This window comes from Oscillibacter sp. ER4 (assembly GCF_000765235.1).
Lineage (GTDB): Bacteria > Bacillota > Clostridia > Oscillospirales > Oscillospiraceae > Hominicoprocola > Hominicoprocola fusiformis.
In genome coordinates this window covers 1-52,671 of sequence record NZ_JPJG01000018.1, presented here as the reverse complement: position 1 = coordinate 52,671, position 52,671 = coordinate 1, and the positions used below count along the sequence as shown (strand labels likewise).

The 52,671-nt window shown below is 55.7% G+C and carries 74 protein-coding genes and 4 pseudogenes (1 of these 78 only partly in view); 19 read left to right on the top strand and 59 right to left on the bottom strand.

The annotated features are described in order from the left end of the window. The 33 genes from rplQ to NI20_RS14970 form a co-directional block, all read right to left on the bottom strand. A protein-coding gene (rplQ, locus tag NI20_RS0103490) for a 50S ribosomal protein L17 (RefSeq protein ID WP_033120061.1) crosses the window boundary here: on the bottom strand, positions 1-289 show its 5' portion. The gene continues 53 nt to the left of window position 1, outside the view; only the first 289 of its 342 coding nucleotides appear in the window; it begins with the start codon at positions 287-289; its stop codon lies off the left edge, out of view. Positions 290-357: 68 nt separating this feature from the next. Beyond that, positions 358-1,311, bottom strand: coding sequence for a DNA-directed RNA polymerase subunit alpha (locus NI20_RS0103485; RefSeq protein ID WP_033120060.1), 954 nt, complete (start codon positions 1,309-1,311; stop codon positions 358-360). Between the two features lie 81 nt (positions 1,312-1,392). Then, the gene (rpsD, locus tag NI20_RS0103480) at positions 1,393-1,995 is read right to left on the bottom strand and encodes a 30S ribosomal protein S4 (protein WP_033120059.1); all 603 of its coding nucleotides are present in this window, start codon (positions 1,993-1,995) and stop codon (positions 1,393-1,395) included. 24 nt (positions 1,996-2,019) lie between these two features. After that, positions 2,020-2,427 (bottom strand): 30S ribosomal protein S11, encoded by a 408-nt coding sequence (rpsK, locus tag NI20_RS0103475; RefSeq protein WP_033120058.1) that lies wholly within the window; start codon positions 2,425-2,427, stop codon positions 2,020-2,022. Positions 2,428-2,443: 16 nt separating this feature from the next. Then, positions 2,444-2,812 (bottom strand): 30S ribosomal protein S13, encoded by a 369-nt coding sequence (rpsM, locus tag NI20_RS0103470; RefSeq protein ID WP_033120057.1) that lies wholly within the window; start codon positions 2,810-2,812, stop codon positions 2,444-2,446. Between the two features lie 23 nt (positions 2,813-2,835). Next, the gene (gene rpmJ, locus NI20_RS0103465; RefSeq protein WP_021858708.1) at positions 2,836-2,949 is read right to left on the bottom strand and encodes a 50S ribosomal protein L36; all 114 of its coding nucleotides are present in this window, start codon (positions 2,947-2,949) and stop codon (positions 2,836-2,838) included. Between the two features lie 15 nt (positions 2,950-2,964). After that, positions 2,965-3,183 (bottom strand): translation initiation factor IF-1, encoded by a 219-nt coding sequence (infA, locus tag NI20_RS0103460; RefSeq protein ID WP_033120056.1) that lies wholly within the window; start codon positions 3,181-3,183, stop codon positions 2,965-2,967. Between the two features lie 3 nt (positions 3,184-3,186). Continuing rightward, on the bottom strand, positions 3,187-3,465 hold the full coding sequence (locus tag NI20_RS0103455; protein ID WP_033120055.1) for a KOW domain-containing RNA-binding protein: 279 nt from the start codon (positions 3,463-3,465) through the stop codon (positions 3,187-3,189). A 9-nt stretch (positions 3,466-3,474) separates the two neighbouring features. Next, a complete protein-coding gene (gene map / locus NI20_RS0103450) occupies positions 3,475-4,227 on the bottom strand; it encodes a type I methionyl aminopeptidase (protein ID WP_033120054.1) in 753 nt (250 codons plus the stop codon). A 3-nt stretch (positions 4,228-4,230) separates the two neighbouring features. Continuing rightward, entirely contained in the window at positions 4,231-4,869 is a 639-nt protein-coding gene (locus NI20_RS0103445) for an adenylate kinase (protein WP_033120053.1), read from the bottom strand. Positions 4,870-4,882: 13 nt separating this feature from the next. Then, complete coding sequence (secY, locus tag NI20_RS0103440; protein ID WP_033120052.1) at positions 4,883-6,169, bottom strand: preprotein translocase subunit SecY; 1,287 nt, start codon at positions 6,167-6,169, stop codon at positions 4,883-4,885. Next, positions 6,170-6,610, bottom strand: a complete 441-nt coding sequence (rplO, locus tag NI20_RS0103435) for a 50S ribosomal protein L15 (protein WP_033120051.1) — start codon at positions 6,608-6,610, stop codon at positions 6,170-6,172. Positions 6,611-6,622: 12 nt separating this feature from the next. After that, positions 6,623-6,805, bottom strand: coding sequence for a 50S ribosomal protein L30 (gene rpmD / locus NI20_RS0103430; protein WP_033120050.1), 183 nt, complete (start codon positions 6,803-6,805; stop codon positions 6,623-6,625). A 14-nt stretch (positions 6,806-6,819) separates the two neighbouring features. Further along, positions 6,820-7,320: a 30S ribosomal protein S5 gene (rpsE, locus tag NI20_RS0103425; protein ID WP_033120049.1), complete on the bottom strand. Its 501-nt coding sequence runs from the start codon at positions 7,318-7,320 to the stop codon at positions 6,820-6,822. Between the two features lie 17 nt (positions 7,321-7,337). Beyond that, positions 7,338-7,697 (bottom strand): 50S ribosomal protein L18, encoded by a 360-nt coding sequence (gene rplR, locus NI20_RS0103420; protein ID WP_033120048.1) that lies wholly within the window; start codon positions 7,695-7,697, stop codon positions 7,338-7,340. A 14-nt stretch (positions 7,698-7,711) separates the two neighbouring features. After that, positions 7,712-8,257, bottom strand: a complete 546-nt coding sequence (rplF, locus tag NI20_RS0103415; protein ID WP_033120047.1) for a 50S ribosomal protein L6 — start codon at positions 8,255-8,257, stop codon at positions 7,712-7,714. Between the two features lie 15 nt (positions 8,258-8,272). Continuing rightward, complete coding sequence (rpsH, locus tag NI20_RS0103410; protein WP_033120046.1) at positions 8,273-8,668, bottom strand: 30S ribosomal protein S8; 396 nt, start codon at positions 8,666-8,668, stop codon at positions 8,273-8,275. Between the two features lie 319 nt (positions 8,669-8,987). After that, positions 8,988-9,173 carry a type Z 30S ribosomal protein S14 gene (locus NI20_RS0103405; protein WP_033120045.1) on the bottom strand — a complete coding sequence of 62 codons (186 nt, stop codon included), beginning with the start codon at positions 9,171-9,173 and terminating at the stop codon, positions 8,988-8,990. A 17-nt stretch (positions 9,174-9,190) separates the two neighbouring features. Beyond that, on the bottom strand, positions 9,191-9,730 hold the full coding sequence (gene rplE / locus NI20_RS0103400; protein WP_033120044.1) for a 50S ribosomal protein L5: 540 nt from the start codon (positions 9,728-9,730) through the stop codon (positions 9,191-9,193). 19 nt (positions 9,731-9,749) lie between these two features. Further along, positions 9,750-10,061 carry a 50S ribosomal protein L24 gene (gene rplX, locus NI20_RS0103395; RefSeq protein WP_033120043.1) on the bottom strand — a complete coding sequence of 104 codons (312 nt, stop codon included), beginning with the start codon at positions 10,059-10,061 and terminating at the stop codon, positions 9,750-9,752. 14 nt (positions 10,062-10,075) lie between these two features. Beyond that, a complete protein-coding gene (gene rplN, locus NI20_RS0103390; RefSeq protein ID WP_033120042.1) occupies positions 10,076-10,444 on the bottom strand; it encodes a 50S ribosomal protein L14 in 369 nt (122 codons plus the stop codon). Positions 10,445-10,459: 15 nt separating this feature from the next. Beyond that, on the bottom strand, positions 10,460-10,723 hold the full coding sequence (gene rpsQ, locus NI20_RS0103385; RefSeq protein WP_033120041.1) for a 30S ribosomal protein S17: 264 nt from the start codon (positions 10,721-10,723) through the stop codon (positions 10,460-10,462). Position 10,724: 1 nt separating this feature from the next. Continuing rightward, positions 10,725-10,916 (bottom strand): 50S ribosomal protein L29, encoded by a 192-nt coding sequence (rpmC, locus tag NI20_RS0103380; RefSeq protein WP_033120040.1) that lies wholly within the window; start codon positions 10,914-10,916, stop codon positions 10,725-10,727. Position 10,917: 1 nt separating this feature from the next. Further along, entirely contained in the window at positions 10,918-11,349 is a 432-nt protein-coding gene (rplP, locus tag NI20_RS0103375; protein WP_033120039.1) for a 50S ribosomal protein L16, read from the bottom strand. Beyond that, positions 11,349-12,203 (bottom strand): 30S ribosomal protein S3, encoded by an 855-nt coding sequence (rpsC, locus tag NI20_RS0103370; RefSeq protein WP_033120038.1) that lies wholly within the window; start codon positions 12,201-12,203, stop codon positions 11,349-11,351. Before rpsC ends, rplP begins: the two co-directional genes overlap by 1 nt. Before the next feature lie 17 nt (positions 12,204-12,220). Continuing rightward, the gene (gene rplV, locus NI20_RS0103365) at positions 12,221-12,556 is read right to left on the bottom strand and encodes a 50S ribosomal protein L22 (protein ID WP_033120037.1); all 336 of its coding nucleotides are present in this window, start codon (positions 12,554-12,556) and stop codon (positions 12,221-12,223) included. A gap of 18 nt (positions 12,557-12,574) precedes the next feature. Beyond that, a complete protein-coding gene (rpsS, locus tag NI20_RS0103360) occupies positions 12,575-12,838 on the bottom strand; it encodes a 30S ribosomal protein S19 (RefSeq protein WP_033120036.1) in 264 nt (87 codons plus the stop codon). 17 nt (positions 12,839-12,855) lie between these two features. Then, on the bottom strand, positions 12,856-13,692 hold the full coding sequence (rplB, locus tag NI20_RS0103355) for a 50S ribosomal protein L2 (RefSeq protein WP_033120035.1): 837 nt from the start codon (positions 13,690-13,692) through the stop codon (positions 12,856-12,858). 14 nt (positions 13,693-13,706) lie between these two features. Beyond that, positions 13,707-14,003, bottom strand: a complete 297-nt coding sequence (gene rplW, locus NI20_RS0103350; RefSeq protein ID WP_033120034.1) for a 50S ribosomal protein L23 — start codon at positions 14,001-14,003, stop codon at positions 13,707-13,709. Then, complete coding sequence (rplD, locus tag NI20_RS0103345) at positions 14,003-14,626, bottom strand: 50S ribosomal protein L4 (protein ID WP_033120033.1); 624 nt, start codon at positions 14,624-14,626, stop codon at positions 14,003-14,005. The genes rplW and rplD overlap by 1 nt, the downstream gene beginning before the upstream one ends. 19 nt (positions 14,627-14,645) lie before the next feature. Then, positions 14,646-15,365 (bottom strand): 50S ribosomal protein L3, encoded by a 720-nt coding sequence (gene rplC / locus NI20_RS0103340; protein WP_033120032.1) that lies wholly within the window; start codon positions 15,363-15,365, stop codon positions 14,646-14,648. A gap of 296 nt (positions 15,366-15,661) precedes the next feature. After that, positions 15,662-15,970: a 30S ribosomal protein S10 gene (rpsJ, locus tag NI20_RS0103335; protein WP_033120031.1), complete on the bottom strand. Its 309-nt coding sequence runs from the start codon at positions 15,968-15,970 to the stop codon at positions 15,662-15,664. 172 nt (positions 15,971-16,142) lie between these two features. Further along, positions 16,143-16,424: a hypothetical protein gene (locus tag NI20_RS14970; RefSeq protein WP_156108547.1), complete on the bottom strand. Its 282-nt coding sequence runs from the start codon at positions 16,422-16,424 to the stop codon at positions 16,143-16,145. Between NI20_RS14970 and NI20_RS0103330 the strand changes: the two genes are divergently transcribed. Both NI20_RS0103330 and NI20_RS0103325 read left to right on the top strand, forming a co-directional pair. Next, the gene (locus NI20_RS0103330) at positions 16,423-17,001 is read left to right on the top strand and encodes a spore maturation protein A (RefSeq protein WP_033120030.1); all 579 of its coding nucleotides are present in this window, start codon (positions 16,423-16,425) and stop codon (positions 16,999-17,001) included. The two genes, NI20_RS14970 and NI20_RS0103330, sit on opposite strands and share 2 nt — an antisense overlap. A gap of 4 nt (positions 17,002-17,005) precedes the next feature. Then, positions 17,006-17,527 (top strand): spore maturation protein, encoded by a 522-nt coding sequence (locus NI20_RS0103325; protein WP_033120029.1) that lies wholly within the window; start codon positions 17,006-17,008, stop codon positions 17,525-17,527. A 31-nt stretch (positions 17,528-17,558) separates the two neighbouring features. Here the strand turns inward: NI20_RS0103325 and NI20_RS14020 are convergent, their stop codons facing one another. Continuing rightward, positions 17,559-17,981 carry a DUF1934 domain-containing protein gene (locus tag NI20_RS14020; RefSeq protein WP_052084401.1) on the bottom strand — a complete coding sequence of 141 codons (423 nt, stop codon included), beginning with the start codon at positions 17,979-17,981 and terminating at the stop codon, positions 17,559-17,561. Positions 17,982-18,150: 169 nt separating this feature from the next. On the opposite strand from NI20_RS14020, the gene NI20_RS0103315 reads away from it, so the two are divergent. Then, complete coding sequence (locus NI20_RS0103315; RefSeq protein ID WP_033120028.1) at positions 18,151-18,558, top strand: hypothetical protein; 408 nt, start codon at positions 18,151-18,153, stop codon at positions 18,556-18,558. A 223-nt stretch (positions 18,559-18,781) separates the two neighbouring features. Here NI20_RS0103315 and NI20_RS0103310 read toward each other — a convergent pair whose 3' ends face one another. Further along, positions 18,782-20,155: an MATE family efflux transporter gene (locus tag NI20_RS0103310; protein WP_033120027.1), complete on the bottom strand. Its 1,374-nt coding sequence runs from the start codon at positions 20,153-20,155 to the stop codon at positions 18,782-18,784. Positions 20,156-20,532: 377 nt separating this feature from the next. Between NI20_RS0103310 and NI20_RS0103305 the strand changes: the two genes are divergently transcribed. From NI20_RS0103305 to NI20_RS0103290, 4 genes and pseudogenes are all read left to right on the top strand, one after another. Beyond that, positions 20,533-20,895 carry a hypothetical protein gene (locus tag NI20_RS0103305; RefSeq protein WP_002584990.1) on the top strand — a complete coding sequence of 121 codons (363 nt, stop codon included), beginning with the start codon at positions 20,533-20,535 and terminating at the stop codon, positions 20,893-20,895. A 157-nt stretch (positions 20,896-21,052) separates the two neighbouring features. Then, positions 21,053-21,925, top strand: a pseudogene (locus NI20_RS0103300) (hypothetical protein); the annotation flags it as partial. A gap of 2 nt (positions 21,926-21,927) precedes the next feature. After that, positions 21,928-22,134 carry a transposon-transfer assisting family protein gene (locus NI20_RS0103295; RefSeq protein ID WP_033120026.1) on the top strand — a complete coding sequence of 69 codons (207 nt, stop codon included), beginning with the start codon at positions 21,928-21,930 and terminating at the stop codon, positions 22,132-22,134. Beyond that, on the top strand, positions 22,131-22,496 hold the full coding sequence (locus NI20_RS0103290; RefSeq protein ID WP_033120025.1) for a cysteine-rich VLP domain-containing protein: 366 nt from the start codon (positions 22,131-22,133) through the stop codon (positions 22,494-22,496). Before NI20_RS0103295 ends, NI20_RS0103290 begins: the two co-directional genes overlap by 4 nt. Before the next feature lie 185 nt (positions 22,497-22,681). Here NI20_RS0103290 and NI20_RS0103285 read toward each other — a convergent pair whose 3' ends face one another. The 5 genes from NI20_RS0103285 to NI20_RS0103270 form a co-directional block, all read right to left on the bottom strand. Further along, positions 22,682-22,864 (bottom strand): hypothetical protein, encoded by a 183-nt coding sequence (locus tag NI20_RS0103285; protein WP_033120024.1) that lies wholly within the window; start codon positions 22,862-22,864, stop codon positions 22,682-22,684. 16 nt (positions 22,865-22,880) lie between these two features. Next, positions 22,881-23,594 (bottom strand): geobacillin-26 family protein, encoded by a 714-nt coding sequence (locus NI20_RS14965; protein WP_070470201.1) that lies wholly within the window; start codon positions 23,592-23,594, stop codon positions 22,881-22,883. Between the two features lie 300 nt (positions 23,595-23,894). Further along, the gene (locus tag NI20_RS0103280; protein WP_033120023.1) at positions 23,895-25,244 is read right to left on the bottom strand and encodes a relaxase/mobilization nuclease domain-containing protein; all 1,350 of its coding nucleotides are present in this window, start codon (positions 25,242-25,244) and stop codon (positions 23,895-23,897) included. Beyond that, positions 25,205-25,534 carry a plasmid mobilization relaxosome protein MobC gene (gene mobC / locus NI20_RS0103275; protein WP_033120022.1) on the bottom strand — a complete coding sequence of 110 codons (330 nt, stop codon included), beginning with the start codon at positions 25,532-25,534 and terminating at the stop codon, positions 25,205-25,207. Before mobC ends, NI20_RS0103280 begins: the two co-directional genes overlap by 40 nt. Before the next feature lie 230 nt (positions 25,535-25,764). Next, a complete protein-coding gene (locus tag NI20_RS0103270; protein WP_033120021.1) occupies positions 25,765-26,118 on the bottom strand; it encodes a helix-turn-helix transcriptional regulator in 354 nt (117 codons plus the stop codon). Between the two features lie 172 nt (positions 26,119-26,290). On the opposite strand from NI20_RS0103270, the gene NI20_RS0103265 reads away from it, so the two are divergent. From NI20_RS0103265 to NI20_RS0103235, 7 genes are all read left to right on the top strand, one after another. Continuing rightward, positions 26,291-26,602 (top strand): helix-turn-helix transcriptional regulator, encoded by a 312-nt coding sequence (locus NI20_RS0103265; protein ID WP_033120020.1) that lies wholly within the window; start codon positions 26,291-26,293, stop codon positions 26,600-26,602. A gap of 84 nt (positions 26,603-26,686) precedes the next feature. After that, on the top strand, positions 26,687-27,700 hold the full coding sequence (locus NI20_RS0103260) for a permease (RefSeq protein WP_033120019.1): 1,014 nt from the start codon (positions 26,687-26,689) through the stop codon (positions 27,698-27,700). A 31-nt stretch (positions 27,701-27,731) separates the two neighbouring features. Further along, on the top strand, positions 27,732-28,115 hold the full coding sequence (locus NI20_RS14470) for a thioredoxin family protein (RefSeq protein WP_070470188.1): 384 nt from the start codon (positions 27,732-27,734) through the stop codon (positions 28,113-28,115). Positions 28,116-28,603: 488 nt separating this feature from the next. Continuing rightward, a complete protein-coding gene (locus NI20_RS0103250) occupies positions 28,604-29,044 on the top strand; it encodes an RNA polymerase sigma factor (protein WP_033120017.1) in 441 nt (146 codons plus the stop codon). Then, positions 29,025-29,282, top strand: a complete 258-nt coding sequence (locus tag NI20_RS0103245; RefSeq protein ID WP_033120016.1) for a helix-turn-helix domain-containing protein — start codon at positions 29,025-29,027, stop codon at positions 29,280-29,282. Before NI20_RS0103250 ends, NI20_RS0103245 begins: the two co-directional genes overlap by 20 nt. 427 nt (positions 29,283-29,709) lie before the next feature. Beyond that, entirely contained in the window at positions 29,710-29,946 is a 237-nt protein-coding gene (locus NI20_RS0103240; protein WP_033120015.1) for a helix-turn-helix domain-containing protein, read from the top strand. Between the two features lie 3 nt (positions 29,947-29,949). Next, positions 29,950-31,254 carry a tyrosine-type recombinase/integrase gene (locus NI20_RS0103235; RefSeq protein WP_033120014.1) on the top strand — a complete coding sequence of 435 codons (1,305 nt, stop codon included), beginning with the start codon at positions 29,950-29,952 and terminating at the stop codon, positions 31,252-31,254. 213 nt (positions 31,255-31,467) lie between these two features. On the opposite strand, the gene NI20_RS0103230 is transcribed toward NI20_RS0103235, so the two are convergent. Continuing rightward, a complete protein-coding gene (locus NI20_RS0103230; protein ID WP_033120089.1) occupies positions 31,468-31,845 on the bottom strand; it encodes a DNA-deoxyinosine glycosylase in 378 nt (125 codons plus the stop codon). Positions 31,846-32,045: 200 nt separating this feature from the next. Here NI20_RS0103230 and cls point away from each other — a divergent pair, with 200 nt between their 5' ends. Continuing rightward, positions 32,046-33,617: a cardiolipin synthase gene (cls, locus tag NI20_RS0103225; RefSeq protein WP_052084400.1), complete on the top strand. Its 1,572-nt coding sequence runs from the start codon at positions 32,046-32,048 to the stop codon at positions 33,615-33,617. A gap of 48 nt (positions 33,618-33,665) precedes the next feature. Here the strand turns inward: cls and NI20_RS0103220 are convergent, their stop codons facing one another. Next, positions 33,666-34,022, bottom strand: coding sequence for an Hpt domain-containing protein (locus NI20_RS0103220; protein ID WP_033120013.1), 357 nt, complete (start codon positions 34,020-34,022; stop codon positions 33,666-33,668). A 144-nt stretch (positions 34,023-34,166) separates the two neighbouring features. Between NI20_RS0103220 and NI20_RS0103215 the strand changes: the two genes are divergently transcribed. Beyond that, positions 34,167-34,913: an EAL domain-containing protein gene (locus tag NI20_RS0103215; RefSeq protein ID WP_081958357.1), complete on the top strand. Its 747-nt coding sequence runs from the start codon at positions 34,167-34,169 to the stop codon at positions 34,911-34,913. Positions 34,914-34,962: 49 nt separating this feature from the next. Here NI20_RS0103215 and NI20_RS13765 read toward each other — a convergent pair whose 3' ends face one another. From NI20_RS13765 to NI20_RS0103165, 13 genes and pseudogenes are all read right to left on the bottom strand, one after another. Then, positions 34,963-35,745, bottom strand: a complete 783-nt coding sequence (locus NI20_RS13765; protein ID WP_197055347.1) for an ATP-binding protein — start codon at positions 35,743-35,745, stop codon at positions 34,963-34,965. A 169-nt stretch (positions 35,746-35,914) separates the two neighbouring features. Next, positions 35,915-36,139: pseudogene (locus tag NI20_RS15825) on the bottom strand (sensor histidine kinase); the annotation flags it as partial. A 313-nt stretch (positions 36,140-36,452) separates the two neighbouring features. After that, a complete protein-coding gene (locus tag NI20_RS0103205; RefSeq protein ID WP_033120011.1) occupies positions 36,453-37,211 on the bottom strand; it encodes a GAF domain-containing protein in 759 nt (252 codons plus the stop codon). Between the two features lie 197 nt (positions 37,212-37,408). Continuing rightward, on the bottom strand, positions 37,409-38,665 hold the full coding sequence (gene sstT, locus NI20_RS0103200) for a serine/threonine transporter SstT (RefSeq protein ID WP_081958360.1): 1,257 nt from the start codon (positions 38,663-38,665) through the stop codon (positions 37,409-37,411). Between the two features lie 394 nt (positions 38,666-39,059). Next, positions 39,060-39,305 (bottom strand): hypothetical protein, encoded by a 246-nt coding sequence (locus NI20_RS14010; RefSeq protein ID WP_242842909.1) that lies wholly within the window; start codon positions 39,303-39,305, stop codon positions 39,060-39,062. Then, positions 39,290-39,733 (bottom strand): hypothetical protein, encoded by a 444-nt coding sequence (locus NI20_RS14005; RefSeq protein WP_156108545.1) that lies wholly within the window; start codon positions 39,731-39,733, stop codon positions 39,290-39,292. Before NI20_RS14005 ends, NI20_RS14010 begins: the two co-directional genes overlap by 16 nt. A gap of 256 nt (positions 39,734-39,989) precedes the next feature. Then, positions 39,990-40,501 (bottom strand): annotated as a pseudogene (locus NI20_RS14460) (ATP-binding cassette domain-containing protein); the annotation flags it as partial. Positions 40,502-40,736: 235 nt separating this feature from the next. Further along, a pseudogene (locus tag NI20_RS15890) lies at positions 40,737-40,877 on the bottom strand (hypothetical protein); the annotation flags it as partial. 12 nt (positions 40,878-40,889) lie between these two features. After that, positions 40,890-41,132 carry a zinc-ribbon domain-containing protein gene (locus NI20_RS15585; protein ID WP_052084395.1) on the bottom strand — a complete coding sequence of 81 codons (243 nt, stop codon included), beginning with the start codon at positions 41,130-41,132 and terminating at the stop codon, positions 40,890-40,892. Further along, positions 41,129-41,428, bottom strand: coding sequence for a hypothetical protein (locus NI20_RS0103180; RefSeq protein WP_033120008.1), 300 nt, complete (start codon positions 41,426-41,428; stop codon positions 41,129-41,131). Before NI20_RS0103180 ends, NI20_RS15585 begins: the two co-directional genes overlap by 4 nt. Before the next feature lie 134 nt (positions 41,429-41,562). After that, positions 41,563-42,561, bottom strand: a complete 999-nt coding sequence (locus tag NI20_RS0103175) for a GGGtGRT protein (RefSeq protein WP_033120007.1) — start codon at positions 42,559-42,561, stop codon at positions 41,563-41,565. A gap of 18 nt (positions 42,562-42,579) precedes the next feature. Beyond that, a complete protein-coding gene (locus NI20_RS0103170; RefSeq protein ID WP_033120006.1) occupies positions 42,580-43,272 on the bottom strand; it encodes an iron-sulfur cluster assembly scaffold protein in 693 nt (230 codons plus the stop codon). A 162-nt stretch (positions 43,273-43,434) separates the two neighbouring features. Beyond that, positions 43,435-44,820, bottom strand: a complete 1,386-nt coding sequence (locus tag NI20_RS0103165; protein ID WP_033120005.1) for a phosphatidylserine/phosphatidylglycerophosphate/cardiolipin synthase family protein — start codon at positions 44,818-44,820, stop codon at positions 43,435-43,437. A 228-nt stretch (positions 44,821-45,048) separates the two neighbouring features. On the opposite strand from NI20_RS0103165, the gene NI20_RS0103160 reads away from it, so the two are divergent. Continuing rightward, complete coding sequence (locus NI20_RS0103160; RefSeq protein ID WP_033120004.1) at positions 45,049-47,643, top strand: heavy metal translocating P-type ATPase; 2,595 nt, start codon at positions 45,049-45,051, stop codon at positions 47,641-47,643. A 4-nt stretch (positions 47,644-47,647) separates the two neighbouring features. Then, positions 47,648-47,914: a metal-sensing transcriptional repressor gene (locus NI20_RS0103155; RefSeq protein WP_033120003.1), complete on the top strand. Its 267-nt coding sequence runs from the start codon at positions 47,648-47,650 to the stop codon at positions 47,912-47,914. 47 nt (positions 47,915-47,961) lie between these two features. Here NI20_RS0103155 and NI20_RS0103150 read toward each other — a convergent pair whose 3' ends face one another. After that, on the bottom strand, positions 47,962-49,086 hold the full coding sequence (locus NI20_RS0103150) for an AI-2E family transporter (RefSeq protein WP_033120002.1): 1,125 nt from the start codon (positions 49,084-49,086) through the stop codon (positions 47,962-47,964). Positions 49,087-49,367: 281 nt separating this feature from the next. On the opposite strand from NI20_RS0103150, the gene NI20_RS0103145 reads away from it, so the two are divergent. Beyond that, positions 49,368-50,024 carry a GTP pyrophosphokinase family protein gene (locus NI20_RS0103145; protein ID WP_052084394.1) on the top strand — a complete coding sequence of 219 codons (657 nt, stop codon included), beginning with the start codon at positions 49,368-49,370 and terminating at the stop codon, positions 50,022-50,024. Between the two features lie 54 nt (positions 50,025-50,078). Here NI20_RS0103145 and NI20_RS0103140 read toward each other — a convergent pair whose 3' ends face one another. The 3 genes from NI20_RS0103140 to NI20_RS0103130 all read right to left on the bottom strand — a co-directional run. Continuing rightward, positions 50,079-50,711, bottom strand: a complete 633-nt coding sequence (locus tag NI20_RS0103140) for an L-2-amino-thiazoline-4-carboxylic acid hydrolase (RefSeq protein ID WP_033120001.1) — start codon at positions 50,709-50,711, stop codon at positions 50,079-50,081. A gap of 154 nt (positions 50,712-50,865) precedes the next feature. Further along, positions 50,866-52,212 (bottom strand): S-layer homology domain-containing protein, encoded by a 1,347-nt coding sequence (locus tag NI20_RS0103135; RefSeq protein ID WP_033120000.1) that lies wholly within the window; start codon positions 52,210-52,212, stop codon positions 50,866-50,868. After that, the coding region (locus NI20_RS0103130; protein WP_206538565.1) for a hypothetical protein at positions 52,199-52,671 on the bottom strand (473 nt) is incomplete at its 5' end. The genes NI20_RS0103135 and NI20_RS0103130, both read right to left, overlap by 14 nt.

Genomic DNA, 52,671 nt, shown 5'->3' with positions numbered 1-52,671 from the left:
TGCGAACGATGCGGGTGTAGCCGCCGTTGCGCTCAGCATAGCCGGGAGCGATCTCCTTGAACAGCTTCTTGCAGACATCCTCGCGGGTGATGAAGCTCATCGCCTGGCGGTAAGCTGCCAGATCGCCCTTCTTGCCGAGGGTGATCATCTTCTCAGCCACGGGCTTGATTTCCTTGGCGCGGGTGACCGTGGTCTCCATCTTGCCGTTATCCAGGAAATCGGTGACCTGCTGACGGAGCATCGCCATACGCTGATCGGTAGTCTTACCGAGCTTACGAGTTCCGGGCATAGTGGTTTTCCTCCTTGTAAGGATAAGTTGTCGGCCGTCGTTCTACGCGTGGGCGTAGGGTGCCGGTCTTAGTTGTTGTCTTCGCTGGCGAGGGACAGGCCCATCATGGCCAGCTTGTTGATGACCTCTTCGAGACTCTTGCGGCCGAGGTTTCTCACCTTCATCATATCGTCCTCGGTCTTGGAAATCAGATCCTCGACCGTGTTGATATTGGCACGCTTGAGGCAGTTGAAGCTGCGCACGCTGAGATCGAGCTCCTCGATCGTCAGCTCGAGCACCTTGTCGCGCTGCGCTTCGGCTTTCTCCACGACGGTGGACTTGCTGCCCATCGCGTCGGAAAGGTCGGTGAAGAGCGAGAAGTGATCGCAGAGGATCTTGGCGCCGAGAGAGACGGCGTCACGCGGACTAATGGTGCCATCCGTCCAGACCTCAAGCGTCAGCTTGTCGAAGTCGGTCATGTTGCCCACGCGGGTGTTTTCCACGGTGTAGTTGACCTTGTACACGGGCGTGTAGATCGAGTCAACAGGAATGACGCCGATGGCAGTCTGCGCGGTCTTGTTGCGGTCGGCGGACACATAGCCGCGGCCGTGAGAAAGCGTCAGCTCCATGTTGAGCGTCGCACCGGCGTCCAGCGTTGCGATGTGCAGGTCGGGGTTGAGGACCTCGACCTCGCTGTCGCCCTTGATGTCGCCGGCCTTGACCTCGCACGGGCCCACAGCCTCAATATAGACGGTCTTGATGCCGTCGGTATTGTGCAGACGGGTAATGAGGCTCTTGACGTTCAGCACGATCTCGGTCACATCCTCCTTGACGCCGGGGATGGTGGAGAACTCGTGCTGCACGCCGGCGATCTTGATAGAGGTCGCCGCGGTGCCGGGCAGGGACGAGAGCATAATGCGGCGCAGCGCATTGCCAAGCGTGATACCGTAGCCGCGCTCAAGGGGCTCCACGGTAAACTTGCCGTAGGTGCCGTTCGCGGGGTCTTCCACGCACTCGATCTTGGGCTTTTCAATTTCAATCATGCAGTTACCCTCCATTTCCATTCTGTGGTCTCAAAGTCCACACCAAAATTCTGCGTGTGTCTGTTGAGGGCTCGCCGCCGATTACTTGGAGTACAACTCAACGATGAGGTGCTCCTCAACGGGAACATCAATTTCTTCGCGGGCGGGAAGGCGAACCACGGTGCCCTTGAGGCTGTTCTTATCGCGCTCCATCCAGGTGGGGACCAGGAACACGGGAGCGTCCTGACCCATCAAGCGCTTGAAGACCTCGGAAGAGCGGCTGCTCTCCGCGACCTCGATCACATCGCCGGCCTTGACGAGGTAGGAAGGAATGTTGACCTTCTTGCCGTTGACGGTGAAGTGAGCATGGCTGACGAGCTGACGGGCCTGACGGCGGGTCATCGCAAAGCCCATGCGGTAAACAACGTTATCCAGGCGGCGCTCGACCGTGATGAGCAGGTTGTCACCGGTCTTGCCGGGGGCGGCAGCGGCGGACTCATAGTAGCCGCGGAACTGCTTTTCGAGGATACCATAGATGAACTTGACCTTCTGCTTTTCAGCAAGCTGAAGGCTGTATTCGCTCTTCTTCTTTCTCATCTGGCTGCCGGGGTTGCGATTAGTGGTCTTCTTCGCATAGCCCATCACAGCAGGAGAAATGCCCAAAGCCTTGCAGCGCTTGGCGATCGGCTGCATATTCTTTGCCATAGTGCTTTTTACCTCCTCTTTCGATTAGACGCGACGGCGCTTCGGGGGACGGCAGCCGTTGTGCGGGATGGGCGTGACGTCCTTGATCATCGTGACCTCCAGGCCGACAGCCTGCAGGGCGCGGATCGCAGCTTCACGACCCTGGCCGGGGCCCTTAACAAAGACCTCGACCGTCTTGAGACCATGCTCCATCGCAGCGGTAGCAGCCGTTTCAGCGGCGCTCTGAGCGGCGAACGGAGTGGACTTCTTGCTGCCGCGGAAGCCGAGGCCGCCGGAGGAAGCCCAGGAAAGGGCGTTGCCCTGCGTATCGGTCACCGTGACCATGGTGTTGTTGAAGGAGGAACGAATATGAACCTGACCACGTTCGACGTTCTTCTTTTCGCGGCGACGGCGGATAACCTTCTTACCGGTTTTAGCATTGTTTGCTGCCATATTCTATTCTCCCTCCTTACTTCTTCTTGTTCGCAATGGTCTTCTTGGGGCCCTTGCGGGTACGAGCGTTGGTCTTGCTGCGCTGACCACGAACGGGCAGGCCGCGGCGATGACGGGTGCCGCGATAGCAGCCGATCTCGCTCAGACGCTTGATGTCGAGTGCGGTCTGACGGCGAAGGTCGCCTTCCACGATGTAGCTGTGGTCGATGGCTTCACGAAGCTTGGCCTCGTCAGCATCGGTCAGATCCTTCACGCGGGTGTCGGGGTTCACGCCTGTCTGTGCCAGGATCTCCTGAGCACTCTTTCTGCCAATACCATAGATATAAGTCAAACCGATTTCGATTCGCTTATCCTTGGGCAGGTCAATACCGGCAATACGTGCCATACTTTTTAACCTCCAATTAAGTCTTAGCCCTGGCGCTGCTTGTGCTTCGGATTCTCGCAAATGACCATGACACGGCCTTTACGACGAATGATCTTGCACTTTTCGCACATGGGCTTCACGGACGGTCTTACTTTCATGTCGATAAACCTCCATTACTTAGTACGCCAGGTAATTCGGCCGCGGGTCAGGTCATAGGGAGACATCTCCACTGTGACCTTGTCACCGGGCAGAATCCTGATGAAATTCATTCTGAGCTTTCCGGAAATATGCGCTAAGATCGTGTGTCCATTTCCAATGTCTACTTGGAATGTGGTGTTGGGCATGGCCTCAACGACAACGCCTTCCACTTCAATCATGTCGGATTTTGCCAAGTGTTATCCCTCCTGGTCCGGATTTTCCTTGCCGCTGTATGCGGCGATGGCTTTACGAAGCTCACTGTTTGTGATTTTTTCCTTGCTTCTGATCTTCTCGGCGACAGGCGCCGCGCTCTCTGCGATGAAGCGGACATGCTTTTGCTTTTTCCGCTTCGGCGCTTCGATCCTGCGGCTCTTGCCGTCGGCCAGCAGCAGGTACTCCCCGTCTGTTTCCAGCACGAAGAAGTATTTGCCCTGTTCTCTGCCGGCAGTTGCCTGAACAAGATTCGCAATGTCCATGGCGTCCTCTTACGGTGCCGGAGCCGTCAGAATTTCGGGCTCGCCGGCGGTGATGAGGATCGTGTTCTCGTAGTGCGCCGCGTATTTGCCGTCACGGGTCTTGACGGTCCAGCCATCGCTCATCTGGCGGATAGCTGCGGTGCCCGCGTTCACCATCGGTTCGACGGCGATCGTCATGCCGCGCAGCAGCTTCGGCCCGTGGCCCGGAGCCCCGTAGTTGGGGATCTCGGGCGCTTCGTGCATGTTTCTGCCGACGCCATGGCCGACATACTCGCGCACGACGGAGAAGCCGTTCGCCTCCACATACGCCTGCACGGCGTGGGAGATGTCGGAGATGCGGTTGCCCTCGCGGGCCTGCGCAAATCCTTCAAAAAAGCCCTGACGAGTCACGTCGATCAACCGCTGTGCCTCTTCGGAAATTTTTCCGCAGGGGTAAGTGGCTGCGCAGTCGCCGTGGAAGCCGCCGATGTATGCGCCCACGTCCACGCTGACGATATCGCCCTCCTTGAGCACCCGGGGACCCGGGATGCCGTGGATGATCTCGTCGTTGACGGACACGCACACGCTGGCGGGATAGCCGTTGTAGTTTAAGAACGACGGCTCAGCGCCCTGCGAACGAATGAAATGGAACACTGCTTTGTCAATTTCTCGGGTTGTTACGCCGGGCTTTACCATTTCCCCTGCTAACGCACGGGCAGCCGCGGTAATTTTTCCCGCTCGGCGCATCAATTCGATCTCGCGCTCTGATTTCACAATGATCATATCTTAACCATCCTGTCTCAGTATTGCGAGGATCGCCTTGGAGGTGGCCTCCACCGGCCCCATGTCCTCCACCGGATACAGAACCCCACGCTCGCGGTAGAAGTCCTTGAGCGGTTCTGTTTCTCTATGATAGACCGCAAGGCGGTTTTTCACCGTCTCGGGCTTATCATCCTTGCGGGTGACCAGCTCGCCGCCGCAGACGTCGCAGACGCCTTCGGCTTTGGGCGGCACTGCCACGATGTGGTAGCTTGCGCCGCACTTGCTGCAAACCCTGCGTCCGCTCATGCGCTCCATGATGGTCGCGTCAGCGATCTCCAGGGAGACGACATGATCGAACTTGATACCGGCTGCCTCAAGAGCTTCTGCCTGCGCGATCGTGCGGGGCACACCGTCTAAGATGAAGCCTTTCGCACAATCGGGCTCGGCGAGCCGCTCTTTAATGATGCCGATGATGACCTCATCGGGTACCAGGTGGCCTTCGTCCATATAGGTCTTGGCCTTCATTCCCGTCGGCGTGCCCTCTTGGATGGCCGCGCGCAGAATGTTACCGGTGGAAATCGCGGGGATTCCTAACTCACGGGAGATGACAGCGGCCTGCGTGCCTTTGCCAGCGCCCGGAGCGCCCAATAAAATCAGTTTCATAGAAACGCCTCTCTTACTCGAGGAAGCCCTTGTACTGGCGCATCATCATCTGAGACTCCAGCGCGCGGACCGTCTCAAGTGCAACACCGACAACGATGATGACCGAGGTACCGCCGATGGCGAGGCCGGAGTTGCCCAGCAGTTTGCCGGCGATCAGCGGGCAGATGGCCACGATGCCGAGGTAGATAGCGCCGAAAAGGGTGACCTTGTTGAGAACCTTGGCAATGAAGTCAGACGTGGGCTTGCCCGGACGGAAGCCGGGGATGAAGCCGCCGTTGCGCTTGAGGTTGTTGGAGATCTCAACGGGGTTAAACTGAATGGTAGCGTAGAAATAGCTGAAGCCGATGATCATCAGGAAGTAGACGATCAGATACAGCACAGACTTGGTGTCGATCGCGTTGTAGATGCTGCGGCCAACGGTGCCCTCCTCGGGAGTACCGATGAAAGCCCAGATGGTGGCGGGCAGGGACGCGATGGTCTGCGCGAAGATGATGGGCAGAACGCCGGACATGTTCACCTTCATGGGAAGGGTGGATGCCTGGCCGCCGTACATCTTGCGGCCGACCTGACGCTTGGCGTACTGGACGGGGATGCGGCGCTCGGCCTCGTTGACATGGACGATCAGAACGACCATCGCAAGCATGCCGACGACCAGCAGCGCGATCCACAGGCAGCCGATGGAGCCCTTGGTGCGGATGTAGCTCGCACCCATCGTGACCATGTTGGGCACGCGGGACAGGATACCTGCAAACAGGATGATGGAGATGCCGTTGCCGACACCGAACTCATTGACCTGCTCGCCCAGCCACATCACGAACGAAGAACCGGCAACAAACGAAACGATGATCACGAGCGCCGGCCAGATGCCCTGCTGCTCGAGGATGTTGTAGTTCTTGCAGATCATGTAGTAGCCAAAGCCCTGAAGCAGGGCGATCGCCACGGTCGCGTAGCGGGTGATGGAGGCGATCTTCTTCTTGCCGGCCTCGCCGCCGTCGCGGGCGAGACGCTCGAGCGCGGGGATCGCAATCGTCAACAGCTGGATGATGATCGAGCTGTTGATGTAGGGCTGGACGCCCAGCGCGAAGACCGTCGCTTCTGCGAACGCGCCGCCGGACATGACGTTGTAGAGGCCAAGCACGGTGCCGCTCATGCTGTCGAGATAGTTGCCGAGCAGCGTCGTGTTGATATAGGGGACGGGGATCGCGTTACCGATGCGAAAGATCAGAAGGATCAGCAGCGTGAACACGATCTTCTTGCGCAGTTCGGGAACGCCCCAGGCCTTACGGATCGTCTGAATCACTTAGACCACCTCTGCCTTTCCGCCAGCTGCTTCAATAGCTTCCTTAGCAGACTGGGAAAACGCAGCGGCCTGAACAGTGACCTTCTTGGTAACAGAGCCGTTACCGAGCACCTTGTAACCATACGCGCACTTGCTCAGGATACCCTTAGCAAGCAGAGCCTCTGCGGTAACGGTCTCGCCGTCCTCGAACTTGTCGAGCGCACTCAGGTTGATGATCTCATAGGGCTTTGCAAAAATGTTGTTGAAGCCGCGCTTCGGGGTACGGCGCGCCAGAGGCATCTGGCCGCCTTCGAAACCGACGCGGACACCGCCGCCGCTGCGGGCCTTCTGGCCCTTGTGACCGCGGCCGCCGGTCTTGCCGTTGCCGCTGCCGTGGCCGCGACCCTTGCGGAACGCTTCCTTGGTGGAACCAGCGGCGGGAGACAGATTATACAGTTCCATATCTGTTCCTCCTTATTTCTCTTCAGTGACCTGCAGCAGATAGCCGATCTTGGCGATCTTGCCACGCGTCTGGTCGTTGTCGGGCTGCACGCTCGTATCGCCGATCTTGCGCAGACCCATGGAATTGGCAGTAGCAATGTGCTTTTCGTGTCTGCCGTTCAAGCTCTTGACGAGCTCAACTTTTAAATTAGCCATGACGCTCTGCCTCCTTAACCGATGATCTCGTCCACGCTCTTGCCGCGGATCTTGGCGACCTGCTCCGCGCTGCGCATGGACTTCAGGCCTTCGATCGCAGCGCCAACAACGTTGTTGGGGTTGTTGGAGCGCAGGCACTTAGTACGAATATCCTTGATGCCGGCAGCCTCAACGACGGCACGGACAGCGCCGCCGGCGATCACGCCGGTACCGGGGGCAGCGGGCTTCATCAGCACGCGGCCGGCTCCGAACTCGCCGATCGTCTCGTGAGGAATGGTGGTACCATCAAGGGTAACGGTGATCATGTTCTTCTTGGCAGCCTCGAGGCCCTTGCGGATCGCCTCGGGGACTTCAGCGGCCTTGCCAAGGCCGTAACCGACCTTGCCCTTGCCGTCGCCAACGACCATCAGAGCAGAGAACTTGGCCACGCGGCCGCCCTTCACGGTCTTGGAAACACGGTTGAGGAAAACGAGCTTTTCCATGTATTCGCTCTGTTCGCGTTCAAATCTAGGCATTGTATTTTCCTCCTCCCTTAGAATTCCAGGCCGCCCTCGCGGGCGCCTTCAGCCAGCTCTGCAACGCGGCCGTGATACAGGTAACCGCCGCGGTCGAAGACGACCGTGTCGATGCCCTTGGCCTTGGCGCGCTCGGCGATGAGCTTACCGACTGCACGGGCGGCAGCCTTGTTGCTGCCGTTGCCCTCGATCGCCTTGTCCAGGGAGGAAGCGGCGACCAGCGTGTTGCCGGCAACATCGTCGATGATCTGGGCGTAGATGTTCTTTTCAGAACGGAAAACGTTCAGGCGGGGTCTCTCGGGAGTGCCGGAGACTTTGGCGCGAACGCGCTTATGACGCTTGATGCGCTGTGCTTTGGTATCGGGTCTTTTAATCATATCGGCACACCTCCTTACTTCTTAGCGCCGGTCTTACCGACCTTGCGGCGAATGACTTCGTCAGCATACTTGATGCCCTTGCCCTTGTACGGCTCGGGAGGACGCTTTTCGCGGATCTCAGCGGCAAACTGACCGACCTTCTGCTTGTCGCAGCCAGAAACGACGATCTGGTTGGGCTGGGGGACCTCGATGGTGATGCCGTCGATCTCGGGGACTTCCACTGTGTGGGAGTAGCCGATGTTCAGGACGAGCTTGTTGCCCTCCTTGGCGGCACGATAGCCAACGCCGTTGACTTCGAGCGTCTTCTTGTAGCCATCGGTGACACCGACGACCATGTTGTGCAGCAGAGCGCGGGTCAGGCCGTGCAGAGCGCGGTTCTCCTTGCCGTCGTCGGGACGGGAAACGAGAAGCTCAGCGCCTTCCTGCTTGATGGTCATGCTCGGCTGGAGCTGCTGGGTCAGGGTACCCTTGGGGCCCTTGACGGTGACAAGGTTGCCGTCCGCGACGGTGACTTCGACACCCGCGGGAATGGCAACGGGCATTTTACCAATTCTACTCATTGTTTTATACCCTCCTTACCACACGAACGCAAGGACTTCGCCGCCGATGTGAGCCGCGCGAGCAGCCTTGTCGGTCATAACGCCCTTGGAGGTGGAGACGATGGCAATACCCAGGCCACGGAGCACGCGGGGCAGTTCATCTGCGCCGACGTAAACGCGGAGACCGGGCTTGCTGACACGGCGAAGGCCGGTGATGACCTTGTCCTTGCCATTGTACTTCAGGGTGATGTGGATCGTGCCCTGGGTACCATCGTCAACGATCTGATAGCTCTTGATGTAGCCCTCGTCCAGCAGAATCTGAGCGATGCTCTTCTTCATGTTGGAAGCGGGGACATCCACAGTGTCATGACGGGCACTGTTTGCGTTGCGGATGCGGGTGAGCATATCCGCAATGGGGTCAGTGATATGCATAGTGTAAATCCTCCTGATTTAGAGTTACGGTCATGGACCGTTTAGGTCACGAGGTATCAGTGCCAATTTGGAACGTGCCCACACGCGTGTGAACACGCGTAATTGACACTGACCTTTCGCGATCCTTTATCGCCAGAACGTCCATATCGCAACGTTCGTGGTTATGAGTTTGTTTCGGAGGCTCAAGCTCCGAGGTGTCGGGCTGTTGAAAAACTTCAACAGCAGGTCCTTCTTGAGATTTTTTCGTTAGACGAGGCGAAGCGACGCCGGCGTACTTTGTGTACGCCAAGGAGCTTCAACGAAGTATAACGGAAAAAGATCAGAAGGAAGCCTTGCGAACGCCGGGGATCTCGCCCTTGTAGGCTAACTCGCGGAAGCAGATACGGCAGACGCCATAGTCACGAAGATACGCGTGGGGGCGGCCGCAGATCTTGCAGCGGTTGTAGCGGCGGGTGGAGAACTTAGCAGGAGCCTGCTGCTTGAGAATCATAGATTTCTTAGCCATTTTTGATATCCTCCTACTTAGCGTTCAAAGGGAGCGCCGACCAGGGTCAGCAGCTCGCGGGCTTCTTCGTCGGTCTGAGCGGTGGTGCAGATGACGACGTCCATGCCGCGGATCTTGTCGATCTTATCGTACTCGATCTCGGGGAAGATCAGCTGCTCCTTGATGCCCAGGGCATAGTTGCCGCGGCCGTCGAAAGCGTTGGCGCTGATGCCGCGGAAGTCGCGGACACGGGGAAGCGCAACGTTGAACAGACGATCGAGGAATTCCCACATCTTGTCGCCGCGGAGGGTGACCTTCGCGCCGATGGGCATATCCTCACGCAGCTTGAAGTTTGCGATGGACTTCTTCGCCTTGGTGACGACGGCCTTCTGGCCGGTGATGGTGGTCAGGTCGCGCACGACCGCTTCGAGGACCTTGGCATTCTCCTTGGCCTCGCCGCAGCCGACGTTCACGACGACCTTGTCGATCTTGGGGATCTGCATGGTGGACTTATAACCGAACTTCTTGTAGAGAGCGGGTGCCACTTCTGCCTTATACTGTTCTTTCAGTCTTGCCATTGTGAACTACTCTCCTTTCTTAAAGCTCGGCGCCGCAGTGCTTGCACACGCGGGTCTTCTTGCCATTTTCGATCTTGTGCGCGATGCGGGTGCCCTTGTTGCACTTGGGGCACACGACCTGCACCTTGGAAGCGTACATGGCAGCCTCACGCTGCACAATGCCGCCGGTCTCGCCCTGCTTGCGGGGCTTGACGTGGCAGGTCACCATGTTGATGCCCTCCACGACGACCTTGGCTTCGCTGGGGACGGTGCCGAGCACCTTGCCCTGCTTGCCCTTGTCCTTACCGGACAGGACGATAACGGTATCGCCCTTCTTCACATTCATAGCCATTCTTCAAGCCCTCCTTAGACAACTTCCGGAGCCAGGGAGAGGATCTTGAGGAAGTCCTTCTCACGCAGCTCGCGAGCGACGGGCCCAAAGATACGGGTGCCGCTGGGGTTCTTGTCGTCCTTGATCAGGACCGCAGCATTCTCGTCGAAGCGGACATAGGTGCCGTCTTCGCGGCGGACGCCCTTGGCAGAGCGGACGATAACGGCCTTGACGACCTCGCCCTTCTTGACCTGACCGCCGGGGGCAGCCTTACGCACGGACGCGACGATGATATCGCCGATGTTGCCGTACTTGCGGCCGGAGCCACCGAGAACGCGGATGCACTTGATTTCCTTGGCACCGGTGTTATCGGCGACCTTCAGAAAACTTTCCTGCTGAATCATTGTTCCGGTACCTCCTTACTTAGCTTTTTCGACGATCTCGACCACGCGCCAACGCTTGTCCTTGGACAGGGGGCGGGTCTCCATCACCTTGACGGTATCACCGATACCGCACGTATTGTTTTCATCGTGAGCCTTCAGCTTGTAGGTGCGGCCGACGATCTTCTTGTACAGGGGATGCGCCACGCGGTCAGCGATCGCAACGACGACGGTCTTGTCCATCTTGTCGGAAACGACCTTACCAACGCGGACCTTACGGGAGGAAATTCTCTTCTCTTCCATCTTACTTCTCCTCCTTCTCACGGATCATGGTTTTGACTCGGGCAATATCACGCTTGGTCTGGACGAGCTTCTGGGGGTTATCCAGCTGATTCGTCGCGTGCTGCATGCGCAGCATAAACAGATCTTTCTTCAGAGCGTCGAGCTTGGTGTTCAGCTCAGCAACGCTCATGGCACGAACTTCACTTGCCTTCATCTCATTCACCTACTTCCTGGGTCTCGGCCTCGCGCTTGACGATCTTCGTCTTGATGGGCAGCTTGTGGCTGGCCAGACGGAGCGCCTCACGCGCGACTTCTTCGGAAACACCGGCGATCTCAAACATGATACGGCCGGGCTTGACAACTGCTACCCAATACTCCGGAGAGCCCTTACCGGAACCCATACGGGTCTCGGCAGGCTGCTTGGTAACGGGCTTATCGGGGAAAATCTTGATCCAGACCTGACCGCCACGCTTGGTGTAACGGGTCATGGCGACACGGGCCGCCTCGATCTGGTTGCTGGTGATCCACGCGGGCTCAGTGGCCTGGAGGCCGTACTCACCATAAGTAATGGTGTTGCCGCGGGTCGCCTTGCCGGTCATACGACCGCGCTGAACGCGACGGTATTTCACTCTCTTCGGCAGAAGCATTACTGAGCGCCTCCTTCCTTATTCTCAGCCGGCTTGCGATAGCCGCCCTGCGGACGATCGCCCTGGGGACGGTTGCCGTTGCGGTTGAAGCCGCCCTCACGGCGCTGATAGCCGCCCTGGCCATCACGGCGGGGACGACGGTCACCGTCGCGGCGAGGACGACGCTCGCGGCGCTCCTCATACGGCTTGGTGGTATCGAGCGTACGCGGGGTGGTACGCAGGGTCTGGGTCAGGACCTCGCCCTTGTAGATCCAAACCTTCACACCGATGCGGCCGAACGTGGTCGCAGCCTCGGCGAAGCCGTACTCGATGTCGGCACGGATGGTCTGCAGAGGGATGGTGCCCTCGTGATAGTGCTCAACGCCAGCGATCTCGCGGCCGCCGAGACGACCGGAGCAGCAGCATTTGATGCCCTTGGCGCCGGCGCGCATGGCGCGGCCCATGGCGTTCTTCATCGCGCGGCGGTGAGAGATACGCTTTTCGAGCTGCTGGGCGATGTTCTCAGCGACGAGCTGAGCGTTCATGTCGGGATTGCGGACCTCGACGATGTTGAGCTTGACCTTCTTGCCGATCAGAGCCTCGACCGCGAGACGCAGCTTCTCGACCTCCGCGCCGTCCTTGCCGATGACCATGCCGGGGCGGGCGCAATGAACGAACAGCGTCACAACATCATTGCTGCGCTCGATCTCGATCTTGGGCACGCCTGCACCGTACAGGCTCTTCTTGACGAACTTGCGGATCTTGTTATCTTCAACGATCAGGTCGCCGACCTTCTCGTCTCTGGCATACCAGCGGGAGTCCCAGTCTTTGATGACGCCGACGCGCATGCCGTGGGGATTAACTTTCTGTCCCATGAAACTGTCTCCTCCCTTTAGTCTCTCTCAGCGACGGCGAGCGTCACGTGAGAGGTTCTCTTGTTGATGCGGTAGCCGCGGCCCTTGCTGGCGGGGATCATGCGCTTGAGGATCGGGCCGGAAGTCGCGTAGACCTCGGACACGTACAGCTTGGAGGTATCCATGCTGAAGTTGTTCTCGGCGTTGGCGACAGCGCTCTTTAAGAGCTTGACCAGGGGCTCGGACGCAGCCTTGGGGGTCTGCATCAGGAGCGCCATGGCGGTGTTGATGTCCTTACCGCGGATCAGGTCGCAGACGATCTGGACCTTGCGGGGAGAGATGCGGACATATCTCAGATATGCTTTAGCTTCCATGTTCTGCATTCTCCTTCCTTATTTCGTCTTGGTATGGCCGCGGAACGTACGGGTGGGAGCGAACTCGCCCAGCTTGTGGCCGACCATATCTTCCTGAATATAAACGGGAACGTGCTTGCGACCGTCGTGGACGGCGATCGTGTGACCGACGAAGGAGGGGAAGATGGTGGAGCTGCGGCTCCAGGTCTTCAGGACCTTCTTCTCACCGGTCTTGTTCATCTCTTCGACTCGCTTGATCAGCTCAGGGGCAACAAACGGGCCTTTTTTAATGCTTCTGCTCATTTTTACATTGCCTCCTTTTACTTATCGTTACGACGCTTGACGATGAACTTGTTCGTCGGGTTCTTCTTCGAACGGGTCTTGTAACCCATAGCTGGCTTGCCCCACGGGGTCATGGGACCGGGGTGACCGACAGGGCTCTTACCTTCACCACCGCCGTGGGGGTGGTCGTTCGGGTTCATGACGGAACCGCGGACGGTCGGACGGACGCCCATGTGGCGCTTGCGGCCGGCCTTACCGATGTGAACGTTCTCGTGATCGATGTTGCCGACCTGGCCGATGACGGCCATGCAGTTCGTGCGGACGATGCGCACTTCGCCGGAGGGCATACGGATCTGAGCGTCGCCGTTCTCCTTCGCCATCAGCTGAGCAGCAGTACCGGCGGAGCGGACGAGCTGAGCGCCCTTGCCGGGGTGCATCTCAATGTTGTGGATGACGGTACCGACAGGGATGTTGGCGATGGGCAGGCAGTTGCCGGGCTTGATATCAGCGGAGGCGGAAGAGAGGATCTTGTCGCCAGCCTTCAGGCCGACAGGAGCGATGATGTAGCGCTTCTCGCCGTCCTCGTACTGGACGAGAGCGATGAATGCGCTGCGGTTGGGGTCATACTCCAGGCGCAGGACGGTCGCGGGGACGTCCATCTTGTCGCGCTTGAAGTCGATGATGCGGTACTTCTGCTTGTTGCCGCCGCCGTGATGACGGACGGTAATGCGGCCGTAGCTGTTGCGGCCGGCATGCTTCTTCTGAGACTCGACCAAGCTGCGTTCGGGCTTGGCCTTCTTGTCGATCCCCTCGAAGGCGGACACAGTCATGTGACGGCGGGAGGGGGTAGTGGGCTTAAACGTCTTAATAGCCATTTCTCATATCCTCCTTACACCATGCCCTCGAACAGCTCGATGGTCTTGGAATCTTCAGCGAGCTGCACATAGGCCTTCTTCCAGCTGCGGGTCTTGCCTAGGCGGCCGGCGCCGAGGCGTTTGGCCTTGCCGCTGACGTTGAGCGTGTTGACCTTGGCGACCTTAACGCCGAAAGCGGTCTCAACAGCGTTCTTGATCTCCACCTTGCCGGCGTCCTTGGCGACTTCGAACACGTACTTCTTGTTCGCAACGTCGACCATGGAACGTTCGGTGATGATGGGACGAATAATGATGTCGTAAACGTTTGCCATTACGCGAACACCTCCTCGATGACTGCGAGGGCTTCCTTGTCGATCACGAGGGTCTTGGCGTTGAGCAGATCGTAGACGTTGATGAGCTTCGCGGGCGCGGTGGTGACACCGGGCAGGTTGCGGGCGCTCTTGACGACGACCTCGTTGACCTCGGGAGTGATGACAGCGGCCTTACCGTCAGCCTTGACGGCGGAAAGGAAACTGCGGAAGTCCTTGGTCTTGATAGCGTCGAGCGCGATCTTGTCGACAACGACGATCTCGCCCTGGGCTGCCTTGGCGGACAGCACGCTCTTGAGAGCCAGACGCTTGACCTTCTTATTCAGCACATAGCTGTAGCTGCGGGGCTTGGGGGCAAACACGATACCACCGTGCGTCCACTGAGGGGAGCGGGTGCTGCCCTGACGGGCGCGGCCGGTGCCCTTCTGGCGCCACGGCTTTCTGCCGCCGCCGGAAACCTCAGCGCGGGTCAGAGCGCTCTGCGTGCCCTGACGGCAGTTGGCGAGATGATTTTTGACGACTTCATGAACAACGCTCATGTTCGGCTCGATGCCGAAGATTGCGTCGTTCAGCTCGACGAAACCGACTTCAGCGCCGGTCATGCTGACAACTTTAATCGTAGACATTTATCAAGCACTCCTTTCCTTACATATTTCTGGCGGAAGCCTTCTGCGGGTTGCGGCCGGAAGCCTTCTGCGGGTTCTTGCTGATGTTGGCACCAGCCTGCTTGATCTTGTGGACCTTGACGGTGGTCTTCACGGTGACGAGGCTGCCCTTGGGACCGGGAACCGCGCCGCGGACGACGAGCATGTTGAGCTCGGGGTCGACCTTGACGACCTCAAGGTTCTGGATGGTGACAGTCTCCACACCGTACTGGCCGGGGCCGATCTTGCCCTTGAAGATACGGCTGGGGTCGGTGGTGGAGCCCATGGAACCAGCGTGACGGTGGACAGGGCCGCCGCCGTGGGTCATACGACCGCGGCTGGCGTTCCAGCGCTTGATAACGCCGGTGTAACCGTGACCCTTGCTCGTACCGGTGACGTCAACGAAGTCGCCGGACTTGAAGGTGTCCGCCTTGATGATGGCGCCGAGCTCGAGCTCGGAAGCGTTGTCAAGGTCAAACTCGCGCAGGTACTTCTTGGGGGAAACGCCAGCCTTGTTCAGGTGGCCGAGTTCAGGCTTGGAGAGCTTCGCTTCGCGAATGTCCTCGTAGCCAAGCTGGACAGCCTCATAACCGTCTTTTTCGCTGGTCTTCTTCTGAGTGACCACGCAGGGACCGGCCTCGATAACGGTGACCGGGATCACATGGCCCTTTTCGTCGAAGATCTGAGACATGCCAACTTTTCTGCCGATGATTGCTTTCATGTATGATCCTCCTGTAAAGGTTATTGGTCGGCTTAGTTAGCGGCAACTCCCGCCATTGCTCTGCCGACTTGACCCCGCCCATCTCACGCAAGTCGATGGGCTTTTGGGTAGAGCAACAAAGGTAATTTCAAAAAACGGCGAGCCATTTTTTGAGTTGGGTTTACAGTTTGTTTTGCGCACTCGCTGTGCTCGCACACAAGCAAACTGAGAGGCGTTTTTGTCCACGCGCATGTCGCGGCCAAAAACGTTTTCATTGGTTTCGCGTCTGCGGACGCGAAATGTAATGAAGCGAGGGATTAGAGCTTGATCTCGATCTCAACACCAGCAGGGAGTTCGAGGCCCATGAGCGCTTCCACGGTCTTGGGGCTGGAGTTGGTGATGTCGATCAGGCGCTTGTGGGTACGGCGCTCAAACTGCTCACGGCTGTCCTTGTACTTATGCACAGCGCGCAGGATGGTGACGACTTCCTTCTTGGTGGGCAGAGGGATGGGGCCGGAGACGGTAGCGCCGGTGCGCTTGGCGGTCTCGACGATCTTCTCTGCGCTCTGGTCGATGACCTGGTGGTCATAGGCCTTGAGACGAATGCGGATCATTTCTTTTGCCATTTTCGGTTTCTCCTTCATTTTGTACGGTTTTCTTGCTTTGTCGAAGCCGTACGGTGAGAGGTTTTCTTGTACGCTTATCCGTGCGTATCATTCCGGCTCATAGAAAAACCGGCACGAATAAACGGCCGGTCCACACATGGCGCAGCGATCTACGCAACGTACAGATATTCTCTCAGCCGCCCGATGTTCGGACATACTCCCCGAAAGTTACCTCAGAAACCTGAGCAATCTCCCGGTTCATCGCAATATCGCGCAAATAGGGCAGGATGTGCCCAATCGCGGACTTGCATATAGTACCAAATCCCGTTGCACATGTCAAGACAAATTTCACTTTTTTCTTGAAAAATTTTTTAGCAGCCTCTTTTCGCGGCAAACATGCCGTTTTTGGCACGAAAACGCGGCATATTGCCCCCTCCCTGCCGATATATTTAGGGGCAAAGGAGTTGATGGACATGGCAATGGCCTGGCTTTGGACGGGAATGGTGGCAGTCTCGCTCATTTTCGGCGCGCTGACGGGAAACTTGAATGCGCTCAGCGCTGCCGCGCTCGAGGGCGCGCAGAGCGCGGTCGAGCTGTGTTTGGCGATGTGCGGCGTGATGTGCCTTTGGACGGGCGTGATGGAAGTGATGAACCAGTGTCATCTCACCGACCGCCTCGCTTCCCTCTTCCGCCCGCTGCTCAGGAGGCTCCTGCCGAACGCGAGCCGCGACAGTGAGACGCTGGCCGCGATCTCCGCTAACCTCTCTGCCGATCTTTTAGGCCTTGGCAACGCGGCCACGCCGCTCGGCATCCGCGCCGCCTGCCGTATGAGCCGCGGCTGCAAGGGTACCGCATCGGATGAGCTGTGCCTGCTCGTCGTTTTGAATACGGCGTCCATTCAACTGTTGCCCACCACGCTCGCAGGCGTGCGCGCTTCGCTCGGCACCGCCGACCCGTTCGACATTCTGCCCGCCGTGTGGCTGACGTCGCTTCTGTCCGTCTTCGCAGGGCTCCTTGCCGCAAAGCTCTTCGCCCACTTCTGGAGGAATTGAACCTATGGCGCTCTCTACGCTCATCGTGCCCGTACTGCTCACCTTCACGGCCTGCTTTGCCCTCGGCAAGCGTGTCGACGTCTACTCCGCCCTCACCAAAGGCGCGGAGGAGGGACTCACGGTGCTGCTGCACATTCTGCCGTCACTCATCGCACTGCTCTCCGCCGTCTACATGTTCCGTGCGTCCGGCGCGATGGAGGCGCTCGGCACACTTTTGGCCCCTGCGCTCGACAGAATCGGCATCCCCGCCGAGACTGCGCCGCTTCTCTTCATCCGCCCCATCTCCGGCAGCGGCGCGCTGGCTGTCGGATCGGAGATCATGGACTCCTACGGTGTCGATTCCTACATCGGCCGCGTTGCGGCGGTCATGCTCGGCTCGAGCGAAACGACGTTCTACACCGTCGCCGTCTATTACGGTGCAGCGGGCATTACGAAAACGCGCTATACTATCCCCGCCGCGCTCTGCGCCGATGCGGTGATGTTCCTCGCATCCGCGTTTTTTGTGCGGCTACTCATGGGCGCGTAAAAAGGAGCCGCCGTAGGCAGCTCCCTTTCCTTTATTCTTCTGTTCTCACGCGGATGCGCAGGGCGCATTTTCCTCTCTGCCCGCCGATAGTAATTGCATAGCGCAGGGCCAGCATCCCGCCGTCCTCGTCAAGCTTCCACTTGACCGACTCCGCCTTCACTGCGACCGGCAAGGTTCCGTAGGGCACGGCATAGAATGAGGTGTGCTCCTTCCCCTCCGCAAAGACCATCTCGCTCGTCACCTCGCCCGTGCGCGTCAGAATGATGCAGTCCGGTGCAAGGGCAAGACGCGTCGCGGTGGTCACCTTGCCGTCCCCGTCCGTTTCCTCATAGCGCAGGAGATAGCCGTCGCGCGTTTCCTCCATCGTGCCGCGCACGCGGAGATCTGAGCTGTCGGCGCTCATGCCTTCGTATTGCTGCTCGCCGTGCACGGTGAGCCAAACGTTTCTTTTCATACAGTCCTCTTTCGCATTTGTTTCTGTCATCATACTACGGCGGAGAGCGGGACACAAGGCGCATTTGCATTTTTTGTGCGTTTCCCTGTTTTTGCTATGGTAAAATGCAAAAGCGCGTGCTATAATCTCCGGTAAGCAGATTCTCTGTTCCGTCAAAGGAGGCGTCACTATGAAAATTGATCTGACGGAAAAGCAATTCCGCCGTCTTCTTGATCTGGTCTACGTCGGCAACTGGGTGATGAACTCCACCCGCGGCGACGACCGTATCCGCGAATACGACGATGTAGAGAGCACCGTATTCGCCAACTGTCTCTCCCACGGCATGGTGCCGCTGGTCGAGGCCTATCAGGGCGAACTGATCCCCTCGCGCGCGTTTGCCGAGGGCGGCATCCACGAGGCCATCATGGCCTACGAGGATACGATGTTTTTCGAAATTCTCGCTCAGGAGCTTGCCCTGCGCGATATGGACAGTGACGCGCCCACGCCCGAAAATGTCGACGAGCTGCGCGAGCGCATGGACACGTACTTAGGCGAATTCGAGCAGCACGGCACCGACAACATCACCGTTGAAATGTAAAAGTGTAACAGAAGGCAAAGAGGTCTCCGCTTTTTAAGCGGAGACCTCTTTATCTTCGCGGCCGCAGCCGCGAAATGTTTTTGATCCATAAATCACCGCGACAAGTGCGTGGCGATTTATTCTTCTCGCTCCGCGCGTGTCGAACCGCCCTACGGGCGGCGAGGCACGAAGCGGAGCGCATCCCCTATTTTTTAAGGATGCCAACGGCATCCTTAAAAAATAATCACGTCTTGATCCCCATCGTCTCCCACTTGCCGCTGCGGTAGCGCAGGAAAAAGATGACACTGCGCACCGACCAGTCCACGATCGCGTGCGCGAACCATACGCCGATAACGCCGTAGCCCATGTATTTGCCCAGCACATACGCAAGCATCACGCGCACGACCCACATCGTCAGCATGCTGGCGAGCATCGTGAACTTCGCGTCGCCCGCCGCGCGCAGGAAGCCCGGCACCATAAACGCCGGTACCCAGATGAAGATGGATGAGATGCCGTGGATCAGCGTGACCGTGACGGCGAGCTTCTCCGCCTCGGGAGAAACGTTGTAGACGCGCATGATGAGCGGCAGCAATGCGATGATCGTCAGGTTGACGACTGCCATGATGCCGTAGGTCCACTTGACAATTTTTCTGAGATACGCGCGTGCCTGATCAAATTCGCCCGCGCCGACGCACTGGCTCACAACCGCGGCAAGGCCCAAGTTGATGGCCTGACCGGCAAAGCAGTTGAAGTTTGCGATGGTGTTGCCGATGGCGTTCGCCACCATCGATGCCGTGCCGAACGTCGAGATCAGGCTGAAGAGCACGAGGCGTCCCAGCTGGAACATGCCGTTTTCGACGCCGCTCGGCACGCCGATGTAGAAGATGTTCTTCATCAGGCGCATATTGAGGTGGAAGCCGCGGATATCAGAAAGGTGCAGCATCAGATTGCGGTTGAAGAGCAGCGAGAGGATGACGACTGCCGCGACCGTGCGGGACACGAGCGTCGGGATCGCGACGCCCGCGACGTCCATACCGAAGCCAAAGATCAAAACGGCGTTGCCGATCACGTTGATACTGTTCATCAGGAGCGAAACTTTGAGCGACACGTCGCTGTGGCCCATCGTGCGGAACAGCGCCGCGCCGCCGTTGTAGAGCGCGATGCCGGGGATGGACGCCATCACATATAAATAATAGGTGTTCGTCGCCGCCATGACGTCGGGCTCGATATGGCCGAACATCACGGTCAAAATCTGCGTGCGGAAGAGGTACAGCAGCGCCACGAAGAAGATCGACACCGCGCCGAGCAGCGCGATGAGCTGCTGGCCCGCGTTGCAGGCGTCCTCCTTCTGTCTTTGTCCGATGTACTGGCCCGCAACGGCTGCGCCGCCGGTCGCCATCGCCGAGAAAATGTAGATCATCAGATTGCTGATCGAATCGACCAGCGACACCGCGCTGATCGCCGCGTCGCCGACGGTCGCAACCATCAGCGAGTCGGCAAGACCCACTGTAATGGCCAGAAGCTGCTCGAGCAGCAGCGGCCACATCAGCGCGACGAGCTGGCGGTTCGTAAACATCATTTCCTTGTCAGCGCGCACCGGCGCTGCCAGATTGCCCATGGTTCCACACTCCTCGTATCGATTGAGCCTGTATCATAAACTATTTGCCTTTCTTTGTCAACGCCGCGTCAATGAAGATACGGCTTCAGTGCCGCGCCCCAGGCCTCGACAAGCTTTTCCTTCGTCCATCTGGCGTTGGCCGGCGAGGTGGAGGGAAGCTGGACGGCCTCGCGCCCGAGCTTCGCGCGGCAGTATTTTTTATTGATTTGATAGACGGAAATCTTCTTATAAGCCCGCGCAAGTGTTTATAAAACCTCGCGAAAATGGCTTAAAATCAAGGTTTTCTGCATATCGTCATTTATCTTGCCATATCTCCGTATAAGATGATTTTGTAAGACCGGGCACCATTTTGGCACCACAAATTATAGGAGGACGACATGAAAAACGTACTTTTAGACAAGGGTATTATACTCCCGTCCGGCGAAATCAGCAAGGATAAGGTAAACCTTGTAACCGGAGCAATCACGCAGCCATTCGCAGAAATGGTATGGGTAACGACAGGCGGCGACATGGAAACCGTAAACCGCTTGACCGACGTACTTGTTACCATGAACACCCCCGCCGACCGGGGGAAGCTGTTCAAAATCATAAAAATGCTCTATGGGCTTATGGGCTTGCCCTTTTCCGAGGAAGCCGAGCCTATGGACGCAGACCCCGCCGTTTTGGAATACTTCATTTTTTCCTTTACGGCAGACTTTGGCGAAGTCATACAAGACCTCATAGCCGAAGAAGCAGAATAACGCACCGCACAGGCGGCGTTTCTCACTTCCCACAAGGAAGAACAGGAACGCCGCTTTTTTCATGCCCTTTGTTACGCAGTAGGCATGAAAAAGCCCTTGATTTACGCGGCTTTGCGGACGCGGTTTTCAGCGGATAAGGGATTGATACCTAAACCCTCAAAATCGCGTTTCTATAGATAAACGGATTTTACTGGAAGCGGCGGCAAGACCCGTCGCCGAGGATAAACGGCTCTTGTGGTTCTCCCGCCCGTCCGGGACTTGCTGCGTCCGGGAACGCGACGTTTTCCTAAAGGACACAAGGCAGCACAATACATGGAGATTCTACGGCGAACAGACCCGTGACAAAATCCTTGCCTATGCGGTGGAACTGACAGGCACAGAGCGCGGAAAGCTCAAAGGCAACCTCTATGAACTTGACTACCCGCAGCATTTCCGGGATGTAGCCGAAAAATCCATACTCGCCGACAACTATACTTTGATTTATGAGCATGGGGAACGCTCACAGCCCGCCGGACAGTATTTTGACGGGAACCCAGACCCGCAGCTTGGGAAGTTTGAACGCTTTGAAGCACAGCCCAACGACCTGGAAGCACTGAAAGCCTTGTTGCGGGAGCAGCAGCACAGCCGCAAGCAGCACAGGCCGGGGGACTTCAAGGAGCATATCGCCGCGTTGCATGACTGCCGGATTGAAACGGAAGCCCACCGCGTGGTGGAGGAAATGAAGAAATTCGATAAGCCGAACAGCCCGGACAAAAGCCATTTTTCCGCAGAGCTTTCCCCGTATTTTCTCCGGCTTGCAACGGATAAGGACATGGATCGCCTGTTTTCCATGCTGCCGTATAAGAGCCTTTCGTTCTCCGCTATGGAGGGCAAGCATGGCGTGTATGCGCTGATAAGCAAAGACGAGAACAGGGACAGGAGCATAAAGAAGCCCCGCCCCTCTCTTCGGGCGCAGCTTGAAGCAGACAAAGCAAAGACCACCCCGAAAAAGGCGGCGGCAAAATCGAAAAATCATGAAATGGAGGTATGAGCATGAATAGATTTACCGTTGAGGAAACAAACCTTATGAGCATTTACAGCGAGGGCGGCAAGCGTGAGGTTATGGAAAACATCAACGCCGCCATGCCGTATATGGACGGAGATATGCGGGAATTGGCAAAGCGCACCCTTTCCAAAGTGGACGGGCTGACGGAAAACGAGTATGCGGAGCTTGCTATTTTCGCCGCTGATGAAGTATGACCGGGCTAAAGCGGCTTTCGCCGCCCCAAAGCCGGAAAGTCAACAGCCTTGTAAAACGGGAATGCTGCAACTGCGATAGCGGAAACTGCATTTTGCTTGACGACGGAGAGGAATGTGTCTGCCCGCAGCTTATTTCCTATTCGCTTCTTTGCAAATGGTTTCTGACTGCTGTACTTCCCATTGATAAGCTGCTCTACGCGGAGCTTTTCAAGACCGAGGATAAAAAGCGTTGTACCGAGTGCGGCGCGTTCTTTGCTTCAAAGTCGAACAGCGTCAAATACTGCCCGGACTGCCGGAAACGCATTACCCGTAGACAGGCAGCCGAGCGCATGAGAAAAAAGCGTACTCTTGTTACGCAGTAAGGGCAAAAACAGCCTGGATTTATATGGTTTTCCGAGCGTGAAAACCACTTAGGCGATACTTGATACCTTTTCCCCTTAAAATGGCGTTCTATTGCGTAACATTTCAAAACAGCACCCATAAGAAAACCGGGGCGCAGATAGTCTTTACCGACTGTCTGCGTCCCGGCTTTTTGTTGTTATAGGAGTTAAGTATTATAGTGTTTGTCAATCACTCTAAACAGTTTATATGCGCCATGTCCAATTAGATAACAAGCAATACCAAAAATAAGGACTTTCCACCAAACAAATCCTATAAGCAATGGTGGACCCAAAAGCAAACCAATGGTAATAAGTACTATCCAAACAATTCCTTTTACCATGTACTTCATTATTTCCCTCCTGTATTTAGAAATGCATATTATCTGTAGCATTATACACATTCCAATATGCTCTTAAACAAACATTACATTGTGTACCAACTTGGGTAAGCAATACTGCCGCTGTACCTGTAGCGCCTGTCGCTGCTACGATTGCTGTAATCGCTCCCGGTGTTAAAATTCCACCACTTGCAACTGCCATACCAGAAATAAAGCCTGCTGCGGCACTTGTGACTAAAGCGACACCGTAGCTTGAAACTGCTTGCCATTCCTTGTCATTTAATGAGTTGACAGCATTAAACCAGCTATCTAACTGACTGCTATTCGAGGAATTTTCGTACACCATAAAATAATTTTGTCCAGAGCCAGTTTCTTTAGGGCGTTCTAAATTCCATTCATTTGGACTTCCAGTATAAATATCATACTCGTAATTACAAAAAGTATCTTGATGAATTTTTGAACGAGCACTTACGAGTGAATTTTCAGTTATCTCCGTAGATTCTACAGTGCCATACTCAACAAGACCAGTATTATTATCTTTTTGAGCAACACAAATTGTATTGTTTACTGTATCATATGTAACAATATATGTCAATTCACCATCATTAAGAGAAACTGTTCTTGTTCCATTTTCTTCAACAATTTGCAGTTCATCTGTTGTACCGCTTTCTGCTGCAAAAGCTACTGTATTTAACGAGAAAAGCATAGAGAGTGCCAAAAGAATACTTATAATTTTTTTCATAGTAATACGTCCTTTCTTTAACTGTCCATAAATTTGTTCCCAAAAAATAAAGCGCATAATCCAATAATAATTTCTCTGGATTATGCGCTATACTTACGGTTTTAATTCTTTGCCTCTAAAACTGAAAGTGGCGGCAACTCGATTTGCGCATAAAATCACATGACGGATATAATACTTTAATCATCGTTTACCACCTCTCTCAATTCGTTTTCTAAATCTTATTTGTATGTACTCACAGTATACACTATATGAACTAATAAATCAATATCAGAAATATCTTATGATTGTGCAAAACATAATTTATCCGCGCTCTGTTTCCTTGCCCCGTTCCGGCTCTCTGTCCTGTCTTAAAATACTGTCAATGTTCTGCTTGATAACGTCGTATTCCCGGACTTGCTTTTTGAGCTTGCCATAGTCGGCGTAAAGGGCTTCTTTCTGCGCTTGGAGGGCTTCATACTCTGATTGCAGCGCAGCGAGGTTGGGGAACTTGGTAACGCCCGCCGCTTTCATAGCCCTTGCAGCGGCTTCATGGAGGATAATATCGCGCTCATGTGCGGCGCGGTATTTCTCTTTATTCTTTGCCTTACGGTATGCGTCATAAACAGGTTTTGTCTTTTGGTAGGTGGAAATATTCTTGATAAAGACCGCCATATCCGTAAGACGCTTTTCGACGTTCTTCAATGCGTCTGCGGCCTGTTCGCTCTCTGTCTGGATTTCCGCTATCCTTGCCGTTAAATCCGCATACTGTTCAATCTTATGTTCCGTCAAGAAATTCATGGTCTTAGCTGCCTGTTTCAGATTATGGATTTTCGCCCATTGTTCATAACCTTTGCTCTGCGCTGCTTTGATACTGTTCTCAATATCAATAAGCAGACTGACGCCGCCCCGATCTGCGCGTGGAGCTTTCCCGGCGCGGGCGCGTTTGCCGCTTATCCGTTCCCTTATGGCTTCCTCTGTATAATCTGCGCCGAGGGTTTTAAGGCGGGTAAACCGTTCCTGCCCCGGAGCGCGGCACGATACATATTTCCCCGGTTTTATCTCATAGCCCGCTGCTTGCAGCCGTTGTAGTAGTTCCTCAAAACTTGATACTTGGGGAATGAGTGCGTCAACGGCAATTTTCAGCTTGCCTTTCCAACTGGTTCCCGTTTTCTCTGCCTGATACTCTGCATAGCTCTTTCCCTTACTCCCTTTGCCGGGAACGACAACAGACAATCCATTTTCCCGGCACAGCTTGTCGCTCATGTTCCGTATGCCGTAATAGCTGCGCTTATTGGAATTGTATTTGTGGTGGTCTACGAAATTGACCGCGCAGAAAATAATGTGGTTATGAACGTGTCCTTTGTCAATGTGCGTCGTCAAGACATATTCATGCTGCCCTTTGGTTACTGCGTCGGCAAGCTGCTGCCCGATTTTGTGGGCGGTTTCATAATCCACTTCCCCCGGCTCAAAGGACTGTATCAAATGAAAGGCTAAATTGTTGCCCTTTTGGAGAGCTTGCGACAGGGTATATTCAAACTCAATGTCTGCCGTTTCATAGGCGCAGCCGAAAGAGGACACAAGCATTTTCCCGTCCGTCTTATCTGGATTTTGGATATAGTCAAGGGCTTTGCTCAACGTGCTTTTAACAGGCTTAATCTTTGTAACCGCCATATCTCCGCAAGCACCCCCTTTATTTCCTCTATGTCCTCTTGGTAGACGCTGCCCGTCGCGTTGACACGCTTTGCAATCTGATTGACGTTGACACCGATTTTCTGTATTTCCGCTGTCATTGCCTTAATGTCGCTATGGTCTACTTGAATGATGTACCCGTCAATGGCAATCTTCCTAAGATATGCCGCCATGTTCCGGGTGGGTATGAGCTTCATTTTTTCAAGAATTAAATCCCGTTCTGCTTCCGTTACTCTGAATTTGATTTGTACCGTCCTTTTGCGCCCGTCCATGCTTTCGCTCCTTTCCGTTCCGAGGGTTTGGGACACTTCCCAACAAGCAATTTTCAACCGACGCGCCGCAGCGCAGGAGGGCGAAAATACGGAAGTGGGTACCCGCTTCCTATGCTTGCTATGAAAGTTTTTCCTTATTCCCTACTACAACGGAAAGCCCCGTTTTGCCAAACTTACGCAAAAGAAAAACGCTGCAATCTCAAAAAGATTACAACGCTTCCTAAGCCTATTCAGTTTTCGTTTTCGACTTCTGCAATTTCTTTCGCTGTTGCGGTAACAATCCGTATGCCCTTATCGCTCATGCTGTCAAGCAGCGTGTCGAGCTGCCGCCTTTGCGTCGATTTTTCCGCTGTCTTATCCGGGAAAAAGAATTGGTCTACGGATATGTCATAACGGGTTACAAGCTCATAAAAGATTTGCAGGCTTGGCTGTTGCCCTTTGTTTTCAATATTCGCAAGGTAGCAAGGGGAAATGTTCATTTCGTCGCTTACTTTCTTGCGGCTTTCATTTCTGCCTGTCCGCGCTGCTTTTATGGCTTGCCCGAAAGCTGCAAAGTCATACAAAGGTACTGGTCTTTTTGCCATAATAATTCACCCAACTACATTTTACTGTTCCTTTCTTTTTGAATATGTCTACACAGTTCATAGTGTTAGCTTAAATAATGCCGATTATACAAAAGCGGTTGTAAACTTTCCAAAAACGCATTGACAAACTTCGATATGATGGGTATAATACAAGAGCAAGGAGGTGAATTGCTTGACAGAGAATGAGAAACGCGCAAGGATTTTCAAGTCCTTTTGCGATGCGAATAGATTAACGATTTTAGGGCTACTCAAAGGCGGGGAAAAATGCGCTTGCGAATTGCTTGACGAGTTGCATATAGGGCAGCCGACGCTATCACATCACATGAAAATACTTTGCGACGCAGGAATTGTCCGGGGACGTAAAGAGGGCAAATGGACGCATTATTCCTTTGACCCGCAAGGAGTACAAAAAGCAAAAGAGTTGTTGGACGAAATAACGGAGTTCTCTCCCGGTTGTTCGGATAATTGTTCCTGTAAACAATAAGCCGCTTGTAGGCAGCAAGCGGCTTATACAAAAACTAATATATTGACAAATTGCAATGTGTCGATTTTAAGGAGGTCTATGTTTATGCAAACTGTAAAGTCAATTTGGGATTTCTTCAAAACCGAACTTTTGGGTATGAGTTGGCTCAATCGTTTGATAGGTGATTTATTGAATGCTTGCGGATTAGATACCGCCGGGAAAGTCGGCGGCAGCGTTCAGTTTTTCATCTACGACACAATCAAAATCATGGTGCTGCTCGGCGTGCTGATTTTGATTATATCCTACATACAAAGCTACTTCCCGCCGGAAAGAACAAAAAAGATACTTGGTAGATTTCATGGTGTGGGTGCAAACTGTATCGCCGCGCTGCTCGGAACAGTAACGCCGTTTTGTTCCTGTTCTTCCATTCCGCTATTTATCGGATTTACAAGCGCGGGATTGCCGCTTGGGGTTACGTTCTCATTTCTGATTTCTTCCCCTATGGTAGACCTCGGCTCTCTTGTGCTTCTTATGAGCATTTTCGGTTGGAAAGTCGCTGTCCTTTATGTAGTGCTTGGATTAGTGATTGCCGTTGTGGGCGGCACGTTGATTGAGAAATTACATCTTGAAAACTACGTTGAGGGTTTTATCCGCAATGCAAATACCCTTGATGTTCCGCAGGAAGAACTACACTTCAAAGACCGTATCAAATACGCATGGGAGCAGGTTTTAGCAACAGCAAAAAAGGTTGCCCCCTATGTACTGATTGGCGTAGGTATCGGTGCATTTATCCATAATTGGATACCCGAAGATTTTATTGTCAAAGTGCTTGGTACGGGTAATCCCTTTGGCGTAATCCTTGCGACGATTGTGGGCGTTCCCTTGTATGCGGATATTTTCGGCACAATTCCGATTGCAGAAGCCTTGCTTGCAAAAGGCGCTCAACTTGGTGTCGTCCTGTCTTTTATGATGAGTGTAACCACGCTGTCGCTGCCCTCTATGATTATGTTACGAAAAGCCGTAAAGCCTAAATTGCTTGGTGTTTTCATTGCAATTTGTACCATAGGAATTATTCTTGTAGGCTATTTTTTCAATGCAATTTCTTACTTGTTAATATAAGCGAATATAAAATTTTTTGGAGGTAATTATTATGACATTATTTGGTTTTGGAAAGAAGAAAGAAAAAGAAATAAACGCTCCTGTTTGTACTTGCAATGGTAACTGTTCCGTGTCTGAAACAGTTGAACCGGAAAATTTGAATAACTGTTGTCAAGACATACAAGGCAGAATTTGCTGTATCAAGGTATTAGGTTCAGGGTGTTGTCATGCTCTTTATGAGAACACACAATCCGCCGTTAAAGCAATGGGGATTTCCGTAGAAGTAGAATATATTACGGACTTGAAAAAGGTTATGGAATATGGCGTTATGAGTGTACCTGCTCTTGTTGTCAACAACAAAGTAGTATCTACGGGGAAAGTGCTGAAAACAGAAAACGTGCAAAAACTGTTACAAAAAATCGTTTCCGAAAAATAAATTTAATATCAAATTTACGCCTTATTATCAATAATTCAAATAGCGATTTAATGCTATGTAAAACAACAAAACTGCCGAATGTAGGCAGATAAAACGGCGGTTTTGAAATATTTACTCAAAACCGCCGTTTTCTTTTTGAAAAATAAGATAACGGGGGGTGTATTAAAGTCGCCCTTTTTTGAGGATACGGCGGTATCAAGGAGGTATCGCCATGTCCTTTTTCTATATCGCCATATCTTTTAGCTTATCAAAAAAAGCCCGACCGCCGCCGGGAACACTTCTACCCTCATATATGAACTGTCAAATCATCTAAATACCGCTTACAATTCCTTTGCGCTTGTCTGCATCTTGCAGACAGGCGCATTTTGCATTTTCGGGAGGTTTTTTCAAAAAAGTTTCGCTTTCATTCGGCGTTTGAAAAAATCGCCTGTATTATCCCGCGAAAAGGGGAGGTACCGCCACCTTTCAACACGAAAGGAGGTGAGAACATGGAACCTAATCGCGTGGAATTTCAGAAGCAATGTATCTTTCAAAGTTTCTGTAAACGGGTGCTGCACAACGAAGCCTGCAACGCCCACGAGGAAATCCGGCGTCGCAGAGCAAAGGAAGTGTCGTTTTCCGACCTTGCCTTGCATGAGGAACGACAGCTTTATACGCTTGATAAGTATTTTCAAGACGAAGAAGCCGAGCCGAGCTATCAGCAGGCAGGAAAGAAAATCACGCCGAAGCTGCTGCTTGAAGCAATCCGCACTTTGCCGGAAGAAAAAAGGAAAGCTATCATGCTGTACTATTTCGAGGGCATGACCGACGTGGAGATTGGAAAGTTATTCAATACGTCGCGCAGCACGATACAGTACAGACGGACAAGCTCTTTTGAAATCTTGAAGAAATATTTGGAGGAACACGCTGATGAATGGGACGAATGGTAAACAATCTGACTTCCCGGACGTTGCCCTTGTTCCCTATCCTGTCATTGTGGCAGCGACAAAGGGCGACCCGGACGCTATGAAAATTGTCTTGCAGCATTTTAGTGGTTACATAGCGAGCCTTTCCATGCGGAAGCTCTGCGACGAGCGCGGAAACGTCTATTTTGGCGTTGACGAGGATATTCGCCAACGGCTGCAAGCAAGACTAATGAGGGCAATCCTCACATTTAGGGTTGAATAACTGCACCGATACCGAAACGTCTTAACCCCTTTTCCGTTTCGTATCAATCCGCAGCAGCCCCGTATGTTCCTTGACAAAGAAAGCGACGCAAGATAACGGCGACGCAGTATAGGGCAAACCGGGTACGTCCTTTTTGCGCCGAGCCATACGGAGGGTGCGCCATGACGCTATTCCTCTATCGGGAAAAGCCGAGCGAGAAACACCGCGACGGGAAGCAAGTTAGCAGCTTGCGGGCGACAACACGCATTGAGGGGAGATAAGCCTTTACAGCCACAGTCCGAGCGTTCAGAGCGTCGCAGGCAATGGGTAAAGCTGCCTTAAATGAGCAGGGGTGCAATTCCCGCGAGGTTGTGCTAACAGCCGCCCGGTTAAAGCCCACTTTTTGTAACTTGACTTTTTAGCCATTTATGAAAGGGGGTATTTTCCTATGGCAAAAAAGGAAACAGCAAGCCCCGCTATCCCTGTATTCCCTATGTTAAAGACCGTTGAGCAAATGAGCAAGATTAGCGGTATCGGGGAAAATAAACTGCGCGAGCTTATGGATAGTGGCGAGCTTGAATATATACAAAATGGAAACCGTCGTTTGATAGCTGACGCTGCAATCTGGGACTGGTACCACAGGGCAAAGACGACAGCGAAGCCCCCGGCACGACAGGGAGGTTAAGCTATGGCTATATCAACAAGGCAGGTTAAGAATAAACGCGACAGCAACGGCGTACTGACCGGGCGGCCGGGTACAGTTTACGACGTGAATATAAAGTACACCGCCCCGAATGGGGAAAAGAAAACCTATTCAAAAAAGGGCTTTCCAACAAAAAAGGAAGCAACGCAGCATGAAGCAGAGATGAAAGCAAAGCTCCATAATCCGGGACAGATTGCGTCTATCGCTTCACAGCGGAAACAGACCGTTGCAAGCTATCTGAATGAATGGGTAGAAAGCTATGCAAGAGTGAACTTGCGCCCCTCTACTTACGACGGGTACAAAAGAACGATTGCAAACTACATCACACCATATATCGGCGGCGTTGCCCTTAATCAGCTTACCCCCGCTATGGTAGACAAAATGTTTCAGCAGATTATTGACAAAGGCTTGAAACCGTCCACCGCAGCCGGGGCAAAGCGTGTTTTGAGCGTGGCGTTGAGCCATGCCCGGAAATACCGCTATATCGAAACAAACGCAGCAAAGGACACGCTTACGAAGTTTGGAAAGAGCGACAAGACCCCCGACCCGTACACGCCGGAACAGGTAAAAGCCCTTATGCAGCGCGTCGAGGGTACCGTTTGGGAAATGCCCGTTATCTTAGGCGGGCTTTACGGTATGCGCCGTTCTGAAATCCTGGGCTTGCGTTGGCGCAATGTGGATTTGGAAAACAACACCTTTGACGTTTCCGAGCAGCTACCCTTTAAGGTACCGCCAAAAACAAAAGTCATTGAGGAAATGGCACCGCCGAAATCCAACGGGCGAAAGCTGCCTATCACAGAGCTTGCCCGCCCGTTCTTTCTCAAACAGTTTGCTATGCAGGAAGCGCAGCGCGAACAGGCAGAAAAGGACGGAAAGCCTTACTATGACAATGACCTTGTTGTAGCGAAGCCGGACGGTTCCCCTATCTCCGCGTCGTGGGTATCTTCCCAGTTTGGAAAGCTGCTTGAAGATTTGGATATGCCGCATATCCGCTTTCACGATTTGCGCCATACAGCAGCTACAAATATGCACCAACTGACAGGCGACTTCTACACCGTAGGCGAAGTGTTAGGACATACACTTGCGGGTATCGGCGTATCGCTTGGGCTGTCTATGAACTTTGAAGCTGTTACCGCCCGTTATGTGGACGTGCGGCTTGAACGCAAAAAAGAAGTCTTAGACGCTTATCATGGGGCGGTCAAACAGGCAGACCCGGCAAAGGCAGAGAAAGCCGAGCCGAAGAAAGCAAAGAGCGCGGCAAAGAAAAAGAGCAGCGATTTAGAGCTTTAACCGCTGTATCTCTTTACCGCTTCTTATACCGTTTTATAGCCCCGCGTGGGATTTGGGCACCATTTGGGCACCATTTACCGAAAAAGCACCACTAACACAGGCGATAAAAGAAACGCCGAGAACGCGCAAAAACATAGAGTTTATGCGGGTTTCCGGCGTTTTCTAATCCCTCAACCGACCTAAAATCATCTTGCGGCAGAGAGAAAAATTCTACTATTTTTTATAGCAGGCGTAGGACGTGCCGCCATTGCAGAAGATGGCCTGAATGTCCGCCGCATCCAAAATGACAGACAGATCGTTCGGCACAACGTTCGTGATGCTCGCATCCGACGATCCCACGATCTCGCATGAGCCGATGGTGTCCCACATGGCGACGCCGCGGCGCAGGACCATCGCTTTCTTCTCTTCGACCGTCTTCGGCGTTTCCTCGCCCAGAACAGCGGCGAGCGTCGGCCAGAAGCGGTTCTGCGGGTGCGCGTAGAAGAACGCCGCCTCCCTTGACTTAACCGACGGGAACGAGCCCAGGATCAGCACGCGCGACTTTTCGTCATACAGCGGCAGAATATTATGGACCTGCGTCTTAAGCTCCATTTTCTCGTCCCCTTTCTACCTTTTTCGCCATTTTAACACAGGAACATCAAATCGCCAAGTCCCGTTTCCTCCGTCTGCGTACGCTTCGCTGCGGAAATGGGTTGGCTTTTCGGCAAAGTCATGTTATGATAAAGTAGATATATATTAAATGTAGGTGCCTTGCCCCGCGTGGGCACGGTCATCTTTGAGAAAGGACATCTATGAAAGACGACGACAATCACATTCTCCTTTTAGAAAAGGGCAAACGAGGCCTTCTGCAGATCATCTTCGGCCGCACGGGCATCATCATCGTTTCGCTGATCGTGCAGATCTTGTTCCTCTTTGCCGCCTTTTACAAGCTTGAGGGCTTTCTGCCCTACTTCTGGGGCGGCAACACGCTGCTGTCGGCGGCAGTCGTGCTGTTTCTGTTCGGCAACGACGACAACCCGACCATCAAGCTCACGTGGTTTTTCATCCTCGCGGTGCTGCCGGTGTTCGGCTTGATCCTGTACGTTTACATCAAGACGGACCTCGGCCACCGGCTGATGATCCGCCGCTACAACGACATCCTGTCGCAGACGGAGCACTTCGCCCCCTCGGAAAGCGCGTGTTCCAAGGAGGAATTACCGGAGGAGCTCCAAAGCCTTGCCTCCTACTTGAATTCCTGCGGCTTCCCCTGCTATCAAAACACACAGGCGCAATACTTCCCCCTCGGCGACGATGCGTTCGAGGTCATGTGCGACGAGCTCCAAAAGGCCGAGCACTTCATCTTCCTCGAGTATTTCATCGTCAGGGAGGGCTACATGTGGGGCCGCATCCTTGAAATTCTCAAGGAAAAGGTCAACGCGGGCGTCGAGGTGCGCGTGCTGTACGACGGCACCTGCGCGGTCGCGCTGCTGCCCTATTCCTACCCCGAAAAGCTCGAAAAGCTCGGCATTGCCTGCAAGATGTTCGCGCCGCTGCGCCCGTTTGTCTCCACGCACTACAACTACCGCGACCACCGCAAGATCATGGTCATCGACGGCAAGATCGGCTTCACAGGCGGCATCAACCTCTCCGACGAGTACATCAACCGCACCTCGCGCCTCGGCCACTGGAAGGATACAGCCATTGCCCTGCGCGGCGACGCCGTGCGCAGCCTGACTCTGATGTTTTTGCAGATGTGGAACGTCAGCTCCGTGCACTTTACGCCCGAAGTCTACAGCAAGTATCTCGACGTGCCGCAGCCGGTGCGCGAAAAGGAGCCGGGCTACGTCATCCCCTACGGCGACAGCCCACTCGACCGCGACCTTGTCGGCGAGATGGTGTATATGGACATCATCAACCGCGCCAACCGCTATGTGCACATCATGACGCCGTACCTCATCATCGACAACGAGATGATCACGGCGCTGACCTATGCCGCGCGCCGCGGCGTGGAGGTGCAGCTCATTCTGCCGCACGTGCCCGACAAGGAGATCGCCTTCTCGCTCGCGCATACGTATTACCGCAGGCTGCTTGAAAACGGTGTACAAATTTATGAGTACGAGCCGGGCTTCGTTCACGCGAAGGTCTTCGTCAGCGATGACTGCAAGGCGACCGTCGGCACGATCAATCTGGACTACCGCAGCCTGTACCACCACTTTGAATGCGGCACGTACCTCTATGCGTCCCCCGAAGTCCCAAAAATTGAGCAAGACTTCCAGCAGACGCTCGCCAAGTGCGTCCGCGCGGACGCTGAGCTTCTCAAAAACGACCCGTTTATGCGAAAGCTCATCGGCCCCGGCATGCGCATCATCGCCCCGCTGCTGTAAGAAGTAAAAAAGTCGAAACCGAAAGGTTTCGACTTTTTTACTTCTCAATTACTTTTCGAGCTGCTCGAGCGCGCTGCACACGGCAGTGTGCTCCTTCTGCACCGCCTCATAGAGCGGCTGTACGCTTTCAGGCATCGAATCCTGACCGCGCAGCGCTTCCGTCATCTGAGAGCTGGCGTGGGCGAGCGAGCCGAGGCCAAGGTTCAGCGCCACACCCTTGAGCGTGTGCACCGCGCGGAACGCCGTAGGCGTGTCGCCCGCGTTCATCGCGTTTCTCAGGTTCTGCATACTGTCGTCGCCCGGGAACATATTAAGGAAGCGCACGATGCGCTCGTCGTTCTGAAAACGCGCCTTGGCTTCGCCGTAGTCGCCGCCGACGCAGCGGAAAAATTCGTCAAGTTTCACGTTCTTTCGCCTCTCGATAGATTGCTACGCAATCCTTTTTCAATTTGGCCTGATACATCGCAAGGTCCGCCCTGCGGATCGTTCTTGAGATGCGTCCCGCCGCGAACGCGCCGCCGATGCTCGCGCTGATGTGCAGTTCAGGATATTATCGACGCAAAAGACGGCAGCGTTTTTGCCTATGAAGCGCTCATGCGCGTGGATCTTCCCACGCTGCACTCCCCTGCTGACGTGCTACGCCTCGCGCGCGAGGAAAACTGCCTGCACGAGGTCGAGCGCATCACGTTCTTCCGTGCGTCAAGTGCATATCAGGCGCTTGAAAACGCCGGTAAGATCGTGCCCAGCGCGCTGCTGTTCGTCAATTCGATTGCAAGCCAGTATCTAACGCCCGATGAGCTTTCGGAATACTCCGCGCGCTACGCCTCGATCCTGCCGCGCATCGTCATTGAGATCACGGAGGAAGAGGTGCTCGACCCCAAGGCGCTGCGCATCAAGCAGACGATCCGTGGCAGCTCTGGTGCGTTCGCGCTCGACGACTACGGCAGCGGCTACAGCAACGAGCGCAGCCTTCTCGAGCTCTCGCCCAACTACATCAAGATCGACCTTTCCATCATCCGCGACATCGACACCGACGCCAACAAGCGCCAGATCGTGTCGAACACCGTATCCTACGCGCACCAGCGCGGCATGAAGGTCGTGGCCGAGGGCCTTGAGACCGCGGACGAGGTACGCACCGTGCTGTCGCTCGGCGTCGACCTTCTGCAGGGCTTCTTCCTCGCGATGCCGCAGGTCGAACCCGGCGGCGCGAGCGAAGAAAGTCTTGCCGTCATCGCCGAGATACACAGCCAGAGCGATGAGAGTCAAATTTCGATATTTGGCGGCGACAAGCAGTAAATATCGCAAAAAGGCTCACGAAAGCATTGCTTTCGTGAGCCTTTTTCTTTTATCCGTTCTCTTTCGCCGTGCGGGCGCATTCGATGATCGTGCGCACCGCGCAGTCGATGTTGATGGGCTTGGAGAGGTGGGCGTTCATGCCCGCGGCGAGGCATTTTTGAATGTCCTCATGGTAGGCGTTGGCTGTGAGGGCGATGATGGGGATGTGCTTCGCCGTCTCGCTGTCGAGCTTTCGGATGGCGGCAGTCGCCTCTAGGCCGTTCATCACCGGCATCTGCATGTCCATCAGGATCGCATCGAACTCGTCTGGCGCGGCCTGCTCGATCCGCTGTAAGCAGTCCTGCCCGTTCACAGCGCGCACACAGTGCACCCTGTAGCCGCGCAGCTGCTCGGCGGTGATCTCGTAGTTTACGTCGTTGTCCTCGGCCACGAGCACGGTGAGCGGCTTTTCCGGCAGCGTGATGGCCGTCTCGGTGTGCTCTTCGGTCTCGGCGTCGTCCGCCGCGGCGGGCAGGTCGAGCGTCACGCGGAATGTCGTGCCCTTGCCGACCTTGCTCTCAGCCTCGATCGCACCGCCCATCAGGTCGACGATCTTTTTCACAATGGCAAGGCCGAGGCCACTGCCGCGCACCTTGTTGACGCGCGTGTCGACCGCGCGGGAAAAGGCCGAATACATCTGCTCCATGAACTCCGGCGTCATGCCGATGCCCGTGTCGCTCACGACCGGGACAAGGCGGACCTTGCCGCTCTCGGCAAGCTTTTCCTCGTAGACCTCTAACTTCACATCGCCGTTTTCCGGCGTATACTTGATGGCGTTTGAGAGCAGGTTCATATAGGCGGATCTGGTCGGAGAGCAGCACATTGTGGGAAATGTCGTGCAGCTTCCCCGAAAAGCGGATGTTTTTCGCCTCCGCCATGCCCGCGATGGCCTGACAGTAGAAGTCAAACAGCTCCGGCAGCTTCACCGGCCGCGAGACGATCTTGAACTCCCCGCTCTCGATGCGCGAGATATCCAGCACATCGTCGATGAGCTCCTGCAAATTGCCGCCGCTGACACGGATCTTTTCCAGGCACTCTTTCATCTTCCCCGGGTCGTCCGCATGCTGTAAGGCGATGTTCGTAAAGCCCATGATGACGTTCATCGGCGTGCGGATGTCGTGCGACATGCGCGAGAGGAACTCGGACTTTGCCTCGTTCGCGCGGCGTGCCGCATCTGCCGCGCTCATCAGGTCCTTTTCGCGGCGCTTTTCTTCGCTGTAAAGGCGCATCGCGAACAGCACCTGCTCCGCCTCGCCATTTTTCCCGCGCGTCTGCACGATGAAGCGCGCAAGATGCCAGTTGCCGTCCCTCACGGGGTATTCGAGCATCACGGAATCCTCGTGCCGCAGTCTCTCCGCGAGCGTCGAAAGATCAAAAAACGGTTCAACATAGGGCAGATACTCCGGCACGATGCTCTGCTTGCTCATTTCACTCATGTGGACGCTCGCTCTGCCGCTGTGTCCGGTCAGCCGGTGCATCTGCCGCTCGCTTGCAGTCTCCTCATAATGGCCCGTACGGGAGCAGGTCGCCCGCGGAGTTGGAGTGCTCCTCGATCTTGACGATCTCAGCCCGGTCGTTCATCAGATCCACGCGGTAGACGGACGTGCTGTCCTTGCAGAGCACCTTGAGCATCTGCTGCTCAAGCTTCACGGCCTGCAAGTTCTGCTCGAGTGACTTCTGCTTTTCTTCCAGCAGCGTCAGCATGCGCAGGTTCTCCCGCGCGCTGCCGAGGTGTCCGCCGACAAAGGCGAGCATGCGGAGCTTATTGTCCGTCATCGCCCGCTGCGGATTGTCAAGGCCGAAAAAGCCGCTCAGGCTGCCGCGGTAAAAAACCGGCACCGCGATCTCGGAGCGAATGCTCTGCGCCTTCAGGAGCTCGTACTCGCTCGGCATCAGCGTTTTCACGTCTTCAATATTCGGAATAACGATCGTCTCGCCGCGGCCGAAGACCTTGAGCCAGTACGGCATATCCGCGGGAACGATCTCCGTCAGGTTGTCGATCTGCGGCGCGACGCCGTTCGCGCACCACTCAAAGGTGTTGCAATAGGCCTCCGCCGTCCCCTCCAGCCGCTCGAAGAGAAACACGCGGTCAGACTGCATGGCCTCGCCGATCAGACTCAGCAGGCGATAAACCAACTCGTCCATCTCCTCCTTGCTGCACGTACGGTCGATACGCGCGAGCTGATCGATGAGCGCAAGGCTGTATTCTGCCGCAATGCTCGCCCCTGCGGTCGCGGGCGGATGTTCTGCTTGCTTCATGCGCTTGTCTCCTTTGCGGCAGCTTTCGATACCTGTCATAAATATGCAAAATTGGTCAAAGTTTGTTTATTATAGCATGGAGTAGTTCGAAAGTAAAAACGAAGTTGTCCCTCCCGTCGATCGTTCGGCATCGCCGCACAAAAAAGCGCCGGCTCGTTGAGCCGGCGCACTTATATTTGTTTTCACACTCTGCCGCTTTACTTCTTCTTGCCGCCGAGGAATTCCGGCAGGGACTTGCCCTGCTTGAGCCACTGGTGATACTCGGCCGTCGCGGCGAACTCGACGTCGCCCGCAGAGTTGAGCGCGGTCTCGACAGAGTCCTGAATGACGCCGATGATGAAGCCGACGCCGACGACCTGCATCGCGATGTCGTTCGAGATACCGAACAGCGAGCACGCCATCGGGATGAGCAGCAGCGAGCCGCCCGCCACGCCGGAAGCGCCGCACGCGCCGAGGGCCGACATGATCGAGAGCAAAATCGCCGCGGGCAGCGAGACCTGCATACCCAGCGTATTGGCCGCGGCCAGCGTCATGATGGTGATGGTGATGGCCGCGCCGTCCATGTTGATCGTCGCGCCGAGGGGGATAGAGACGGAGTAGAAGTCCTTGTCCAAGCCGAGCTTTTCGCACATCGCCATGTTCACGGGGATGTTCGCTGCGGAAGAGCGGGTGAAGAACGCCGTCAGGCCGCTTTCACGCAGGCAGCGGAACACCAGCGGATAGGGATTGCAGCGCAGATAGATGCAGATGATGATGGGGTTGATGACAAGCGCCATGAAGAGCATCGTGCCGACCAAAAGCAGCAGGAGCTTGCCGTACTGGGTGAAGATCGCAAGGCCGTTGCTCACAACGTTCGTGAACACAAGGCCCATGATGCCGAACGGTGCCAAATTGATGATCCAGCGCACGATGGTGGACACCGCGTCCGCCGTGTTGCTGAGGAAGACCTTCGTCGAGTCCGCACCGAGCTTCTTCATCGCCACGCCGAAGAGACAGCCCCACATCAGAATGCCGATGTAGTTGCCGTTCATAATGGCGGAGATGGGGTTCGAGACGATGTTGGACAGCAGCGTGTGCATGACCTCGCCAAGGCCCTGCGGGATGACCTCGGCCTCAGCGGCCTCGGCCAGCAGGAGCGTCTGCGGGAAGAGCATGCTGGTCACAACGCTCAGCGCCGCGGCGACGAACGTCGTAAGCATGTAGAGCCACACGACCGTGCCGAAGCGGCGGTCGAGCTTGGACGAGCCCTGCGCCAGCGCGCTCGCCACGATGACGAACACCAGCACGGGGGCAATGCCCTTGAGCGCGCCGACAAACAGGTTGCCAAGTTCCTGTAACCACGTCGCGCCGGGACAGACCAGCGCCAGGATCACGCCGACGACAAGGCCGATCGCGATGCGCAAAATCAGGCTGACGCCGTTATACGCGGCGGCAATTTTTTTAAGGGTCTTCATAAAGGGATTCATAGGGGCATCTTCTTTCTTTTCAAAATCTAACGCTCTTACGATCCTCTTCTCTCTGCTCAGGCCGCAAAGGCGCTTTCACTAACGGCCTTTATTATATCTTTATGTGCAGAAAATTGCAAGAAGCGGACAGATGTATTCCTACGAAAAACACTTCAATAACAGAAATTCGTCATTATCGCCATGAGATCTGCTGTCTGTCGCCGTCTCGCAGCACGAAAAAGTCTTTTCTGTCCGCACGCCATAAAATTCTTGCGCAGGCGAACGGATTCTATTGACATCTTTGGGCATTTTTGCAAGAATCCGATTCGTCTGTCAAAAAACACAGCACAAATAATAATACCCATCGGATCATACCGATGGGTGTTATTTACATAACCGCATTTTACATCGGCTCAGCGTGTTCGCCGCAAAGTGCAACAATGGTCAGCGCAAACAGCTCCGCGCTTCGCACGATCTCATCTACCACAAGGTACTCATTTGCACCGTGCATGTGATAATCTACACCTAATCGGGAAGCGCCAAACGCCACGTCATTTTTCAGAAAGTGCGCATATGTCCCGCCGCCAATGGTAAGGCACTTGCCCGGTTCGCCCATGACCTGCTCATAGCAGCCTAAAAGCGTCTGGATAAACGGACTATTTTCCGGAACGTAATGGGGGGGACCATTTTGCAGCTCTCCGGAAGATACAAGCCATGAGCCGCCAGTTTTTCACGAAGAACCTCAAGCACAGTCTCTTCGCTGGCACACATCGGCGCGCGGCAGTCTATACGGCCGGACATACCGCCTTCCGCATAATGAAGCACGTTGGAGCTCAGCACCAACCGGCCGGACAATTCATCCGCCTGCGCCACGCCAGCCGCCTCACCGTAAAATGCGCCGTGCGGAAACAGCTCTGTCAATCCGCGCAGGCGGCGCTGTCCCTCACAGTCGGCAAAGGGAAACTGCATCAGCAGCGCCAGCAAGCCAGTAAGTGCACTGTTTCCTTCCCAAGGCGTGGAGGCATGAGCACTCTTGCCTTCCGCACGGATCACAACGCGCCCATTTTTTCTTCCCATCTGAAAGCGATCCCAGTCTGCTCTTCTATAGCGGAGGCAGCCCTTGCGATCTCATCTGTTGAAATCCCTTCTACAACGGCTTCCGCCTTACCGGGGACCGCATTGCCAACCGTACCGCCGTCAATTCTGCGGATGCAGGGAAGCACAGTGTTCTCTTCCCATGTGCCTGAATAGCTCGTATATAAGCCGCCCTTTTCCAGGTTGATGACGGGATACTCTCCGTCCGGCGAATAAGAACAGGGTGCTTCTTCCTTCCGCGTGTTGAAAGATCCGGGATGGGAATTGCTGACAGCAACGCCTTTGTATACGGGTGCAGCGGATTCTGGAACAGCTCTTTACTGGGCACTCTTTCCACACACTGCCCCAAATACATATCACTGCAATCTCATCTGAAATGTGCTTAACGACCGACAGGTCATGCGTGATAAAGACATATGTCAGTCCCAGTTCGTCCTGCAGGTCCATCATCAGATTCAAGATCTGCGCCTGAATGGAAACATCCAGTGCTGAGACCGGCTCATCACAGACGATAAACTCCGGGTTGACTGCAAGAGCACGCGCCACGCCGATTCTCTGGCGGCGGCCGCCATCCAACTCGTGCGGATATGCATTGATAAAGCGCTGTGCCAAGCCGACTGTATTGACCTCATCCGGCAGCTTGTTATCTCGAAGGGAGATTGCATTCTTGGGATTATATCCCGTTACGCCGGGATAGCCCTCTGTCTCGTTATTATAGCTACTATTAAAATAATAGCTGTAATCATGGATAAGGTTCCCGTACTGAGGTACAAAGTTCCACTGCGGCCCTTCCGCCGTGGGTTCAGCACCTTCGCCATCCTCACCTTCGTCCGTAAGGTCTGTATTTTCAGACCCCGTATAGAGGACGACGCCGTCATCGCTGCCGGTCTCGTCCTCCCCGTCTACTGCCTACGCTGCCGTTGACAGTAGACTTAGTACAATTACAAGTGACAGTACGCTTGTCAATAATCGCCGTTTCATTCCATTACCTCCTAAAGTTTTCTTTATCTTTTGCCCGCCTCCGCGGGCTGGGTTTACTGATTTTTGTCTTCTCGGCGCAGACGGGGCAGCCGCTTTGCTGCGCGCCGGTGCGGGCGTAGATGGCGGCTTTCCACACATGGCCGTAAGGACATTGCCATCATGCTTTTTTGTGGCTGCCCGCGGTCACCATCTCCGGCGTCAGCGCGCCGTTGAGTGATTCGTGCCACTCCTTGGCAACGAGCGGCTGGACGGTCGCGAGGTCGTTGAAGCCTACCAGCACCTTGCGGTTCGCGCAGTAGGGACAGCCGTTGCCCCGCTGCACGCGCTGCGCGATGATGGTGCGGTAGGCGTGACCTTTTTCGCATCGCCACCATACGGGGCGGTTTGAGCCCGCAGTCACATCGCTTGGATAAAGAATCGCATCAGCGTTTTCAAATCTCTCGCATATGTTCCCATAGAAACCTCATTCAAATTAGGGTCATCCCTTAGTGAAATATAGAAGTTTGCCATGGTTTGCTGACACATCGAAGAGATCAGCGTATCTGGTGTGATTCGCTTGTAAATCTGCTTGATGGATTCCTGATAATGGTTGATTGTTCCATCCCGCAGATTGCGGGCCTTACAGTCCAAAATATACTCTTCGAACCCTTCCCTGAACGTCTTCTCATTCGGGAAGCACATCCTGATTTTCTTCACGGTTTTTCCTCCAAAAACGCAAAAACAGGAAGCACATCTTCCGCATTTTCGTGCGGAAGATGTGCTTCCTGCTTATGTTTGATGAAAAATCAGGTTTTGGAACCTTGGAAGGACAAACCCTGCGGTTTTCCCTCTTACTTCAGGCTCTCCGCAACAGCGACGGCCACGGCGACGGTGGCGCCGACCATCGGGTTGTTGCCCATGCCGAGGAATCCCATCATCTCCACGTGCGCGGGCACGGAGGAGGAGCCGGCGAACTGTGCGTCGGAATGCATGCGGCCCATGGTATCGGTCATACCGTAGGAGGCGGGACCGGCAGCCATGTTGTCCGGGTGCAGGGTACGGCCCGTACCGCCGCCGGAAGCGACGGAGAAATACTTCTTGCCCTGCTCGATGCACTCTTTCTTGTAGGTGCCGGCGACGGGATGCTGGAAGCGGGTCGGGTTGGTGGAGTTACCGGTGATGGAGACGTCCACGCCCTCGGAATGCATAATGGCCACGCCCTCGCGGACGTCGTCAGCACCGTAGCAGCGGACGTCGGCGCGCTCGGTCTCGCTGTAGCGGATCTCGCGCACGATGTTCAGCTTGCCGGTGAAGTAGTCGAACTGGGTCTGAACATAGGTGAAGCCGTTGATGCGGGAGATGATCTGAGCGGCGTCCTTGCCGAGACCGTTCAGGATGACGCGCAGGGGCTCCTTGCGGGCCTTGTTGGCGTTGCGGACGATGCCGATCGCGCCCTCAGCGGCGGCGAAGGACTCGTGACCGGCGAGGAAGGCAAAGCACTTCGACTCGTCGGACAGCAGCATCGCACCGAGGTTGCCGTGGCCCAGACCGACCTTGCGGTCCTCGGCGACGGAGCCGTCGATGCAGAAGGACTGCAGGCCGACGCCGATCATCTTGGCGGCTTCGGCCGCGGACTTCACGCCGGACTTGATGGCGATGGCCGCGCCGACGGTGTACGCCCAGCAGGCGTTTTCAAAGCAGATGGGCTGGATGCCCTTGACGATCTCATACGGGTCAAAGCCCTTGGCCTTGCAGATCTCGCGGCACTCTTCGACGGAAGAGATACCGTACTGAGCGAGGACGCCGTTGATCTTGTCGATTCTTCTCTCGTAGTTTTCAAATAAAGCCATTGTTTCGTCCTCCCTTCCTTATTCCTGACGCGGGTCGATGTACTTGGCAGCGTTGTCCCACTGACCATAGTGACCCTTGGCCTTTTCGAGCGCTTCGTTCGCATCGATACCCTTTTTGATGAAGTCCATCATCTTGCCGAGGTTGATGAACTCGTAGCCGACGACCTCGTTTTCCTTGTTGAGCGCGACGCGGGAGCAGTAGCCCTCGGCCATCTCGAGGTAACGGGGGCCCTTTTCGGCGGTGGCGAACATCGTGCCGACCTGGGAGCGAAGGCCCTTGCCGAGGTCCTCGAGGGACGCGCCGACAGCAAGGCCGTCCTCAGAGAAGGCGGACTGGGTGCGGCCGTAGACGATCTGCAGGAACAGCTCGCGCATGGCGGTGTTGATGGCGTCGCAAACAAGGTCGGTGTTCAGCGCTTCGAGAATGGTCTTGCCGATCAGGATCTCGGAAGCCATGGCAGCAGAATGGGTCATGCCCGAGCAGCCGATGGTCTCGATCAGAGCCTCCTGAATGACGCCCTCCTTGACGTTGAGCGTCAGCTTGCAGGCGCCCTGCTGGGGCGCGCACCAGCCGATGCCGTGGGTGAAGCCGGAAATATCGGCGATCTGCTTGGCCTGGACCCACTTGCCCTCTTCGGGGATCGGGGCCGGACCGTGATATGCGCCCTTCGCAACGGGACACATATGCTGCACTTCGGTCGTGTAAATCATAACGATCTTCCTTTCTTATCCTCTGTCTCCACAAAAAGCGGAACGTATCCATACTTATTTTTTATCATAGCAAACCCGAACGTCTTTTGCAAGGTGAAAAAACGGAAATACGGGCAAAATCCGTATTCCTTTCCCTCATTTTCCGCTATGCCGCACTTTTCGTTACAGCAGGTGGCGAATTGGGCGCTGGACAACGCTCAGAATTGTATACAGCGCGCGCTTTGCCCAAGGCAGCGTCATTTCTTCAAACCGCGCGCCGTATTCCGTGCCGCCGTCGTGCAGGGCGAGGCGGCTCTGGTCGATGTACTGTACGCTCTCCTGCCGCAGCGCGGCATTGACCTCCTCACTCTCGATGACGAGCATCAGCTCCGTGTCGAGATACGCGCTGCGCATGTCGGCGTTGAACGAGCCGACGATGCTCAGATCATCCCCGATCAAAATCGTCTTCGTGTGCAACGACTGGCCGCAGACGGCCTCGTACACGTCGACGCCGCGCGATAAAATATTTTGCTTTTCGCGTAAGTAGTCCGAGCAGCCGCTCGGGTTCGCGCCGTTTTCAACGGCATTCGTCAGCACGCGCAGCTGCCGCGTCTCGGCAAGTGCTTCCAAATCGTTATACATTTTGTCGTTGCAGATGATGTACGGCGTTTGCAGCAGGACGTCATCGCCCTGCGCCATCAGGCGGACAAGCGCGTCCCACAGCTCAGGCGCTTTCGCCTCCGCGCGCGGCGAGCCGCTGAGAAGGCTCACATGCGTGACCGCCGCGGTCTCCACCTCCCAGTCGACGGCGGCAAGCTCTTTTCCATGCACCGTGCATAGCGCCGCGTAGCGCTCCTGCAGCGCGTCGGTCTGCGAGGACGTCTTGCCTGTGATGGTTTTATTCTCCGGCTGCGACCAGACGCTTTTAAAATACGTCAAAAGCTGGGAGACCGAGCTGCCCTCTCCCCCGTCCGACACAACGAGCACGTCGCGGTCGATGTTCTGGTTCTCCTGATATGAGCCGAGGAACAAATCGTTCGAATTTCTTCCGCCGAGGATGTATTTGCTCCCGTCGGCGATCAGATACTTGTCGTGCAGACGGTAGTTGAGCTTCCACGGGCGCAGCAGGTCGATGGGATCATAAAAGCGCACCTCCACATTCTCCTCCGCCGCGAGGGCGCGGAGAACGCCGCTGTTTTGCAGATGCAGAAAACCGTTCAGCCCGTCGACGATGACGCGCACCTGCACGCCGCGCTGCGCCGCGCCATAGAGCGCGGCCATCAAATCCTGTCCGCTGCCGTCCGCGCGCAGGTCAAAGGTCGAGAAGATGACCTCCCTTTCCGCACTCTCGATGAGCTGCAAGCGCCAGAGCAGCGCACTGTCCGTATCCTCGATGCTCCTCACGCGCTCCTGCGATGCGTCCTCGCTCAATCGGGCTTCATACTGGCTCCACAGCTCCCCTGTCGCCTCTTTTTGCGGCAGCGGGACGAGAATGGCTGTCAGCACCCCATATAAAAGGTACACGCCCAGCGCGATGCCCAGCCATTTCAAGATATGTTTTTGCTTCATTTTTCACCTGCTTATCATAAAACTCATGCCGTCAGTTTATCATAAGGGATGCAAGCTGTCCAGCGGCGCGGCGGCGGTAAGTTTTCCCGACCGAAACGCCGCAACTTTCGCCCAAACGGAAATTTCTCGAAAAGAGGTCTTGACAATCCTCCAATTTCCGACCTATACTGTTGGCAAATTAAAAATACCCCACACGGGTATTGTATTTGTCCCGAAGGAGGAATCAAATTGAAAAAGGAAACCTATGACGTGACCGGCATGAGCTGCGCCGCCTGCTCCAGCCGCGTGGAAAAGGCCGTGTCCAAGCAGCCGGGCGCGCAGCAGGTCGCGGTCAACCTGCTGAAAAACAGCATGGTCGTCGAATACGACGAATCCCAGCTTTCGTCCGCGCAGATCATCGCCGCGGTCGAAAAGGCGGGCTACGGTGCGTCTCTGCATGCAAAGCCCGGCAGCGCGCCCGCCGCGAAGGCCGCTGAAACGGGCGGCATCAGCGCCGCGCAGAAGGCGTACAGCGACATGAAAAAGCGTCTCGCCCTCTCGCTCCTCTTCACCATCCCGCTGTTCTATCTCTCGATGGGCCACATGATGGGCTGGCCGCTGCCCGCGTGCTTCCTCGGCATGGAAAATGCGATGACGTTCGCATTCACGCAGTTTTTGCTGCTGCTGCCCATCGTCTATATCAACCGCCAGTACTATATCGTCGGCTTCAAGACGCTGTGGCAGCGCTCGCCGAACATGGATTCGCTGATCGCACTGGGCTCCAGCGCCGCCATCGTGTACGGCATCTACGCCATCTATAAGATCGGCATCGGCTTTGGCCAGATGGACATGGACACGGTGCACACCTATATGATGGAGCTGTACTTCGAGTCCGCAGGCACGATCCTGACGCTCATCACCATGGGCAAGACGATGGAGGCCCGCGCCAAGGGCAAGACCTCCGACGCGATCACGAAGCTCATGGACCTTGCGCCCAAGACCGCGACGGTCGAGCGCAACGGCGTCGAGAGCGTCATCCCCGTCGAGGAGGTCCAACTCGGCGACGTGCTGATCGTCAAGGCGGGCGAGAGCGTCCCCGTCGACGGCGTCGTGCTCGAGGGAACGTCCTCGGTCGACGAATCCGCGCTGACGGGCGAGAGCATCCCCGTCGAAAAGCAGGCGGGAGACAGCGTCATCGGCGCGACCATCAACAAATCCGGCTATTTCAAGATGCGCGCGACCAAAGTCGGCGACGATACCGCCCTTTCCCAGATCGTACGCCTTGTGGACGAGGCCACGAGCTCCAAAGCGCCCATCGCCAAGCTCGCCGATAAGGTCAGCGGCGTGTTCGTCCCCGTCGTCATCACGATCGCCGTCATCGCAACGGCAGCATGGCTGCTGACGGACCACAGCGTGGAATTTGCGCTGTCCATCGGTATTTCCGTTCTCGTCATCAGCTGCCCCTGCGCGCTGGGTCTCGCCACGCCGACGGCCATCATGGTCGGCACGGGCCGCGGCGCGGTGAACGGCATCCTCATCAAGTCCGCCGAAGCGCTTGAGACGACGCACAGCGTCAACACCGTCGTGCTCGACAAGACCGGCACCATCACGCAGGGCAAGCCCGTCGTCACCGACGTCGCCGACGGCGGCATCGGCAGGGACAAACTTCTCTCCGTCGCCGCGTCGCTCGAAAAGCTCTCCGAGCATCCGCTTTCCGAGGCCATCGTGGCCGAGGCGGAGAAGGAATCGCTCACGTTCCTGTCCGTCGACAAATTTGAGCAGATCCCCGGTCAGGGCATCCGCGGCAAGGTCGAGGGCCAGCTCTGCCTTGCCGGCAACCGCCGCATGATGGAAGCAAACCGCATCGAAAACAGTGAGCTGCTCGCACAAGGCGAAGCGCTGGCCGAGGACGGCAAGACGCCGCTCTACTTCGCTCTCGACGGCAAGCTCATCGGCCTTATTGCCGTGGCCGACATCGTCAAGCCCACGAGCGCGCAGGCCATTGCCGAGCTCTCGAACATGGGCATCGAGGTCGTCATGCTCACGGGCGACAACGCCAAGACCGCTGAGGCCATCCGCCGCCAGGTCGGCGTGGACCGCGTGGTGGCCGAGGTGCTGCCGCAGGATAAGGAGCGCGAGATCCGCCGCCTGCAGGAGGGCGGCAAGAAGGTTGCCATGGTCGGCGACGGCATCAACGACGCGCCCGCCCTTGCGCGCGCAGACGTCGGCATCGCCATCGGCGCTGGCACAGACGTTGCCATCGAGTCGGCGGATATCGTGCTGATGCGCAGCGATCTTCTCGACGTCTCGACCGCCGTGCAGTTAAGCCGCGCGGTCATCCGCAACATCAAACAGAACCTCTTCTGGGCGTTCTTCTACAACGCCATCGGCATTCCCATCGCGGCAGGCATCTTCTACCCCGCCTCCCAGCTCAAGATGAACCCGATGCTCGGCGCGCTCGCGATGAGCCTCAGCTCGGTATTCGTGGTGAGCAATGCGCTGCGCCTGCGCTGGTTCAAGGCCAAGCACACGGCGGCAGCGGCACCCAAAACGGTTTCTTCTCCGTCGGATAGCGGAGTGGAGATAGCAAACAGCCACACCATGGCAAGTAACAATGAAAAAGGAGAAACGAACATGGAAAAAGTCATCAGCATTGAGGGCATGGCCTGCATGCACTGCGTGAACCACGTCCAGCAGGCGCTTTCCGCCGTCCCCGGCGTGAAGGAGGCCAAGGTCGACCTTGAGAGCAAGTCCGCCACTGTCAGCGTGGACGGTAGCGTGACCGACGCGGCGCTCAAGGCCGCAGTCGATGAGGCGGGCTATCAGGCCGTCTCCATCCGCTAAGGCCATGAGAGCCGATCGTGATTCCGTCCGCCGCAAGCTCAAAATCGCCCGCGGCCAGCTCGACGGCATTTTGCAGATGATCGACGACGACCGCTACTGCGTGGACATCTCCAACCAGCTTCTCGCCACGCAGTCGCTCCTCAAAAGCGCCAACCAGCAGATCATGCGCGCGCACATCGAAGGTTGCGTGCGCGAGGCTTTGCAGACCGACCACATCGACCCCAAGCTTGAAGAGGCCTTCCAGCTTCTCGAGCGCATGGCGCAGTCGTGACCGCACAAAAAAGGACGACAGCTAAAAATAGCTGTCGTCCTTTTTTGTTATTCGATCAGATCCTCGCGGTCGAGTTTCTTTTCCGAAAGCTGCTGTGCGGTGTGCTCATGTACGAGCTGGAGTACTACCGCCGTGAGGGGAATGAAAAACACAATACCGACAAGGCCGAAGAGCTTGCCGCCAAGCAATGCCGCAAGAAGCGTCCACAGCGGCGCAAGCCCCACGCTGCTGCCAACCACATGCGGGTAAATGAACTGATTTTCCGTGAACTGCACCGCCTGATAGACGATCAGGCACAGCAGCGCCTTCTCCGGCTGGGCAAGCAGCGTCAGCAGTACGCCGATTGCGCAGGAGGCCAGCGCGCCGATGTAGGGAACAAAGGCGAAGGCCGCCGTCAGCGCGGCGGTCAGCCCCGCGTAGGGAATGCCGCACAGGGAGAACGCGAGAAAGATCATCGTGCCGAGGATCACGACCTCCACGCACTGCCCGGACAGGAAACGGGCGTAGGAGGTGTGCGTCAGGCGCGCGATGCGGCAGACCTGATCGGCCTTTCGCTCGCTCAGGTTGGCGTAGAGGAGTCTGCGGCTCTGTTTAGCAAGGCTGCGCCGGTCGAGCAGCACATAAAACATGATGACGATGGCAAAGGTGACGTTGGCCACCGCCGAGACTGTGGTACCGGCAAGATCCACCACCGAGTCGATCAGCGCGCCGGCGCCGGTGAGCGCCTTTTCCAGCACCGTTTTCCAATCGAGCGCGGCGATGCGATCGGTGAGCTCGCTTGTATCCACGCCGTGATCCGAGAGAAGGCGCGCCCAGTCCGGCCAGTTCTCCCTGACCAGTGTGCCGATGCTCTTGAGCGACGCGGCAAGCTGCGGCAGCGCCAGAACGCACAGCAGTACCACGACGATGACCACGCACAAAAGCGTCAGCAGCAGGCTGAGAAGGTCAATGTGTTTTTCCTTTGCCTTTGGCATCAGGCGCGTCAAACGTCCTGCGATGCCCTGCATCGGCACACTGAGGACAAACGCCATCAATAACCCTATGATCACCGGCGTGAAGAGGGTAGCGAGCCTCGTGAGAAACGCCGCGACTTCGTTGAGATTCATCAGCGCGGCATAGAGCGCCACGCCGAACGCGACCAGAAGAAATTGCTGTTTTCCTTTTTTATCCATTGTTCTTTTCTGCACCTTCCGCGCGTTCGCTCTGCCACCGGAGCGGAAGTGCCGAACGCTGTGCATATCCTTTCAGGTTAATTATAGAATGGCTTGCGCTGCATTGCAAGTTCTTTTGCCCGTCGCTTGGTAGTTTTTCCCGCCCGCTGCTCTTTTCGCGCAGACTTTTGCGGAAAATCAACATTTCTCCCCTTGGCGCGGCGGTGATCGTCTGCTATACTGAAAGGAACAAAAGCTCATCGGGCGGGCGTTGACGCTTCCGATGGAAAGGAAGGCTCAGAATGAATCGAACGGGGAACGGCGCCGCACTCTGCGAGGATCCGCATGACTTTCTTGTCATGCAGAATCTCTATGACGCGGCGGTTCGGCAGCTCACGTTGAAATTCAATATTCTCAACAGTGAATTCAATGTTCTTTATGCACGCAATCCCATTCATCACATCGACGGGCGCGTCAAATCGCAATCGAGCATCGTCGCCAAGCTCATCAAGCGCGGCCTGCCGCTCTCGATCGAGTCCGCGCGAAAAAACATCAACGACATCGCGGGCGTGCGCGTCGTTTGCAGCTACATCGACGATGTCTACCGCGTGGGCGAGATGCTGGCGCGGCAGACGGATGTGGAGATCGTCAAAAAGCAGGACTACATCCAGACGCCGAACTACAACGGCTACCGCTCGCTGCACATGGACATCAAGGTGCCCGTCTACCTCTCCGACCGGACGGAATACGTCGTGGCGGAGATCCAGCTGCGCACGATCGCCATGGACTTCTGGGCAAGCCTTGAGCACGATATCCGCTACAAGGTCGACAAAACGAAGCTGCCCGAGGGCATCAACGAGGAGATGTTCGAATGCGCGGGCAAGATCGCTGAAATCGACCGCCAGATGCAGGACATGTACCAGCGTATCAAGGCCTCGGATGCCTACAACGAAGATTGAGTCCCCTACAGAAAGGAAAAAGGATGCATCGAAAGACGCATCCTTTTTGTTTTTTCACTGCTTTTTGTGATACCCGCAGTCGCAGTAGGGGCCGCCGGAGGCGAGCGTGTACTCGCGCACGAAACCCGACGCGCCGCCCGCGTCGCTCATCGTGTAGTCGAGATGGCACAGCGCGGGCGTCAGATCGTAGAGCCCCAACACCTGCATCAGCGTGCAGATGCCGCAGGTCGTGAAGCGCGCCTCGTAGCCGCTGCCGTCCTCGTACTCGAAAAAGTCCATATTCCACGAATAGGGGTTGTGATCGCCCGCGCGCAGCTTCGCCGTCGCCTTCATGCCCTCGATGTCCTTGGGCGTGAACTTTTTCTTTCCGCTCGCGCGGCAGAAAGCCTTCATCGTAGGCGTCATCATCGCCGCGGCGTAGTAGTCCGTCAGCGTTTTGATGTTCGGCCGCTGCGGCATGCACAGGATAAACGCGGCGAGCATCGCGCAGTTGACGATGTTCATTTCGAAGCGGTCGCGCTTGTCAAATTCCGGCAGCTTCGCGATGATCTCGCGATATTTCTTTTTGGCACGCGCCGCAACGTCCTTCGCCTGCTCCGCGGTCAGGTCGAATTCGACCGTCAGGTGCTTTTCAAACGATCCGGCAAACAGCGCCCACATGCCCGCAGGCTTTCCAAGATACTTCATTTGCTCTCCCCTTTTCGAGTTTAATCTCTCAAACTCGTCTGCATTTTTGACTGCCGTCTTGCTTTTGGTCATAGTATACCGAGGGCGGGAGCGCTTGTCAATGCGGCGCAAAAAAGCAGCGGTTCTGATGAACCGCCGCTTTTTTCAGTTGGATTTACTTGCCCTGATAGGCGCGATACAGGAACGTCACGATCTCCGCACGCGTGCAATCCGCGTTGGGGCTGAACGTCGTGGCAGAAGTGCCGTTCGTCACGTCGCTCGCGACTGCCCAGTTGACCGCGTCGGCGTAGAACGCGTCGGACTTCACGTCGGTGAAGCTCGTGCTGCTCTCGACCTTCTTGCCGAGCGCGCGGTAGAGGAACGTCACGCTCTGGCCGCGGGTGCAGGTCGCATTCGGGGCAAACGTCGTCTCAGTCATGCCGTTCGTGATTCCGTTCTCAATCGCCCAAGCGACAGCCTTCGCATAGTAAGCGCTCGCGGGAACATCCGTGAAGCTGCTTGCGGTCTTCGGCTCGGGGCTGCCGGCGGCGCGCCACAGGAACGTCACGATCTGCGCACGCGTGCAGGACGCGTAGGGGCCGAACATCGTGTCGGACAGGCCGTTCGTCACGCCGTTCTCGACCGCCCACTTCACCACGTCTGCAAAGTACGCGTTCGCGGGAACGTCGGAGAAGCTGTTGCTGTCGTCCGGTGTCGGCTCGGGATCGGGGGTGGTGGAAGACGGGCTGCTGTGGCGGCGCGAGACCGTCAGCATACCGTTGACATAGGTGATCTCGTAGTTATCGCCGGCGTCAGCGCCAGAGGGAACGATATCGAACTTGCCGACCGTCATACCGTCCGCCGTGCAGGTCAGTGTCGGTGCAGTCGTCAGCGTGTCGCCCTTCACAAGCCCCGTGGCCGTATAGGTGAACGTGGGCTTCGTGCCGCCGACGTACATGGACTGGTTGTCTGCCTTGATGGTCAGTTTTGCCTTGTTGATTACAAGGGTAGCAGAGCCGGAAACGTTCTTATCCTCCTTCGTAGCCTGCCAGTAAATCACATAAGTACCGGCAGCCTTCTTCTCGATCTGTGCGCCGTAACCGGACTGGCTCAGGCTAAACTTCACATCGTCATTGTTGGGGTTGTTAACGACGATGGTGTGATTCTGACCGTCGTAAGTAAAGGTAGCGTCGGAAACGGTGACAGTGGGTAGGCCGGTCTCTACCTGGTAGTCCTGCTTCACGGTTCCGGAGTAGTTGCCCTCAAAGGTAATGGTAAACATACCATCCTCACGGGACACAGTGTAGTCGTCTGTGGTCAGTTTCTTGCCGTCATAGACAATACCGATACCGTCCTTGGCAGCTTCGGCAGCCTCATGAGAGGGGTACTTGTCGTTGATACCGGTAATGGTGACATCATCTTTGCTCAAGGGCTTCTGCGCAACAGTAATCTCCGTGGTGAAGAACGTCTGACCGTCGTAGACCAGCTTGACCGTGCCGGTCTCACCCTCAGCAGTCGCCATGATGAAGGAAACCGTGGAACCAGCGAGGGATACCCGACACATCGATATTCACGCCGTTCAGCTTGATCGTGTGATCGCCGCCGGTGACAGTGATGGTGTTTTCGGTGGTCGTACCGCTGATGGTGTATTCGCCGGTATACGCAGTTTCGCTTTCAGCGTTGTCCTGGGTATAACCAGTCTCCGTGATGACAATGGAGCCATCAGCCAAATCAAGCTCCTTACTCGTCGCAGTCTCATGGGGAGTTCCCTCCTCACCGCTCTGCGGTTTGAGTTTTGCGGTATCCTCAGTCTCCTGAGAGCCGCCACTGCCCGTTTCCCTTGCCCAAACTGCCGTTGACAGCAGGATCAGCATCATGACAAGCGACAGTATACTTGCCAATAATCGCCGTTTCATTCCATTACCTCCTAAAGTTTTCTTTATCTTTTGCCCGCCTCCGCGGGCTGGGTTTACTTGGTTTT

Coding starts and splice junctions, on each gene's coding strand:
- NI20_RS0103485 (WP_033120060.1), bottom strand. CDS start 1,311: ATGATTGAAATTGAAAAGCCCAAGATCGAGTGCGTGGAAGACCCCGCG.
- rpsD (WP_033120059.1), bottom strand. CDS start 1,995: ATGGCAAAGAATATGCAGCCGATCGCCAAGCGCTGCAAGGCTTTGGGC.
- rpsK (WP_033120058.1), bottom strand. CDS start 2,427: ATGGCAGCAAACAATGCTAAAACCGGTAAGAAGGTTATCCGCCGTCGC.
- rpsM (WP_033120057.1), bottom strand. CDS start 2,812: ATGGCACGTATTGCCGGTATTGACCTGCCCAAGGATAAGCGAATCGAA.
- rpmJ (WP_021858708.1), bottom strand. CDS start 2,949: ATGAAAGTAAGACCGTCCGTGAAGCCCATGTGCGAAAAGTGCAAGATC.
- NI20_RS0103455 (WP_033120055.1), bottom strand. CDS start 3,465: ATGGACATTGCGAATCTTGTTCAGGCAACTGCCGGCAGAGAACAGGGC.
- map (WP_033120054.1), bottom strand. CDS start 4,227: ATGATCATTGTGAAATCAGAGCGCGAGATCGAATTGATGCGCCGAGCG.
- NI20_RS0103445 (WP_033120053.1), bottom strand. CDS start 4,869: ATGAAACTGATTTTATTGGGCGCTCCGGGCGCTGGCAAAGGCACGCAG.
- rplO (WP_033120051.1), bottom strand. CDS start 6,610: ATGGAACTGTATAATCTGTCTCCCGCCGCTGGTTCCACCAAGGAAGCG.
- rpmD (WP_033120050.1), bottom strand. CDS start 6,805: ATGGCTAATTTAAAAGTTGAGCTCGTCAAGAGCTTGAACGGCAGACAC.
- rpsE (WP_033120049.1), bottom strand. CDS start 7,320: ATGCCTAGATTTGAACGCGAACAGAGCGAATACATGGAAAAGCTCGTT.
- rplR (WP_033120048.1), bottom strand. CDS start 7,697: ATGATTAAAAGACCCGATACCAAAGCACAGCGCATCAAGCGTCATAAG.
- rplF (WP_033120047.1), bottom strand. CDS start 8,257: ATGAGTAGAATTGGTAAAATGCCCGTTGCCATTCCCGCGGGTGTCGAA.
- rpsH (WP_033120046.1), bottom strand. CDS start 8,668: ATGCATATCACTGACCCCATTGCGGATATGCTCACCCGCATCCGCAAC.
- NI20_RS0103405 (WP_033120045.1), bottom strand. CDS start 9,173: ATGGCTAAGAAATCTATGATTCTCAAGCAGCAGGCTCCTGCTAAGTTC.
- rplE (WP_033120044.1), bottom strand. CDS start 9,730: ATGGCAAGACTGAAAGAACAGTATAAGGCAGAAGTGGCACCCGCTCTC.
- rplX (WP_033120043.1), bottom strand. CDS start 10,061: ATGGCTATGAATGTGAAGAAGGGCGATACCGTTATCGTCCTGTCCGGT.
- rplN (WP_033120042.1), bottom strand. CDS start 10,444: ATGATTCAGCAGGAAAGTTTTCTGAAGGTCGCCGATAACACCGGTGCC.
- rpsQ (WP_033120041.1), bottom strand. CDS start 10,723: ATGGAAGAGAAGAGAATTTCCTCCCGTAAGGTCCGCGTTGGTAAGGTC.
- rpmC (WP_033120040.1), bottom strand. CDS start 10,916: ATGAAGGCAAGTGAAGTTCGTGCCATGAGCGTTGCTGAGCTGAACACC.
- rplP (WP_033120039.1), bottom strand. CDS start 11,349: ATGCTTCTGCCGAAGAGAGTGAAATACCGTCGCGTTCAGCGCGGTCGT.
- rpsC (WP_033120038.1), bottom strand. CDS start 12,203: ATGGGACAGAAAGTTAATCCCCACGGCATGCGCGTCGGCGTCATCAAA.
- rplV (WP_033120037.1), bottom strand. CDS start 12,556: ATGGAAGCTAAAGCATATCTGAGATATGTCCGCATCTCTCCCCGCAAG.
- rpsS (WP_033120036.1), bottom strand. CDS start 12,838: ATGAGCAGAAGCATTAAAAAAGGCCCGTTTGTTGCCCCTGAGCTGATC.
- rplB (WP_033120035.1), bottom strand. CDS start 13,692: ATGGCTATTAAGACGTTTAAGCCCACTACCCCCTCCCGCCGTCACATG.
- rplW (WP_033120034.1), bottom strand. CDS start 14,003: ATGGCAAACGTTTACGACATCATTATTCGTCCCATCATCACCGAACGT.
- rplD (WP_033120033.1), bottom strand. CDS start 14,626: ATGTCTACGATTAAAGTTGTCAGCATGACCGGCGCTGAAGTCGGTTTC.
- rplC (WP_033120032.1), bottom strand. CDS start 15,365: ATGAAAGCAATCATCGGCAGAAAAGTTGGCATGTCTCAGATCTTCGAC.
- rpsJ (WP_033120031.1), bottom strand. CDS start 15,970: ATGGCAAAAGAAATGATCCGCATTCGTCTCAAGGCCTATGACCACCAG.
- NI20_RS0103330 (WP_033120030.1), top strand. CDS start 16,423: ATGGCAATGGCCTGGCTTTGGACGGGAATGGTGGCAGTCTCGCTCATT.
- NI20_RS14970 (WP_156108547.1), bottom strand. CDS start 16,424: ATGTCCATCAACTCCTTTGCCCCTAAATATATCGGCAGGGAGGGGGCA.
- NI20_RS0103325 (WP_033120029.1), top strand. CDS start 17,006: ATGGCGCTCTCTACGCTCATCGTGCCCGTACTGCTCACCTTCACGGCC.
- NI20_RS14020 (WP_052084401.1), bottom strand. CDS start 17,981: ATGAAAAGAAACGTTTGGCTCACCGTGCACGGCGAGCAGCAATACGAA.
- NI20_RS0103315 (WP_033120028.1), top strand. CDS start 18,151: ATGAAAATTGATCTGACGGAAAAGCAATTCCGCCGTCTTCTTGATCTG.
- NI20_RS0103310 (WP_033120027.1), bottom strand. CDS start 20,155: ATGGGCAATCTGGCAGCGCCGGTGCGCGCTGACAAGGAAATGATGTTT.
- NI20_RS0103305 (WP_002584990.1), top strand. CDS start 20,533: ATGAAAAACGTACTTTTAGACAAGGGTATTATACTCCCGTCCGGCGAA.
- NI20_RS0103295 (WP_033120026.1), top strand. CDS start 21,928: ATGAATAGATTTACCGTTGAGGAAACAAACCTTATGAGCATTTACAGC.
- NI20_RS0103290 (WP_033120025.1), top strand. CDS start 22,131: ATGACCGGGCTAAAGCGGCTTTCGCCGCCCCAAAGCCGGAAAGTCAAC.
- NI20_RS0103285 (WP_033120024.1), bottom strand. CDS start 22,864: ATGAAGTACATGGTAAAAGGAATTGTTTGGATAGTACTTATTACCATT.
- NI20_RS14965 (WP_070470201.1), bottom strand. CDS start 23,594: ATGAAAAAAATTATAAGTATTCTTTTGGCACTCTCTATGCTTTTCTCG.
- NI20_RS0103280 (WP_033120023.1), bottom strand. CDS start 25,244: ATGGCGGTTACAAAGATTAAGCCTGTTAAAAGCACGTTGAGCAAAGCC.
- mobC (WP_033120022.1), bottom strand. CDS start 25,534: ATGGACGGGCGCAAAAGGACGGTACAAATCAAATTCAGAGTAACGGAA.
- NI20_RS0103270 (WP_033120021.1), bottom strand. CDS start 26,118: ATGGCAAAAAGACCAGTACCTTTGTATGACTTTGCAGCTTTCGGGCAA.
- NI20_RS0103260 (WP_033120019.1), top strand. CDS start 26,687: ATGCAAACTGTAAAGTCAATTTGGGATTTCTTCAAAACCGAACTTTTG.
- NI20_RS14470 (WP_070470188.1), top strand. CDS start 27,732: ATGACATTATTTGGTTTTGGAAAGAAGAAAGAAAAAGAAATAAACGCT.
- NI20_RS0103250 (WP_033120017.1), top strand. CDS start 28,604: ATGGAACCTAATCGCGTGGAATTTCAGAAGCAATGTATCTTTCAAAGT.
- NI20_RS0103245 (WP_033120016.1), top strand. CDS start 29,025: ATGAATGGGACGAATGGTAAACAATCTGACTTCCCGGACGTTGCCCTT.
- NI20_RS0103240 (WP_033120015.1), top strand. CDS start 29,710: ATGGCAAAAAAGGAAACAGCAAGCCCCGCTATCCCTGTATTCCCTATG.
- NI20_RS0103235 (WP_033120014.1), top strand. CDS start 29,950: ATGGCTATATCAACAAGGCAGGTTAAGAATAAACGCGACAGCAACGGC.
- NI20_RS0103230 (WP_033120089.1), bottom strand. CDS start 31,845: ATGGAGCTTAAGACGCAGGTCCATAATATTCTGCCGCTGTATGACGAA.
- cls (WP_052084400.1), top strand. CDS start 32,046: ATGAAAGACGACGACAATCACATTCTCCTTTTAGAAAAGGGCAAACGA.
- NI20_RS13765 (WP_197055347.1), bottom strand. CDS start 35,745: ATGAACCTGCTCTCAAACGCCATCAAGTATACGCCGGAAAACGGCGAT.
- NI20_RS0103205 (WP_033120011.1), bottom strand. CDS start 37,211: ATGAAGCAAGCAGAACATCCGCCCGCGACCGCAGGGGCGAGCATTGCG.
- sstT (WP_081958360.1), bottom strand. CDS start 38,665: ATGAAGACCCTTAAAAAAATTGCCGCCGCGTATAACGGCGTCAGCCTG.
- NI20_RS14005 (WP_156108545.1), bottom strand. CDS start 39,733: ATGGGAAGAAAAAATGGGCGCGTTGTGATCCGTGCGGAAGGCAAGAGT.
- NI20_RS0103175 (WP_033120007.1), bottom strand. CDS start 42,561: ATGGCTTTATTTGAAAACTACGAGAGAAGAATCGACAAGATCAACGGC.
- NI20_RS0103170 (WP_033120006.1), bottom strand. CDS start 43,272: ATGATTTACACGACCGAAGTGCAGCATATGTGTCCCGTTGCGAAGGGC.
- NI20_RS0103165 (WP_033120005.1), bottom strand. CDS start 44,820: ATGAAGCAAAAACATATCTTGAAATGGCTGGGCATCGCGCTGGGCGTG.
- NI20_RS0103155 (WP_033120003.1), top strand. CDS start 47,648: ATGAGAGCCGATCGTGATTCCGTCCGCCGCAAGCTCAAAATCGCCCGC.
- NI20_RS0103150 (WP_033120002.1), bottom strand. CDS start 49,086: ATGGATAAAAAAGGAAAACAGCAATTTCTTCTGGTCGCGTTCGGCGTG.
- NI20_RS0103145 (WP_052084394.1), top strand. CDS start 49,368: ATGAATCGAACGGGGAACGGCGCCGCACTCTGCGAGGATCCGCATGAC.
- NI20_RS0103140 (WP_033120001.1), bottom strand. CDS start 50,711: ATGAAGTATCTTGGAAAGCCTGCGGGCATGTGGGCGCTGTTTGCCGGA.
- NI20_RS0103135 (WP_033120000.1), bottom strand. CDS start 52,212: ATGGCGACTGCTGAGGGTGAGACCGGCACGGTCAAGCTGGTCTACGAC.